Origin of the sequence: Flavobacterium enshiense (assembly GCF_040750275.1) — a bacterium.
GTDB lineage: Bacteria > Bacteroidota > Bacteroidia > Flavobacteriales > Flavobacteriaceae > Flavobacterium > Flavobacterium enshiense_B.
On record NZ_JBDOCV010000004.1, the window covers coordinates 403,698 to 458,843 of the forward strand.

The 55,146-nt window shown below is 38.7% G+C and carries 70 protein-coding genes (2 of these 70 running past the window's edge); 18 read left to right on the plus strand and 52 right to left on the minus strand.

The window, feature by feature from the left end; genetic code table 11:
* On the minus strand, positions 1-548 hold the 5' portion of the coding sequence (locus tag ABGT15_RS08515) for an arginase (protein ID WP_367231001.1). Its footprint begins 406 nt before the window's first position; only the first 548 of its 954 coding nucleotides appear in the window; its start codon is at positions 546-548; its stop codon lies beyond the left edge, outside the window.
* A gap of 247 nt (positions 549-795) precedes the next feature.
* Between ABGT15_RS08515 and ABGT15_RS08520 the strand changes: the two genes are divergently transcribed.
* Positions 796-1,215 (plus strand): hypothetical protein, encoded by a 420-nt coding sequence (locus ABGT15_RS08520; protein ID WP_367231002.1) that lies wholly within the window; start codon positions 796-798, stop codon positions 1,213-1,215.
* Between the two features lie 70 nt (positions 1,216-1,285).
* Here ABGT15_RS08520 and ABGT15_RS08525 read toward each other — a convergent pair whose 3' ends face one another.
* The 35 genes from ABGT15_RS08525 to rpsL form a co-directional block, all read right to left on the minus strand.
* Entirely contained in the window at positions 1,286-2,569 is a 1,284-nt protein-coding gene (locus tag ABGT15_RS08525; protein WP_367231003.1) for a citrate synthase, read from the minus strand.
* Positions 2,570-2,777: 208 nt separating this feature from the next.
* The gene (eno, locus tag ABGT15_RS08530) at positions 2,778-4,073 is read right to left on the minus strand and encodes a phosphopyruvate hydratase (protein ID WP_367231004.1); all 1,296 of its coding nucleotides are present in this window, start codon (positions 4,071-4,073) and stop codon (positions 2,778-2,780) included.
* 31 nt (positions 4,074-4,104) lie between these two features.
* On the minus strand, positions 4,105-5,214 hold the full coding sequence (carA, locus tag ABGT15_RS08535) for a glutamine-hydrolyzing carbamoyl-phosphate synthase small subunit (protein ID WP_367231005.1): 1,110 nt from the start codon (positions 5,212-5,214) through the stop codon (positions 4,105-4,107).
* 236 nt (positions 5,215-5,450) lie between these two features.
* Positions 5,451-5,954 carry a 50S ribosomal protein L17 gene (gene rplQ, locus ABGT15_RS08540; RefSeq protein ID WP_367231006.1) on the minus strand — a complete coding sequence of 168 codons (504 nt, stop codon included), beginning with the start codon at positions 5,952-5,954 and terminating at the stop codon, positions 5,451-5,453.
* A 63-nt stretch (positions 5,955-6,017) separates the two neighbouring features.
* On the minus strand, positions 6,018-7,010 hold the full coding sequence (locus ABGT15_RS08545; protein WP_367231007.1) for a DNA-directed RNA polymerase subunit alpha: 993 nt from the start codon (positions 7,008-7,010) through the stop codon (positions 6,018-6,020).
* Between the two features lie 25 nt (positions 7,011-7,035).
* On the minus strand, positions 7,036-7,641 hold the full coding sequence (gene rpsD / locus ABGT15_RS08550) for a 30S ribosomal protein S4 (protein WP_367231008.1): 606 nt from the start codon (positions 7,639-7,641) through the stop codon (positions 7,036-7,038).
* Positions 7,642-7,726: 85 nt separating this feature from the next.
* The gene (gene rpsK, locus ABGT15_RS08555) at positions 7,727-8,110 is read right to left on the minus strand and encodes a 30S ribosomal protein S11 (RefSeq protein ID WP_023574076.1); all 384 of its coding nucleotides are present in this window, start codon (positions 8,108-8,110) and stop codon (positions 7,727-7,729) included.
* An 11-nt stretch (positions 8,111-8,121) separates the two neighbouring features.
* Complete coding sequence (rpsM, locus tag ABGT15_RS08560) at positions 8,122-8,496, minus strand: 30S ribosomal protein S13 (RefSeq protein ID WP_026981370.1); 375 nt, start codon at positions 8,494-8,496, stop codon at positions 8,122-8,124.
* Positions 8,497-8,498: 2 nt separating this feature from the next.
* Positions 8,499-8,615 (minus strand): type B 50S ribosomal protein L36, encoded by a 117-nt coding sequence (ykgO, locus tag ABGT15_RS08565; RefSeq protein ID WP_002987490.1) that lies wholly within the window; start codon positions 8,613-8,615, stop codon positions 8,499-8,501.
* 12 nt (positions 8,616-8,627) lie between these two features.
* A complete protein-coding gene (infA, locus tag ABGT15_RS08570; RefSeq protein ID WP_026714631.1) occupies positions 8,628-8,843 on the minus strand; it encodes a translation initiation factor IF-1 in 216 nt (71 codons plus the stop codon).
* Positions 8,844-8,848: 5 nt separating this feature from the next.
* On the minus strand, positions 8,849-10,195 hold the full coding sequence (gene secY / locus ABGT15_RS08575) for a preprotein translocase subunit SecY (RefSeq protein ID WP_367231009.1): 1,347 nt from the start codon (positions 10,193-10,195) through the stop codon (positions 8,849-8,851).
* A 13-nt stretch (positions 10,196-10,208) separates the two neighbouring features.
* Complete coding sequence (gene rplO, locus ABGT15_RS08580) at positions 10,209-10,661, minus strand: 50S ribosomal protein L15 (RefSeq protein WP_367231010.1); 453 nt, start codon at positions 10,659-10,661, stop codon at positions 10,209-10,211.
* 13 nt (positions 10,662-10,674) lie between these two features.
* The gene (rpmD, locus tag ABGT15_RS08585) at positions 10,675-10,857 is read right to left on the minus strand and encodes a 50S ribosomal protein L30 (protein WP_367231011.1); all 183 of its coding nucleotides are present in this window, start codon (positions 10,855-10,857) and stop codon (positions 10,675-10,677) included.
* A 12-nt stretch (positions 10,858-10,869) separates the two neighbouring features.
* Positions 10,870-11,394, minus strand: coding sequence for a 30S ribosomal protein S5 (rpsE, locus tag ABGT15_RS08590; RefSeq protein WP_237790046.1), 525 nt, complete (start codon positions 11,392-11,394; stop codon positions 10,870-10,872).
* Between the two features lie 5 nt (positions 11,395-11,399).
* On the minus strand, positions 11,400-11,747 hold the full coding sequence (gene rplR, locus ABGT15_RS08595) for a 50S ribosomal protein L18 (protein WP_367231012.1): 348 nt from the start codon (positions 11,745-11,747) through the stop codon (positions 11,400-11,402).
* Positions 11,748-11,758: 11 nt separating this feature from the next.
* On the minus strand, positions 11,759-12,301 hold the full coding sequence (rplF, locus tag ABGT15_RS08600; RefSeq protein WP_367231013.1) for a 50S ribosomal protein L6: 543 nt from the start codon (positions 12,299-12,301) through the stop codon (positions 11,759-11,761).
* Positions 12,302-12,319: 18 nt separating this feature from the next.
* Positions 12,320-12,718: a 30S ribosomal protein S8 gene (rpsH, locus tag ABGT15_RS08605; protein WP_367231014.1), complete on the minus strand. Its 399-nt coding sequence runs from the start codon at positions 12,716-12,718 to the stop codon at positions 12,320-12,322.
* A 140-nt stretch (positions 12,719-12,858) separates the two neighbouring features.
* Positions 12,859-13,128 carry a 30S ribosomal protein S14 gene (gene rpsN / locus ABGT15_RS08610; protein ID WP_026981378.1) on the minus strand — a complete coding sequence of 90 codons (270 nt, stop codon included), beginning with the start codon at positions 13,126-13,128 and terminating at the stop codon, positions 12,859-12,861.
* A gap of 3 nt (positions 13,129-13,131) precedes the next feature.
* Positions 13,132-13,683, minus strand: coding sequence for a 50S ribosomal protein L5 (rplE, locus tag ABGT15_RS08615; protein ID WP_237790050.1), 552 nt, complete (start codon positions 13,681-13,683; stop codon positions 13,132-13,134).
* A 2-nt stretch (positions 13,684-13,685) separates the two neighbouring features.
* Complete coding sequence (rplX, locus tag ABGT15_RS08620) at positions 13,686-14,000, minus strand: 50S ribosomal protein L24 (RefSeq protein ID WP_367231015.1); 315 nt, start codon at positions 13,998-14,000, stop codon at positions 13,686-13,688.
* Between the two features lie 12 nt (positions 14,001-14,012).
* Positions 14,013-14,381 carry a 50S ribosomal protein L14 gene (gene rplN / locus ABGT15_RS08625; protein WP_014166275.1) on the minus strand — a complete coding sequence of 123 codons (369 nt, stop codon included), beginning with the start codon at positions 14,379-14,381 and terminating at the stop codon, positions 14,013-14,015.
* A gap of 2 nt (positions 14,382-14,383) precedes the next feature.
* On the minus strand, positions 14,384-14,641 hold the full coding sequence (rpsQ, locus tag ABGT15_RS08630; protein ID WP_026981381.1) for a 30S ribosomal protein S17: 258 nt from the start codon (positions 14,639-14,641) through the stop codon (positions 14,384-14,386).
* Between the two features lie 17 nt (positions 14,642-14,658).
* The gene (gene rpmC / locus ABGT15_RS08635) at positions 14,659-14,850 is read right to left on the minus strand and encodes a 50S ribosomal protein L29 (protein WP_237790052.1); all 192 of its coding nucleotides are present in this window, start codon (positions 14,848-14,850) and stop codon (positions 14,659-14,661) included.
* 12 nt (positions 14,851-14,862) lie between these two features.
* The gene (rplP, locus tag ABGT15_RS08640) at positions 14,863-15,282 is read right to left on the minus strand and encodes a 50S ribosomal protein L16 (protein ID WP_026981383.1); all 420 of its coding nucleotides are present in this window, start codon (positions 15,280-15,282) and stop codon (positions 14,863-14,865) included.
* Positions 15,283-15,301: 19 nt separating this feature from the next.
* A complete protein-coding gene (gene rpsC / locus ABGT15_RS08645; protein WP_367231016.1) occupies positions 15,302-16,036 on the minus strand; it encodes a 30S ribosomal protein S3 in 735 nt (244 codons plus the stop codon).
* Between the two features lie 8 nt (positions 16,037-16,044).
* The gene (rplV, locus tag ABGT15_RS08650) at positions 16,045-16,455 is read right to left on the minus strand and encodes a 50S ribosomal protein L22 (protein WP_026981385.1); all 411 of its coding nucleotides are present in this window, start codon (positions 16,453-16,455) and stop codon (positions 16,045-16,047) included.
* A gap of 9 nt (positions 16,456-16,464) precedes the next feature.
* The gene (gene rpsS, locus ABGT15_RS08655) at positions 16,465-16,743 is read right to left on the minus strand and encodes a 30S ribosomal protein S19 (RefSeq protein WP_023570340.1); all 279 of its coding nucleotides are present in this window, start codon (positions 16,741-16,743) and stop codon (positions 16,465-16,467) included.
* A gap of 10 nt (positions 16,744-16,753) precedes the next feature.
* The gene (gene rplB, locus ABGT15_RS08660) at positions 16,754-17,578 is read right to left on the minus strand and encodes a 50S ribosomal protein L2 (protein ID WP_237790055.1); all 825 of its coding nucleotides are present in this window, start codon (positions 17,576-17,578) and stop codon (positions 16,754-16,756) included.
* A 6-nt stretch (positions 17,579-17,584) separates the two neighbouring features.
* A complete protein-coding gene (gene rplW, locus ABGT15_RS08665; RefSeq protein ID WP_367231017.1) occupies positions 17,585-17,875 on the minus strand; it encodes a 50S ribosomal protein L23 in 291 nt (96 codons plus the stop codon).
* Between the two features lie 7 nt (positions 17,876-17,882).
* The gene (rplD, locus tag ABGT15_RS08670) at positions 17,883-18,512 is read right to left on the minus strand and encodes a 50S ribosomal protein L4 (RefSeq protein ID WP_237790057.1); all 630 of its coding nucleotides are present in this window, start codon (positions 18,510-18,512) and stop codon (positions 17,883-17,885) included.
* The gene (rplC, locus tag ABGT15_RS08675) at positions 18,512-19,129 is read right to left on the minus strand and encodes a 50S ribosomal protein L3 (RefSeq protein ID WP_237790058.1); all 618 of its coding nucleotides are present in this window, start codon (positions 19,127-19,129) and stop codon (positions 18,512-18,514) included. The genes rplD and rplC overlap by 1 nt, the downstream gene beginning before the upstream one ends.
* Positions 19,130-19,244: 115 nt before the next feature.
* Positions 19,245-19,550, minus strand: a complete 306-nt coding sequence (rpsJ, locus tag ABGT15_RS08680; protein ID WP_023579610.1) for a 30S ribosomal protein S10 — start codon at positions 19,548-19,550, stop codon at positions 19,245-19,247.
* Between the two features lie 11 nt (positions 19,551-19,561).
* A complete protein-coding gene (gene fusA / locus ABGT15_RS08685; protein WP_367231018.1) occupies positions 19,562-21,718 on the minus strand; it encodes an elongation factor G in 2,157 nt (718 codons plus the stop codon).
* 10 nt (positions 21,719-21,728) lie between these two features.
* The gene (rpsG, locus tag ABGT15_RS08690) at positions 21,729-22,205 is read right to left on the minus strand and encodes a 30S ribosomal protein S7 (protein ID WP_367231019.1); all 477 of its coding nucleotides are present in this window, start codon (positions 22,203-22,205) and stop codon (positions 21,729-21,731) included.
* A gap of 23 nt (positions 22,206-22,228) precedes the next feature.
* Positions 22,229-22,612: a 30S ribosomal protein S12 gene (rpsL, locus tag ABGT15_RS08695; RefSeq protein ID WP_026981392.1), complete on the minus strand. Its 384-nt coding sequence runs from the start codon at positions 22,610-22,612 to the stop codon at positions 22,229-22,231.
* 180 nt (positions 22,613-22,792) lie between these two features.
* Here rpsL and ABGT15_RS08700 point away from each other — a divergent pair, with 180 nt between their 5' ends.
* Positions 22,793-24,457 carry a hypothetical protein gene (locus ABGT15_RS08700; protein WP_367231020.1) on the plus strand — a complete coding sequence of 555 codons (1,665 nt, stop codon included), beginning with the start codon at positions 22,793-22,795 and terminating at the stop codon, positions 24,455-24,457.
* 17 nt (positions 24,458-24,474) lie between these two features.
* Entirely contained in the window at positions 24,475-25,209 is a 735-nt protein-coding gene (gene rlmB / locus ABGT15_RS08705; protein WP_367231021.1) for a 23S rRNA (guanosine(2251)-2'-O)-methyltransferase RlmB, read from the plus strand.
* Positions 25,210-25,295: 86 nt separating this feature from the next.
* Here rlmB and ABGT15_RS08710 read toward each other — a convergent pair whose 3' ends face one another.
* Positions 25,296-26,096, minus strand: coding sequence for a rhomboid family intramembrane serine protease (locus ABGT15_RS08710; protein ID WP_367231111.1), 801 nt, complete (start codon positions 26,094-26,096; stop codon positions 25,296-25,298).
* Between the two features lie 84 nt (positions 26,097-26,180).
* On the opposite strand from ABGT15_RS08710, the gene ABGT15_RS08715 reads away from it, so the two are divergent.
* Positions 26,181-27,458, plus strand: coding sequence for a replication-associated recombination protein A (locus ABGT15_RS08715; RefSeq protein ID WP_367231112.1), 1,278 nt, complete (start codon positions 26,181-26,183; stop codon positions 27,456-27,458).
* Between the two features lie 18 nt (positions 27,459-27,476).
* On the opposite strand, the gene ABGT15_RS08720 is transcribed toward ABGT15_RS08715, so the two are convergent.
* The 6 genes from ABGT15_RS08720 to radC form a co-directional block, all read right to left on the minus strand.
* Positions 27,477-28,220, minus strand: coding sequence for a hypothetical protein (locus ABGT15_RS08720; RefSeq protein WP_367231022.1), 744 nt, complete (start codon positions 28,218-28,220; stop codon positions 27,477-27,479).
* Position 28,221: 1 nt separating this feature from the next.
* The gene (locus tag ABGT15_RS08725) at positions 28,222-28,911 is read right to left on the minus strand and encodes a YjjG family noncanonical pyrimidine nucleotidase (RefSeq protein ID WP_367231023.1); all 690 of its coding nucleotides are present in this window, start codon (positions 28,909-28,911) and stop codon (positions 28,222-28,224) included.
* On the minus strand, positions 28,912-29,448 hold the full coding sequence (locus ABGT15_RS08730) for a hypothetical protein (RefSeq protein ID WP_367231024.1): 537 nt from the start codon (positions 29,446-29,448) through the stop codon (positions 28,912-28,914).
* Positions 29,441-30,697, minus strand: a complete 1,257-nt coding sequence (locus ABGT15_RS08735) for an ABC transporter permease (protein WP_367231025.1) — start codon at positions 30,695-30,697, stop codon at positions 29,441-29,443. The genes ABGT15_RS08730 and ABGT15_RS08735 overlap by 8 nt, the downstream gene beginning before the upstream one ends.
* Complete coding sequence (locus tag ABGT15_RS08740; RefSeq protein ID WP_367231026.1) at positions 30,694-31,323, minus strand: ABC transporter ATP-binding protein; 630 nt, start codon at positions 31,321-31,323, stop codon at positions 30,694-30,696. Before ABGT15_RS08740 ends, ABGT15_RS08735 begins: the two co-directional genes overlap by 4 nt.
* 75 nt (positions 31,324-31,398) lie before the next feature.
* Positions 31,399-32,091 (minus strand): RadC family protein, encoded by a 693-nt coding sequence (gene radC, locus ABGT15_RS08745; RefSeq protein ID WP_367231027.1) that lies wholly within the window; start codon positions 32,089-32,091, stop codon positions 31,399-31,401.
* Between the two features lie 51 nt (positions 32,092-32,142).
* Between radC and ABGT15_RS08750 the strand changes: the two genes are divergently transcribed.
* Positions 32,143-32,730: a DUF1287 domain-containing protein gene (locus ABGT15_RS08750; protein ID WP_367231028.1), complete on the plus strand. Its 588-nt coding sequence runs from the start codon at positions 32,143-32,145 to the stop codon at positions 32,728-32,730.
* Here ABGT15_RS08750 and ABGT15_RS08755 read toward each other — a convergent pair.
* On the minus strand, positions 32,723-34,078 hold the full coding sequence (locus tag ABGT15_RS08755) for a UDP-N-acetylmuramate--L-alanine ligase (protein WP_367231029.1): 1,356 nt from the start codon (positions 34,076-34,078) through the stop codon (positions 32,723-32,725). The two genes, ABGT15_RS08750 and ABGT15_RS08755, sit on opposite strands and share 8 nt — an antisense overlap.
* An 18-nt stretch (positions 34,079-34,096) precedes the next feature.
* Positions 34,097-34,780: a tetratricopeptide repeat protein gene (locus ABGT15_RS08760; protein ID WP_367231030.1), complete on the minus strand. Its 684-nt coding sequence runs from the start codon at positions 34,778-34,780 to the stop codon at positions 34,097-34,099.
* Positions 34,781-34,868: 88 nt separating this feature from the next.
* Here ABGT15_RS08760 and ABGT15_RS08765 point away from each other — a divergent pair, with 88 nt between their 5' ends.
* Complete coding sequence (locus ABGT15_RS08765) at positions 34,869-36,044, plus strand: carboxypeptidase-like regulatory domain-containing protein (protein WP_367231031.1); 1,176 nt, start codon at positions 34,869-34,871, stop codon at positions 36,042-36,044.
* Positions 36,045-36,241: 197 nt separating this feature from the next.
* Here the strand turns inward: ABGT15_RS08765 and ABGT15_RS08770 are convergent, their stop codons facing one another.
* From ABGT15_RS08770 to ABGT15_RS08795, 6 genes are all read right to left on the minus strand, one after another.
* Positions 36,242-38,392: a S46 family peptidase gene (locus ABGT15_RS08770; RefSeq protein ID WP_367231032.1), complete on the minus strand. Its 2,151-nt coding sequence runs from the start codon at positions 38,390-38,392 to the stop codon at positions 36,242-36,244.
* Between the two features lie 164 nt (positions 38,393-38,556).
* Positions 38,557-39,801, minus strand: a complete 1,245-nt coding sequence (locus tag ABGT15_RS08775) for a zinc-dependent metalloprotease (RefSeq protein ID WP_367231033.1) — start codon at positions 39,799-39,801, stop codon at positions 38,557-38,559.
* 106 nt (positions 39,802-39,907) lie between these two features.
* Positions 39,908-40,918 (minus strand): GTPase ObgE, encoded by a 1,011-nt coding sequence (gene obgE, locus ABGT15_RS08780; RefSeq protein ID WP_367231034.1) that lies wholly within the window; start codon positions 40,916-40,918, stop codon positions 39,908-39,910.
* A 69-nt stretch (positions 40,919-40,987) separates the two neighbouring features.
* Positions 40,988-42,220 (minus strand): hemolysin family protein, encoded by a 1,233-nt coding sequence (locus ABGT15_RS08785; RefSeq protein ID WP_437125358.1) that lies wholly within the window; start codon positions 42,218-42,220, stop codon positions 40,988-40,990.
* 66 nt (positions 42,221-42,286) lie between these two features.
* Positions 42,287-42,859, minus strand: a complete 573-nt coding sequence (locus tag ABGT15_RS08790; protein WP_367231036.1) for an adenylate kinase — start codon at positions 42,857-42,859, stop codon at positions 42,287-42,289.
* 43 nt (positions 42,860-42,902) lie between these two features.
* Positions 42,903-43,433, minus strand: a complete 531-nt coding sequence (locus ABGT15_RS08795) for a phosphoribosyltransferase (RefSeq protein WP_367231037.1) — start codon at positions 43,431-43,433, stop codon at positions 42,903-42,905.
* A gap of 119 nt (positions 43,434-43,552) precedes the next feature.
* On the opposite strand from ABGT15_RS08795, the gene ABGT15_RS08800 reads away from it, so the two are divergent.
* The 11 genes from ABGT15_RS08800 (at position 43,553) to ABGT15_RS08850 (ending at position 53,310) form a co-directional block, all read left to right on the plus strand.
* Positions 43,553-44,086 carry a hypothetical protein gene (locus tag ABGT15_RS08800; protein WP_367231038.1) on the plus strand — a complete coding sequence of 178 codons (534 nt, stop codon included), beginning with the start codon at positions 43,553-43,555 and terminating at the stop codon, positions 44,084-44,086.
* Positions 44,087-44,162: 76 nt separating this feature from the next.
* Entirely contained in the window at positions 44,163-45,278 is a 1,116-nt protein-coding gene (locus ABGT15_RS08805) for a hypothetical protein (RefSeq protein ID WP_367231039.1), read from the plus strand.
* A gap of 151 nt (positions 45,279-45,429) precedes the next feature.
* Positions 45,430-46,587: a 5-(carboxyamino)imidazole ribonucleotide synthase gene (locus ABGT15_RS08810; RefSeq protein WP_367231113.1), complete on the plus strand. Its 1,158-nt coding sequence runs from the start codon at positions 45,430-45,432 to the stop codon at positions 46,585-46,587.
* Positions 46,588-46,632: 45 nt separating this feature from the next.
* Entirely contained in the window at positions 46,633-47,118 is a 486-nt protein-coding gene (gene purE / locus ABGT15_RS08815) for a 5-(carboxyamino)imidazole ribonucleotide mutase (RefSeq protein ID WP_367231040.1), read from the plus strand.
* A 206-nt stretch (positions 47,119-47,324) separates the two neighbouring features.
* Positions 47,325-49,352 (plus strand): M3 family metallopeptidase, encoded by a 2,028-nt coding sequence (locus ABGT15_RS08820; protein ID WP_367231041.1) that lies wholly within the window; start codon positions 47,325-47,327, stop codon positions 49,350-49,352.
* A gap of 93 nt (positions 49,353-49,445) precedes the next feature.
* On the plus strand, positions 49,446-49,949 hold the full coding sequence (locus tag ABGT15_RS08825) for a GbsR/MarR family transcriptional regulator (protein WP_367231042.1): 504 nt from the start codon (positions 49,446-49,448) through the stop codon (positions 49,947-49,949).
* Positions 49,950-50,096: 147 nt separating this feature from the next.
* Positions 50,097-50,420 carry a hypothetical protein gene (locus ABGT15_RS08830; RefSeq protein WP_367231043.1) on the plus strand — a complete coding sequence of 108 codons (324 nt, stop codon included), beginning with the start codon at positions 50,097-50,099 and terminating at the stop codon, positions 50,418-50,420.
* Positions 50,417-51,130, plus strand: coding sequence for a YqjF family protein (locus tag ABGT15_RS08835; protein WP_367231044.1), 714 nt, complete (start codon positions 50,417-50,419; stop codon positions 51,128-51,130). The genes ABGT15_RS08830 and ABGT15_RS08835 overlap by 4 nt, the downstream gene beginning before the upstream one ends.
* Entirely contained in the window at positions 51,127-51,954 is an 828-nt protein-coding gene (locus tag ABGT15_RS08840; RefSeq protein WP_367231045.1) for a DCC1-like thiol-disulfide oxidoreductase family protein, read from the plus strand. The genes ABGT15_RS08835 and ABGT15_RS08840 overlap by 4 nt, the downstream gene beginning before the upstream one ends.
* Positions 51,951-52,886, plus strand: coding sequence for a TIGR01777 family oxidoreductase (locus tag ABGT15_RS08845; protein ID WP_367231046.1), 936 nt, complete (start codon positions 51,951-51,953; stop codon positions 52,884-52,886). Before ABGT15_RS08840 ends, ABGT15_RS08845 begins: the two co-directional genes overlap by 4 nt.
* Positions 52,855-53,310, plus strand: a complete 456-nt coding sequence (locus tag ABGT15_RS08850; protein WP_367231047.1) for an SRPBCC family protein — start codon at positions 52,855-52,857, stop codon at positions 53,308-53,310. The genes ABGT15_RS08845 and ABGT15_RS08850 overlap by 32 nt, the downstream gene beginning before the upstream one ends.
* On the opposite strand, the gene ABGT15_RS08855 is transcribed toward ABGT15_RS08850, so the two are convergent.
* The gene (locus ABGT15_RS08855) at positions 53,290-54,105 is read right to left on the minus strand and encodes a hypothetical protein (protein WP_367231048.1); all 816 of its coding nucleotides are present in this window, start codon (positions 54,103-54,105) and stop codon (positions 53,290-53,292) included. The genes ABGT15_RS08850 and ABGT15_RS08855 overlap by 21 nt on opposite strands.
* Positions 54,106-54,286: 181 nt before the next feature.
* On the opposite strand from ABGT15_RS08855, the gene gcvP reads away from it, so the two are divergent.
* Positions 54,287-55,146: the start of an aminomethyl-transferring glycine dehydrogenase gene (gcvP, locus tag ABGT15_RS08860; protein WP_367231049.1), read on the plus strand. 1,990 nt of this gene lie beyond the right edge of the window; only the first 860 of its 2,850 coding nucleotides appear in the window; it begins with the start codon at positions 54,287-54,289; the stop codon falls past the right edge of the window.

A 55,146-nucleotide genomic window follows, 5' to 3' on the forward strand; every position in this document is an offset into this window, starting at 1 on the left:
GGGGTGATTTTAGGCGTGATTCCTCCGATATGTTTCAGCGCATTCCAAAAAGTAACCGTTTCCTCATCAACATCGTTTATCCTAGACTCCAGATTATCGATAGCCAATGCAGTTGCCAAAGGCATACCGTGCATGTTTCCCGAAGGGGTTGTATACGGTGTATGAATATCCGCATGGGCATCAATCCAAACCACACCAAGTCGCTTATTAGGATAAGCAGATTTGATACCCGCAATCGTACCTCCGGCAGAACCGTGATCGGCTGCCAAAATAATCGGAAAAGAATCATTGCTGAGAATTGCCGACACCCTTTCGTTCAACACGGAATAAACAGCCGAAAGTCCGTCAATTCGTTTTGCAAAACGATGTAAAGCAGGCTTATCCAACAAATCGTTTTGACTTAATATTTTTTCAACTTTGTTTTCTCCAAAAATAAAGCTCCCTTTTTTCCGGGCAGCAGTCATGATGGCATCTGGCCCTAAAGAGGCTCCTCGTGTACCGGCGGTAATTTCAGATTTGTTTATCAGAAAAATAATATCCTTATTCATAAAAGTCTATGTTCGAACCCGAAAGTATTGAAAAATAACACTCGTGTAAAAATTCGTTATTTTCAGGCTTTTGACAAAGATAGAAAAAGGGCTCTGATAAAAGAAAAAGATACAGCAAAATAAGTCACGAACAAACACAACAAACAGTCAATCAAATATTTAAATTATTATTACTTTTTAGATTTTTACCTTTTATAAGGTAATTCCTAAGCTGTTTTTTAGTACATTTGATAAAAACAGTAAAATTATGGGACTATCAAGTTTTTTCAGTTCGCTGTTCGGTACAGCCAAAAAAAGTACCGAAAATTTAAGCGAGAATGTTTCCAGTATGGCTGACACAGCTGTGGATAAAGTTGAATCGTTTGCCAAAGAAGCTTCCGAAAAAGTTACCGAAATGGCAGACAAAGCCGAACAAAAGTTTGAAGAATTAGGCGTAAAAGATTCCTTAAACAATTTTGTGGATTCTGCGAAAGAAACCGCTTCAAAAGCTGCCGACTGGGTGGAAGAAAAAGCGCATGAAGCTAGTGAAGCCATCTCCGGTATGGTAGACAACGTTGAAAATAAAGTTGAAGAAACTATCGACACTCCTGTAGAAGAAAAAACCGCTGAAGCCCCTCAGGAAGAAAAGGCAACCGAAAATCCGGAAGAAGAAAAACCGGCTGAATAATTTTAGTAGTAGTAAAAAAAATAAAAAGTCCCGATTGCTCGGGACTTTTTTATTGTGATCGAATAATTAATTATCTCTCGTTCATTGATTTAAACGGACGTAAAGGCGCTCCCACATACACCTGACGTGGACGTCCGATAGGCTCTTTGTTTACGCGCATTTCTTTCCACTGAGCAATCCATCCCGGCAAACGTCCGATAGCAAACAATACCGTGAACATATCGGTAGGAATTCCTAATGCACGGTAAATAATACCGGAATAGAAATCTACGTTTGGATATAAGTTTCTTGATTTGAAATATTCATCCTGTAAAGCCGACTCTTCTAATTTCTTAGCGATGTTTAAAATTGGATCGTTTACACCTAATTCTGCCAACACTTCATCTGCAGCTTTTTTGATGATTTTTGCTCTTGGGTCGAAGTTTTTGTATACACGGTGTCCGAAGCCCATTAAGCGGAACGGATCGTTTTTGTCTTTTGCTTTTGCCAAGTATTTTTCAGCATCGCCACCGTCTTTTTGAATTTCTTCCAACATTTCCAATACCGCCTGATTTGCTCCTCCGTGAAGTGGTCCCCACAGTGCAGAAACACCTGCTGAAATGGATGCAAATAATCCCGCATGAGACGATCCAACCATTCTTACTGTAGATGTGGAACAGTTTTGCTCATGATCTGCGTGAAGGATGAACAACTTATCCAAAGCATTCACAACCACCGGATTAATAGTATAAGGACCTGTTGGCAACTCAAACATTAAACGCAAGAAGTTCTCTACATATCCTTTAGTATTGTCGTAATAGTTTAATGGAAAACCAGAACTCTTACGGAATGTCCAGGTAGCCAAAACAAGGAATTTCCCCATTGTTTTACACACTGCATCATACATTTCCTTTTCATTCTCTACATTCACCACTTTAGGGTTAAATGCCGTTAACGCACTGGTTAAGGAAGATAAAACACCCATTGGGTGAGCTGTCTTAGGAAAACCATCAATGATGTTTTTCATCTCCTCATTTACCAAAGTATATTTACGGATATCTGTTTCGAATTGCTCTAACTGTTTTGCAGTAGGCAGCTCTCCGAAAATCACCAAATACGATACTTCCAAAAAGTTGGCTTTTTCTGCTAAGTCTTCGATGGCATATCCTCTGTAACGAAGGATTCCTTCTTCTCCGTCAAGGAAAGTAATTTCACTCTGACAAGATCCTGAATTTTTGTACCCTGGGTCTAAAGTAATTGCTCCGGTAGCAGCTCGTAGCTTCTCAATATCGATAGCAACCTCATTCTCACTTCCCACGATAACTGGAAACTCATATTTGTTGCCATCAATTTCTAATATTGCAGTTTTCGACATGTTTGTATTAGGAATTAAATGTAATTATTTTTTGTTCCTTGCGAATTTAAGAAAATCAATTCGAATTAAAAAGAAAAAATCACAGTGAAATCGTTAATTATTAGGTAAATTTCAATGTCTTTTTTAACAATTACGCAACAACCTTTCTTAAAAAACAAAAAACCTGACAGTATAACACTATCAGGTTCAGCTTTTAACTTAAAAAATATTATTTCTTCACTTTAAACGCTTTCTCTTTCGGGAAATACGCCACTTCTGCCAATTCTTCTTCAATTCTTAAAAGTTGGTTGTATTTTGCCATACGATCCGAACGGGAAGCCGATCCTGTTTTGATTTGCCCACAATTTAATGCCACAGCCAAATCAGCAATCGTGTTATCTTCTGTTTCTCCGGAACGGTGTGACATAACAGACGTATAACCAGCATTATGTGCCATATTCACTGCTGCAATAGTTTCCGTTAAGGTACCGATTTGGTTTACTTTGATCAGGATGGAGTTTGCGATGTTCTGCTCGATTCCTTGTGACAATCTTTGCACATTGGTTACAAACAAGTCATCTCCTACCAATTGCACTTTATCTCCGATTTTCTCAGTCAACAATTTCCAACCGTTCCAATCGTCTTCGTACATACCGTCTTCGATGGAAATGATTGGGTATTTTGCAGCTAATTCAGCCAAATAACTTGCTTGTTCTTCAGAGGTTCTGATTTTACCTGTTTCCCCTTCAAATTTTGTATAATCGTATTTTCCGTTTACGTAAAATTCTGAAGCGGCACAATCCAAAGCGATCATAATATCGTCGCCGAAAGTATAACCCGCATTTTCAACAGCTAATTTGATAGAATCCAAAGCATCTTCAGTTCCTCCGGCTAAATTTGGCGCAAAACCACCTTCGTCACCTACTGCAGTAGAAAGATTTCTATCGTGTAAAACTTTTTTAAGGTTATGGAAGATTTCCGTTCCCATTTGCATCGCCTGAGTAAAATTTTGGGCTTTAACCGGCATGATCATGAATTCCTGAAACGCGATTGGCGCATCGGAGTGCGAACCACCATTGATGATGTTCATCATCGGAACCGGAAGCGTATTGGCAGAAACACCACCCACATAACGATACAAAGGCAAACCTAATTCATTAGCTGCTGCTTTAGCCACAGCCAAGGAAACGCCCAAAATTGCGTTAGCACCTAAATTCGATTTATTAGGAGTACCGTCTAATTCGATCATCATTTTATCGATGGCATTTTGCTCAAAAACAGACATTCCCACCAATTCAGAAGCAATAGTCGTGTTTACATTTTCAACGGCTTTCAAAACACCTTTACCCATAAAAGCTTTTCCTCCATCGCGTAATTCTACCGCTTCGTGTTCTCCGGTTGAGGCTCCAGACGGAACTGCAGCTCTTCCTAAAATCCCGTTTTCAGTAACCACATCAACTTCAACTGTTGGATTTCCTCTTGAATCTAATATTTGTCTCGCGTGAATTTTAATGATCATGCTCATATTTATCGTAATTAGTCGTTTGTAAATAGAATTAGTTTTTAGCTGCTTTGATATTGGCAACGAAATCGTCGAACAAGTAACGGGCATCGTGTGGACCAGGACTTGCTTCCGGGTGGTATTGCACCGAGAACACCGATTTGCTTTTCATTCGCATTCCCGCAACGGTACCATCGTTTAAGTGCAAATGGGTGATTTCAAAATCCGGATGCTTTTCCAATTCTTCGCGCACTACGGCAAAACCGTGATTTTGAGAAGTGATTTCTCCACGATTCGTGATAACGTTCATTACCGGGTGATTGATTCCACGGTGACCGTTGAACATTTTATACGTGGAAATTCCGTTAGCCAAAGCTAAGGTTTGATGCCCCAAACAAATTCCGAACACCGGTTTGTCTGTCGCAATGATTTGTCGTGCTACTTCCTGAACTCCTGTTAACGGTTCTGGGTCCCCAGGCCCATTGGACAAAAAGTATCCGTCAGGATTGAATGCTTTTAATTCTTCAAAAGTGGCATTGTAAGGATAAACTTTTATGTAGCAGTCTCTTTCAGCCAAGCAACGCAAGATATTGGTTTTGATTCCCAAGTCTAAAGCGGCTACTTTATAAGTTGCATTTTCATCCCCGAAGAAATAAGGCTCTTTCGTAGAAACGGCTGAAGCCAATTCCAAGCCTTTCATATTAGGCACTTCGGAAAGTTGCTTTTTCAATTCCTCTAACGGGGTTCCATCAGTACATATTACAGCGTTTTGTGCGCCGTTATCACGGATATACGCAACTAGTGCACGGGTATCAACGTCTGAAATGGCCACCAAATTTACTTTTTCAAAGTATTCCAACAAACTGCCTTCTGCATCAGGACGGGAATAGTTGAAACTGAAATTTTTACAAACCAGACCGGCAATTTTGATGCTGTCGGAATCGGTTTCGTCGGCATGCACCCCATAGTTTCCGATATGCGCGTTGGTCGCCACCATGATTTGACCGTAATAAGAAGGGTCAGTAAAAATCTCTTGGTATCCGGTCATTCCGGTGTTAAAACAAACTTCACCAAACGTTTTTCCTTCAATCCCTATGGATTTACCGTAGAAAACAGTTCCGTCGTTTAACAATAAAATGGCCTGATTACGATTTGAATACTTCATTGTTGTTGTGTTGTAAAAAGTTGTGCAAATTTAGGTTAAATTATTGCTTTTTGAAAATTTCGTTTAAAAGAAGCCAATAGTTTTTTGCTAGCCCCGATGGGAGCGGCACGCAGTAGAGCGGACAGCGGGAAAATGGCTTAAACAATTCCAAACCGTTTTACTTCCCAAAAAACCAAAAAAAAAGGACAAACTTAAAAAGTTCATCCTTAATTTTATTGAAAATCAGTGTTTCATGATTATTCAGTAGCTTCTGTATTTTCTGTTGCATCAGCCGCAGGTGCTTCTGGAGTGGCAGCAGGAGCCTCAGTAGTTTCAGCTTTTTTAGCTTTACCACGACGCGTTGTTGCTTTTTTCACTTCTTTCTTACCTCCGTTGTACAATTCGTTGAAATCTACTAACTCGATCATTGCCATATCAGCGTTATCCCCAAGACGGTTTCCTAACTTGATGATACGTGTGTATCCTCCCGGACGGTCACCTACTTTAGCAGCTACTTCTCTGAATAACTCAGTTACAGCGTATTTGTTTCTCAAATAAGTAAAAACAATACGACGGTTGTGAGTTGTATCTTCTTTAGATTTTGTTACCAAAGGCTCTACAAACTGCTTAAGCGCTTTTGCTTTAGCAACTGTAGTGTTGATACGTTTGTGCTCGATTAACGAACAAGCCATGTTAGCCAACATAGATTTTCTATGTCCAGCTTGTCTGCTTAAATGATTTACTTTTTTTCCGTGTCTCATGACGTACTTTTTTTAACCTTCATCTTGCTTCAATCCGCTTTGGAGCGCAAAATATGAAGTAATTTATTCTTTATCTAATTTGTATTTAGCCAAATCCATTCCGAAAGTAAGCCCTTTAACCGCTACTAGTTCATCTAGTTCAGTTAAAGATTTTTTACCGAAATTACGGAACTTCATTAAGTCATTCTTGTTGAACGACACTAAATCGCCAAGTGTTTCAACTTCAGCTGCTTTCAAACAGTTTAATGCTCTTACTGATAAGTCCATATCCACAAGCTTAGTTTTAAGCAATTGTCTCATATGTAATGACTCTTCGTCATAAGACTCCGTTTGAGCAATTTCATCCGCTTCAAGTGTAATTCTTTCGTCAGAAAACAACATAAAGTGATGAATCAACGTTTTCGCCGCTTCTGTTAACGCATCTTTTGGATGGATTGAACCGTCTGTGATGATTTCAAAAACTAACTTTTCGTAGTCTGTTTTTTGCTCCACACGGAAGTTTTCAATTGCATATTTTACGTTCTTTACTGGAGTGTAAATGGAATCCGTAAAAATAGTTCCAATCGGTGCGTTTTGTTTTTTATTTTCTTCAGCCGGAACATAACCACGACCTTTCTCGATAGTCAATTCCATGTTGATTGTAATCTTGCTATCTAAATTGCAGATTACCAATTCTGGGTTCAACACTTGGAAACCAGAAATAAATTTTTGGAAATCCCCAGCCGTTAATTGATCTTTTCCTGAGAAAGCGATAGATACAGATTCGTTATCGATATCCTCAATCTGACGTTTGAAACGCACTTGTTTAAGGTTTAAGATAATTTCTGTAACATCTTCAACCACACCGGAAATTGTAGAGAATTCGTGATCTACTCCTTCAATACGAACCGAAGTGATTGCATACCCTTCCAAAGAAGAAAGCAATACACGTCTTAAAGCGTTACCAACTGTCAATCCGTATCCCGGCTCTAAAGGTCTGAATTCAAACTTACCTTCAAAATCGGTGGAATCGATCATGATAACTTTATCGGGCTTTTGAAAATTGAATAATGCCATATTTGTTTTCGACTGCTGTCAGTTATTATTTGTTGTACAACTCTACGATTAACTGTTCTTTAATGTTTTCCGGAATCTGAAGTCTTTGAGGAACAGAAACAAAAGTTCCCTCTTTAGTATCATTATTCCAAGTAATCCACTCGTAAACAGCACTAGAATTAGATAACGAACGCTCGATAGCTTCTAGAGATTTAGATTTCTCACGAACCGCGATTTTATCACCAGGACGTAAGTGGTAAGAAGGAATATTCACTACTTCTCCATTTACTGTGATATGACGGTGAGAAACGATTTGACGAGCTGCACGACGAGAAGGTGCGATACCCATTCTGTAAACCACGTTGTCTAAACGAGCCTCACAAAGTTGTAAAAGAATTTCACCAGTTACTCCTTTAGAAGCAGCTGCTTTTTCGTATAATCCTCTGAATTGACGCTCCAAAATACCGTAAGTATATTTCGCTTTTTGCTTTTCCATTAACTGAACAGCATATTCAGATTTTTTACCTCTTTTTTTAGCCAAACCATGTTGACCAGGAGGGTAATTTCTTTTTTCGAAGGCTTTGTCATCTCCGAAGATCGCTTCACCGAATTTACGGGCGATTTTTGTTTTTGGACCAGTATATCTTGCCATTGCTAAATAAATAAAAAAGGTAGGGATTATGAATTCAGGTCTTATCCTCCGATAATCGTACTCCTACCTTTGGTTATACTATAAATTAAACTCTTCTTCTCTTTGGAGGACGACATCCGTTGTGTGGCATTGGAGTTACGTCGATGATTTCGGTAACTTCAATTCCTCCGTTGTGAATGGATCTGATTGCAGACTCTCTTCCGTTTCCTGGACCTTTAACGTAAACTTTTACTTTTTTAAGTCCAGCTTCTAACGCTACTTTGCTACAATCTTCTGCTGCCATCTGAGCTGCATATGGAGTATTCTTTTTAGAACCTCTGAAGCCCATTTTACCAGCTGAAGACCAAGAAATAACTTCACCTTTCTTGTTAGTTAACGAGATGATGATGTTGTTAAAAGTTGCATTAATATGAGCCTCGCCTGTTGATTCAACGATCACTTTACGTTTTTTTGTACTTGCCTTAGCCATACTACTACTTATTATTTAGTTGCTTTTTTCTTGTTAGCAACAGTTTTTCTTTTACCTTTTCTTGTTCTAGAGTTGTTCTTAGTTCTCTGACCTCTTAACGGAAGACCAGCTCTGTGACGGATACCTCTGTAACATCCGATATCCATTAAACGTTTGATGTTTAATGAAATTTCAGAACGTAATTCTCCTTCAATTTTGAAGTAAGAAACCGCGTCACGGATTGCTCCGATTTCGTCGTCATTCCAATCCTGAACTTTTTTATCTTCGCTAACGTTAGCTTTTGCTAAGATTTCTTGCGCTCTGCTTCTACCAATTCCGAAGATGTAGGTTAAAGCAATAACTCCTCTTTTGTTTTTTGGGATATCAACCCCTGCTATTCTTGCCATAATTATCCTTGTCTTTGTTTAAATCTAGGATTCTTTTTGTTAATAACGTACAATCTTCCTTTTCTACGTACAATAATGCACTCGGCACTTCTTTTTTTAACTGATGCTCTTACTTTCATTTTATAATAGCTTTAGTATCTATAAGTAATTCTTGCTTTTGACAAATCGTAAGGGCTCATTTCCAGTTTCACTTTGTCACCAGGTAACAATTTGATGTAATGCATACGCATTTTTCCTGAAATGTGAGCAATTACAACATGCCCGTTCTCTAATTCTACACGGAACATCGCATTTGACAATGCTTCAATGATTGAACCGTCTTGTTCTATTGCTGATTGTTTTGCCATAAAAATTAAGCTACTGCTTTTCTGTTTTTACCGCTTTTCATCAACCCATCATAATGCTTATTCAATAAGTATGAATTCACTTGTTGAATAGTATCAATTGCAACTCCCACCATAATTAATAATGATGTTCCGCCATAAAACATAGCCCAACCCTGTTGTACTCCTAACACACTAACAGCGATTGCTGGGAACACAGCAATCAAGGCTAAGAATAACGAACCTGGAAAGGTAAGTAATGACATAATTTTATCAAGATAATCACCTGTTTCTACACCGGGTTTAATACCTGGGATAAAACCACTGCTTCTCTTAAGATCATCAGCCATTTTATTGGTAGGCACCGTAATCGCGGTGTAAAAGTAAGTAAAAATTATGATTAACAAAGCAAAAACTAAATTATACTGCCACCCAAAGATATTTTGGAAACTAGTTGTAATGGTCTGAGCCGTATCCGAAGTGGACAACCCAGCAACCGCAGCAGGTATAAACATGATTGCCTGAGCAAAAATAATTGGCATTACCCCGGCAGCATTAAGCTTTAATGGAATCCATTGTCTGTTCCCACCCATAGCATCTTGCTCGAAATCACCAGCCGTTGTACGACGGGCGTACTGTACCGGAATTTTACGAACAGCCATGGTTAACAGTATACAGGCAATAATAATCAATAACCAGATTACCACCTCGAAAACGATTAGCATTGGACCACCGTTGTTCTCAGTAACTCGGGAAGAAAACTCCTGAATAAACGACTGAGGCAAGCGAGCCAAAATTCCCACCATAATTAATAATGAAATTCCGTTTCCGATACCTTTATCTGTAATTTTTTCCCCTAACCACATAGCAAAAATTGTCCCTGTAGTTAAAATGATTACCGATGAGAAAAGGAATGAGAACGAGCTCAATTCCAATAAAAAGGCATCCGCAGGTAATTGTTTGTAAAGGTTATAGATATACCCTGGACCTTGCAGTAAAGTAATACCTATTGTTAACCATCTTGTAATTTGGTTAATTTTCTTTCTTCCGCTTTCTCCATCTTTCTGTAACTTCTGTAAATAAGGAATAGCAATTCCCATTAACTGAACCACAATTGAAGCAGATATATACGGCATGATACCCAATGCAAATACAGATGCTTGCGAAAACGCACCACCTGTAAATACATTGATTAACCATCCTATACCTTGATCAGTTTGAGTCGATAAATTTTGCAATTTAGTTGCATCAATACCTGGAAGTGTTACCTGAGCACCAAAACGGTAAATCATCAACATAAACAGCGTAAGAGTAATTTTATTTCTTAACTCGTCTATTTTCCAAGCATTAACTAACGATTCTATAAACTTCTTCATCTGGTATATCGGATTATAAAGTTACAGCTTCTCCACCTGCAGCCTCGATAGCCGCTTTTGCAGTCGCAGTAAATTTGTGAGCAGTTACTTTTAATTTTGCTTTAAGCTCTCCTCCTCCTAAAATCTTTACAAGCTCATTTTTAGTTGCCAAACGGTTTTCTACCAAAGTAGCGAAATCAACAGTGTCAGTTACTACACCATTATCAACTAACAATTGTAAAGTTGAAAGGTTGATTCCTTGGTATTCTACACGGTTGATGTTTTTGAAACCAAACTTAGGTACACGTCTCTGTAAAGGCATCTGACCTCCTTCGAAACCAATTTTCTTAGAATAACCAGAACGCGATTTAGCTCCTTTGTGTCCACGTGCAGCGGTACCACCTTTTCCAGAACCTTCTCCTCTACCTACTCTTTTATTTTGGTTATGTGTTGAACCTTCAGCCGGTTGTAAGTTACTTAAATTCATAATGAATATGATATTATTTAGCTTCTTCTACAGAAACTAAGTGTTTAACTTTATTTACCATTCCAAGGATAGCAGAATTTGCATCATGCTCTACAGTTTGTCCTAATCTTTTAAGACCCAAAGCCACTAATGTTCTCTTTTGTGTTAGAGGACAGTTGATCTGACTTTTAACTTGTTTTACTAATATCTTTGCCATAATTTCCTTGAATTAACCTTTGAATACTTTTTCTAAAGAAATACCTCTTTGTTTTGCAACAGTATGAGCACTTCTCATTTGCAATAAAGCATCAAAAGTAGCTTTAACAACATTGTGAGGGTTAGAAGAACCTTGAGATTTCGACAATACGTCGTGAATACCTACAGACTCCAATACCGAACGAACTGCACCACCGGCAATTACTCCTGTACCGTGAGAGGCTGGCATCAATAATACTCTTGCTCCACCAAATTTACCTTTTTGTTCGTGAGGAACCGATTGTCCACTTAAAGGAATACGAACCAAGTTCTTTTTCGCATCTTCTACTGCTTTCGCGATAGCTTCCGAAACGTCTTTTGATTTCCCTAAACCGTGACCAACCACTCCGTTCTCGTCTCCTACAACTACAATAGCAGAAAAACCAAAAGCTCTACCTCCTTTTGTAACTTTAGTTACACGATTCACACTAACCAAACGGTCTTTCAATTCAAGACCACTAGGTTTTACTAGTTCTACGTTTTTATAATTATGATACATAGTTCTTAGAATTTAAGTCCAGCTTCTCTGGCACCGTCTGCTAATGATTTAACTCTTCCGTGATATAAATAACCACCTCTGTCAAAAGAAACAGTACTTACTCCTGCTTTCTGTGCTTTATCGGCAATTAACTTACCAACTGCAGCTGCAATTTCAATTTTTGTTCCTTTTGCTCCGGCTTCTCTTGAAGAAGCAGCAGCTAGTGTCACACCGTTTACATCATCTATGATTTGCGCATAGATTTCTTTATTACTTCTGAAAACAGAAAGTCTTGGATTCGCAGCAGTACCGCTTACAATCTTTCTGATTCTGAACTTTATTCTTTGTCTTCTTTCAGATTTTGTTAATGACATAGTCTTAATTTTTAAGCTGATTTACCTGCTTTTCTTCTTAACTCTTCCCCTACGAATTTAACTCCTTTTCCTTTGTAAGGCTCTGGCTTACGGAAACCTCTGATTTTCGCAGCTACTTGCCCTAACAATTGCTTGTCATGAGAAGTTAATTTAATGATAGGGTTTTTACCTTTTTCAGATACAGTTTCTACTTTCACCTCAGGAACCACCTCAAGAACTATGTTATGAGAAAAACCTAAAGCAACATCCAATTTTTGTCCTTGGTTAGCCGCTCTATAACCTACTCCCACTAATTCTAATTCTTTAGTGAAACCTTCGGATACACCAACAATCATATTGTTGATAAGTGCTCTGTATAAACCGTGTTTCGAACGATCATTTTTGTGATCTGAAGATCTTTCCACGATTACTTGTCCTTCCTCAACTTTCACAGACACGTCTGTAAACTCTTGAGAAAGATCACCTAATTTTCCTTTAACTGTAACTACAGCATCCTTAACTTCAACAGTTACACCAGCTGGAATTGCAATTGGACTTTTACCTATTCTTGACATTGTTAAGTCTTTTTAAAATTAGTATACGTAACAAACTACTTCACCACCAACATTCAGTTGTTTCGCTTGTTTTCCAGTCATAAGACCTTTAGAAGTTGAAACAATAGCAATACCTAAACCGTTCAAGATTCTTGGTAATTTGGCAGCACCAGCGTACTTACGCAAACCTGGTTTACTGATTCTTTGGATATCTTTGATTACAGACTCTTTAGTATCTTTATCATACTTAAGAGCGATTTTGATAGTACCTTGTACAGTACTGTCATCGAATTTGTAACTTAAGATATATCCTTGATCGAATAAAATCTTAGTGATTTCTTTTTTCATGTTAGAAGCAGGAATCTCAACCACTTTGTGGTTAGCACGCACTGCATTTCTAATTCTTGTCAAGAAATCTGCAATAGGATCTGTATACATATTTATTAAATTGCGGCGACGGTTTTCAATAAGACTATCCTATTGAACCTGAAGCCATTAAACTTTATTTTTAAAGCAGATAATTGCACGTTACCGGCAAAAATCCGGCAAATGTACAATTATCTGCTATAATAAACAAACTACCAGCTTGCTTTCTTTACTCCTGGAATTAAGCCGTTGTTAGCCATTTCACGGAAAGTTACACGTGAAATACCAAACTGACGCATGTACCCTCTTGGTCTTCCAGTTAATTTACAACGGTTGTGTAAACGTACCGGAGAAGCATTTTTTGGTAATTTTTGTAAACCTTCATAATCGCCAGCTTCTAATAAAGCTTTTCTTTTTTCAGCATACTTTTCTACCAACGCTTGTCTTTTCACCTCACGGGCTTTCATTGATTCTTTAGCCATGTCTTAATTCTTTTTAAAAGGTAAACCTAATTGAGCTAATAATGATTTTGCTTCTTTGTCTGTGTTTGCAGAAGTTACAAAAGTAATATCGAAACCAGCAATCTTGTTAACTTTGTCAATATCAATTTCAGGGAAAATGATTTGCTCAAGCACACCTAAGTTGTAGTTTCCTCTTCCGTCGAAACCTGTAGCTTTAATACCACCGAAGTCTCTTACACGCGGCAATGAAGAAGTGATCAAACGATCTAAGAATTCATACATTCTTTCTCCACGTAAAGTTACTTTAGCTCCGATTGGCATCCCTTTTCTCAATTTGAACGACGCAACGTCTTTCTTAGAGATCGTAGCTACTGCTTTCTGACCTGTAATTTTTGTTAACTCTTCTACAGCATGGTCAACCAATTTCTTATCAGAAACAGCAGCACCAACACCACGGCTAATAACGATTTTTTCCAATTTAGGAACCATCATTACGTTTTTATAACCGTACTCCTCTGTAAGAGCAGCAATTACTCTGCTCTTGTATTCTTCTTTAAGTCTAGGTATATAAGTCATGACTATAATACTTGATTAGATTTTTTAGAAATTCTCACTTTCTTATCTCCTTCAACTTTAACACCTACTCTAGTCGCTGACTTAGTTTTAGGATCAATTAAAGCAATGTTAGAAATATGAATAGGAGCTTCTTTTTTCACGATACCACCTTGAGGGTTTTTAGCACTTGGCTTAGTGTGTTTTGACACTAGGTTCACCCCTTCAACTACCGCTTTATTTTTCTCGCGAAGAACACGTAAAACTTTACCTTCAGCACCTTTATGGTCACCTGCGATAACTTTTACCACGTCTCCAGATTTGATTTTTAGCTTTATCATTGTCTTAACGAATTAAAGCACTTCTGGTGCTAATGATACAATTTTCATGAATTGTTTTTCACGAAGTTCTCTTGCTACCGGACCAAAAACACGAGTTCCTCTCATTTCACCTGCAGCGTTCAACAATACACATGCGTTATCGTCGAAACGGATGTAAGATCCATCAGCTCTTCTCACTTCTTTTTTAGTACGTACAACAACTGCAGTAGAAACAGCACCTTTCTTCACGTTTCCGTTCGGAGTGGCATCTTTAATCGCTACTACAATTTTATCTCCAACAGAGGCATAACGACGTTTCGTTCCTCCTAAAACACGAATAGTCAAAACTTCTTTTGCTCCCGTGTTATCTGCTACTTTTAATCTCGATTCCTGTTGTACCATAATTACTTCGCTCTTTCAATGATTTCAACTAATCTCCAACATTTCGATTTTGACATAGGTCGTGTTTCCATGATCTTTACCGTATCGCCGATGTTGCAATCGTTTGTTTCGTCGTGTGCTACATATTTCTTTGTTTTCAACACGAACTTACCGTATAATGGGTGTTTTACTCTTCTTGTTTCAGAAACAACAATAGATTTTTCCATTTTGTTGCTAGTAACAACACCAATTCTCTCTTTTCTTAAATTTCTTTTTTCCATCTTTCAGCAGAATACAATTATTGTAACTCTCTTTTGCTTAACTCGGTAGCAACTCTAGCAATTGATCTTCTCACAGCTCTTAACTGTAAAGGATTCTCAATTGGAGAAATTGCGTGAGCATTTTTTAGGTCGGTATAAGTCTTTCTTAACTGACTAAGTTGTCCTTGTAACTCAGCTGCAGACAGATTTTTAATTTCTGATTGTTTCATAATGCTTTTTTATTATGCTTCGAAATCTCTAGCAACGATAAACTTAGTTTTAACTGGAAGTTTCTGAGCAGCAAGACGTAACGCCTCTTTAGCTACTGCGATTGGCACTCCACCAACCTCAAACATGATTCTTCCTGGCTTCACAACAGCAGCCCAGTATTCAACTGCACCTTTACCTTTACCCATACGTACTTCAAGAGGTTTCTTGGTGATCGGTTTGTCTGGGAAAATTTTAATCCACAATTGTCCTTCACGCTTCATGTAACGCGTTGCTGCGATACGAGCCGCCTCAATTTGACGAGAAGTAATGAATGAATAATCTAAAGATTTAATACCAAACATTCCATTTGAAAGTTCGTGACCTCTTTGAGACACACCTTTCATTTTACCCTTCTGTACCTTACGGTATTTTGTTCTTTTAGGCTGTAACATTTTTTCTTTAGTTTAAAAATTACTTTCTTTTGCGTTGGTTTGGTTTACCATTCCCTTTTGGAGAATGTGAAGATCCTGAAGATTTAGACTGCTTTTTGTCCATACCTACTAACGGAGAAAGATCTCTTTTTCCGTAAACTTCACCTTTCATGATCCACACTTTGATACCCATTCTACCATAAGTAGTATGTGCTTCACCTAGTGAGTAATCGATGTCAGCTCTGAAAGTTGATAGAGGAATACGTCCTTCTTTGAACATTTCGGAACGTGCCATTTCAGCTCCGTTCAAACGACCAGAAATCATAACTTTGATACCTTCTGCATTCATACGCATAGCAGCAGCAATAGCCATTTTAATTGCACGTCTGTAAGAAATACGACTTTCAATTTGACGAGCGATACTTGTCGCTACTAAATAAGCGTCAAGTTCTGGTCTTTTGATTTCAAAGATGTTGATTTGAACCTCTTTGTCAGTAATTTTCTTAAGCTCTTCTTTTAACTTGTCTACCTCTTGACCACCTTTTCCGATAATGATACCAGGTCTGGCAGTAGTGATAGTAACGGTTACAAGTTTCAAAGTTCTCTCGATGATTACTTTAGAAACACTAGCTTTTGATAAACGAGCATGGATGTACTTACGGATTTTAGCATCTTCTGCTAATTTGTCTCCGTAGTCATTTCCACCGTACCAGTTTGAGTCCCATCCTCTGATGATCCCAAGGCGATTTCCGATTGGATTTGTCTTTTGTCCCATACTGCTTATTAATTGCTTTGTGTGTTATTAATATCTCCTAACACGATTGTTACGTGGTTAGAGCGTTTTCTGATTCTGTGTGCGCGACCTTGTGGAGCCGGACGAAGTCTTTTCAACATCATACCGCCGTCTACACGGATCTCTTTTACGAATAAGCCTGCTTCCTCGATGTTCACATCAGCATTTTTCTGCTGATAGTTGTTGATTGCTGATAACAACAATTTCTCCAACTTACGAGAAGCTTCTTTTGAACTAAATCTTAATATATTAAGAGCTTTTTCTACCTTCTGACCTCTTACTAAATCTGCCACTAAGCGCATTTTTCTAGGTGAAGTAGGGCAGTTATTCAGCTTAGCAACAGCAACCTGCTTCTTAGCTTCTTTAGTCTGCTCGGCTCTTTCTCTTTTACGAACTCCCATAGCTTCTTATTATTTTTTACCTTTATTTTTAGCTCCAGCATGACCTCTAAAAGATCTTGTTGGCGAAAACTCTCCTAATTTATGACCTACCATGTTTTCTGTAACGTAAACAGGTACAAATTGACGACCGTTGTGTACTGCGATAGTCTGTCCAACAAAATCCGGAGTAATCATAGAAGCGCGAGACCAAGTCTTAACCACTCCTTTGTTACCTTTTTCGATATTTTCCTGAACTTTCTTCTCTAATTTAAAGTGTACGAAAGGTCCTTTTTTTAATGAACGTGCCATATCTTACTTATTATTTCTTTCTACGTTCTACGATATACTTATTACTCGGGTTAACTTTAGAACGAGTTCTATAACCTTTAGCAGGTAAACCTTTTCTTGAACGTGGGTGACCTCCTGAAGAGCGTCCTTCACCACCACCCATTGGGTGATCAACAGGGTTCATTGCTACCGGTCTAGTTCTTGGTCTTCTACCTAACCATCTAGATCTACCAGCTTTTCCTGATACAACTAATTGGTGGTCTGAGTTAGAAACTGCTCCAATCGTTGCAGAACAAGTCAACAAGATCAATCTTGTCTCACCTGAAGGCATCTTGATAGTAGCATATTTTCCGTCTCTTGCCATTAACTGAGCGAAAGTTCCAGCCGAACGAGCGATAACCGCTCCTTGACCTGGTCTTAACTCGATACAAGAAATAACAGTTCCTAGAGGAATTTTACTTAAAGGCAAAGTGTTACCAATTTCTGGAGCCGCTTCAGGACCAGAAACTACTGTTTGTCCTACTTGTAAACCATTCTGAGCGATGATATACGTTTTAGCACCATCTGCATAGTGTAATAACGAAATAAATGCTGAACGGTTTGGATCGTACTCGATAGTTTTCACTGTAGCAGGAACTCCTACTTTAGTTCTTTTGAAATCTACTAAACGGTACTTTTGTTTGTGACCACCACCTGTGTAGCGCATGGTCATCTTTCCTTGACTATTTCTACCTCCAGAGTTTTTTTTCGGTGCGATCAATGAACGCTCCGGCTTGTCAGTTGTAATAGTGTCAAAGCTATTTACAACTCTAAAACGCTGACCCGGGGTAATAGGTTTTAATTTTCTAACTGACATTTTCTATTAGATATTAGTATAAAAATCTATTGTTTCTCCTTCTTGTACTTGAACAACCGCTTTTTTGTACGCAGTAGTCTTTCCACTGATTAAACCACTCTTAGTGTATTTAACCGATCTATCAGCTCTGTAATTCATTGTGTTTACCGCCACTACATTCACACCAAAAGTTGCTTCAACAGCATTTTTGATCTGGATTTTGTTTGCTTTTTTATCAACAATGAAACCAAAGCGGTTGAAAGCTTCCCCCTCTTTGGTAATTTTTTCAGTAATGATAGGTTTAATTATGATACTCATAGCCCTATTATTTGCTTAAATTTTCTACAATTCCTTCTACCGAACCTTCTAAAAGCACTAAACTATTTGCATTCAAAATTGCATAAGTGCTTAATTCTGAAGAAGTTACAACATTAGAAGCCTTTAAATTGCGTGACGACAAATATACATTTTTATTTGTATCACCCAACACGAATAAAGATTTTTTGTTTTCTAACCCTAAAGCTTTCAATACGTTAATGAAATTCTTAGTGTTTGGAGTTTCAAAATTGAAGTCTTCAAGAACCACTAAATTTGATTCTTTCATTTTCAAAGAGAAAGCCGATTTACGCGCTAATCTTTTTAAAGTTTTGTTCAATTTGAAAGAATAACTTCTCGGTCTTGGACCAAAAACCGTACCTCCACCTTTAAATAAAGGATTCTTTACAGAACCAGCACGAGCTGTACCTGTTCCTTTTTGTTTTTTAATCTTACGTGTACTTCCGGTCACTTCAGCTCTTTCTTTAGCTTTGTGCGTACCTTGTCTTTGATTTGCTAAGTATTGCTTAACATCAAGATATACAGCGTGATTATTAGGCTCAATTGCGAATACAGAGTCAGCAAGTTGTACTTTACGACCTGTATCTTTTCCGTTGATATCTAATACTTTTACTTCCATTACTTCTGAATGATTACGTAAGAGTTTTTGTGTCCAGGAATCGCTCCTTTAACTACAAGTAGGTTCTTATCAGCCACTACTTTTAAAACTCTAAGGTTTTGAACTGTTACATTTTCTCCTCCTGTTCTTCCCGCCATACGCATTCCTTTGAATACTCTTGATGGATAAGACGATGCTCCAACAGAACCCGGTGCTCTCAAACGGTTGTGCTGACCATGAGTAGCTTGCCCAACACCACCAAAACCGTGACGCTTAACAACCCCCTGGAAACCTTTACCTTTTGATACTCCCACTACATCAACGAATTCGCCTTCAGCAAATACATCAACCGTGATCACATCACCTAATTTGTGCTCAGTTACAAAATCCTGGAATTCAACGACTTTCTTTTTAGCAACAGTACCCGCTTTTTTAAAGTGACCTAACTCAGCTTTAGTAGCGTGTTTTTCTGTTTTGTCATCGAAACCAAGTTGTAACGCTTCATACCCGTCAACCTCATTGGTTCTGACTTGGGTAACGACACATGGACCTGCTTCAATTACAGTACAAGGAATGTTCTTCCCGTTCTCATCGAATAAGCTGGTCATGCCGATTTTTCTTCCAATTAACCCAGACATATAAACTATTTATTAATAAATTATAAAAAATTCTCTTTTTTTGAGTGCGCAAAAGTAGGCATTATGTTTTGAATATCAAAACATAATGCCTAAATACTTTAAAATGCGTGATTTATCACACTTTGATCTCTACCTCTACTCCACTTGGAAGCTCTAATTTCATTAGGGCATCGATAGTTTTTGAAGAAGAAGAATAGATATCTAAAAGCCTTTTGTATGAACTCACTTCAAACTGCTCTCTTGATTTTTTGTTTACGTGCGGAGAACGCAATACAGTGAAAATCTTTTTATGAGTTGGTAATGGAATAGGACCAGTTACCACAGCACCTGTACTTTTTACAGTTTTTACGATTTTTTCTGCTGATTTATCAACCAACATGTGATCGTAAGATTTTAATTTTATTCTGATTTTTTGACTCATCTTGATAATAATTAAGCGTTACCTCTTGCTTTTTTAATTACTTCATCGGAAATATTCGATGGAGTTTGCTCATAGTGAGAGAATTCCATTGTAGATGTAGCACGACCTGACGATAATGTTCTTAATGTCGTAACATATCCAAACATTTCAGAAAGCGGCACGTTTGCTTTAATAGTTTTAGCACCATTTCTGTCACCCATATCGTTTACTTGTCCTCTACGACGGTTCAAGTCACCTACGATATCACCCATGTTTTCTTCCGGAGTAATAACTTCGATTTTCATGATTGGTTCTAAGATTACAGCTCCAGCAGCTTTCGCTACTTCTTTGTAACCCATTTTCGCTGCCAATTCGAACGATAAAGCATCCGAATCCACCGCGTGGTAAGATCCATCCAATAAAGTAACTTTCAAACTATCTACAACATATCCAGCCAAAGGACCCGTTTTCATTGCTTCACGGAAACCTTTTTCAACAGCAGGGATATATTCTTTAGGAACGTTACCACCTTTTACTTCATTCACAAACTGCAATCCTACAGCTGGTTTACCATCAACAGCTTCAGCCGGCTCTAAACGGAAAACGATATCCCCGAATTTACCACGACCACCAGACTGTTTCTTGTACACCTCCCTGTGTTGCGCAGATTTAGTAAACGCCTCTTTGTACTCAACTTGTGGCTCACCTTGATTAACCTCAACTTTGAACTCACGTTTCATACGGTCTACTAAGATATCCAAGTGAAGCTCACCCATACCAGAAATAATCGTTTGACCTGAAGCCTCATCAGTTCTAACTGTAAACGTTGGATCCTCTTCAGCAAGTTTTGCTAAAGCCATACCCATTTTGTCAACGTCAGCTTTTGTTTTAGGCTCGATCGCGATACCGATTACCGGATCAGGGAATTTCATAGACTCAAGAATAATTGGGTGTTTTTCATCACACATGGTATCTCCAGTCTTGATATCTTTAAACCCAACTGCCGCTCCAATATCTCCAGCCTCGATGTACTCGATTGGATTTTGTTTGTTCGCGTGCATTTGGTAGATACGAGAAATACGCTCTTTGTTTCCTGAACGTGTATTCAAGATATAAGAACCTGCATCTAAACGTCCTGAATAAGCACGGAAGAAAGCTAAACGACCAACATAAGGGTCAGTAGCAATTTTAAATGCTAAAGCCGCAAAAGGCTCTTTTACATCTGGACGACGTAAGATTTTAGTTTGATCTTCTTCTAACAAATCAGCATCATCAGGATGAATACCCTCGATACCTTCTTTATCCAAAGGAGATGGTAAATATTTACAAACTGCATCCAACATAAACTGAACTCCTTTGTTTTTGAAAGAAGAACCTGCAATCATAGGAATGATCGCCATGTCGATAGTTGCAGCTCTTAATGCAGCGTTGATTTCGTCCTCAGTGATTGAGTTTTCATCTTCCATGTACTTGTCAAGTAGATTTTCATCGTACTCAGCAACTGCTTCAATTAAGATTGATCTGTATTCTTTTACCTCTGCAACCATATCAGCAGGAATATCAACGATATCAAAAGTTGCCCCTTGCGTTGCATCATGCCATACGATAGCCTGGTTTTTTACTAAGTCTACAACTCCTTTAAAATCGTTTTCTTCACCGATTGGTAAAGTAATAGCCACCGCATTAGATTTTAACATATCTCTAACTTGCTGACAAACCGCTAAGAAGTTAGAACCTTGACGGTCCATTTTGTTTACGAATCCCATACGAGGAACGCGGTACTGATCTGCTAATCTCCAGTTGGTTTCTGACTGAGGTTCAACACCATCAACCGCAGAAAACAAGAATACCAAACCATCCAATACACGTAACGAACGGTTTACCTCAACTGTAAAGTCAACGTGTCCCGGTGTATCGATAATATTAAAGTGGTAAGGTTTAGACTCAGGAGTTAATTTACCTTGCTCAGTTGGAAAACTCCACTCACAAGTTGTCGCTGCAGAAGTAATGGTAATACCTCTTTCCTGCTCTTGCGCCATCCAGTCCATGGTAGCTGCACCATCGTGCACCTCACCAATCTTGTGTGATTTTCCAGTATAAAATAAGATACGCTCTGTTGTTGTTGTTTTACCAGCATCAATGTGAGCAGCGATACCTATGTTTCTTGTGAATTTTAAATCTCTAGCCATTTCTTATGAATTAAAATCTAAAGTGAGAGAATGCTTTGTTAGCTTCTGCCATTTTGTGAGTATCCATTCTTTTCTTAACAGCTGCTCCTTCTTCTTTAGCCGCAGCTAAGATTTCAGAAGCAAGTTTACCTGCCATCGATTTTTCATTTCTTCTTCTTGCATACAAGATCATCCATTTCATAGAATACGAAATTTTTCTATCTGGACGAATTTGCATAGGAATCTGGAAGGTAGCTCCACCCACACGACGTGAACGAACTTCTACGTGAGGCATAACATTTGTTAATGCATCTTTCCAAATTTCTAAAGCAGATTTTTCTGCGTCTTGCTTTTTAGCCTCTACGATATCCAATGCATCGTAAAACACTTTAAAAGCTGTTGATTTCTTACCGTCCCACATTAAGTTGTTTACAAAACGTGTTACTAACTGATCGTTAAATTTCGGATCCGGTAAAAGGGGTCTTTTCTTGGCCGCTCTTTTTCTCATGTCTTTTTCTTAAAAGTTAAAAATTACTTTTTAGCGTCTTTAGGTCGTTTAGCACCATATTTAGATCTTCTTTGAGTTCTACCGTTAACTCCGGCAGTATCCAAAGCACCACGTACGATGTGGTATCTAACACCTGGTAAATCTTTTACCCTTCCGCCTCTAACTAATACTATCGAGTGCTCTTGTAGATTGTGTCCTTCTCCCGGGATGTAAGCATTCACTTCATTACCATTGGTCAAACGCACACGCGCAACTTTACGCATTGCAGAGTTTGGTTTCTTTGGTGTAGTAGTGTAAACACGCGTACAAACTCCTCTTCTTTGAGGACAAGAATCTAAAGCAGCCGATTTACTCTTCTTAGTTACCTGGGCTCTCCCTGTTCTTACTAATTGTTGAATTGTTGGCATAATGTTTAATAAAATTACTAACGTTATAAATTCCCGACACTTTTCGGGGCTGCAAATGTAGGAATTAATTTTTACAAAACAAACCCTAATTATTTAATTTTCAATACAATTCTACATTCAACAAAAATCACATATTCAAAAACCATTTTTTACGTTATTTTTACCAAAAGATTTTCCCCTTTGAAAAATTTACTTCTTTTTTTATTCCTGATTGTCGCCGGCTTTACCTCAAAAGCTCAAAAGCTGCATTTGCAAATCGAAGGAAATTCAACTGAAGAAACCAAAATCATCGACAGCATCGGTTACAAAAAGCATCATGAGAATACCAAATCCATATTGAACGAAACCGAAGTCATTACCTCCAACCTACTCCAGAAAGGTTATTTGGAAAGCCAACTGACAAGTCAAAAAAAAATAAATGACTCCACCTTTCTCTTTCAATATACTATCGGTAAAAAAACCAATCGCATACACATATATATAGGTAGGATTCCCGAAGACGAAAAAAAACTGCTGGAATTCACTTCCGACACTATAAAACTTAAAGCCTCGGAAGTGGAAAGCTTTATGAATATGAATCTGGCAAAACTGGAACAAAAAGGTTATTCGTTAAGCGAATTACAACTCATCAATCACAAAAAGGAAAACAACCATCTTTACACCGATTTAAAAATCAAAACCGAAAAGAAACGCTCCCTGAACGATATCGTTGTGGCCGGTTACACCAAATTCCCGGAAGGCATTCGCCGCAACCTTGTTAAACAATACAAAAAACGTCCGTTCAACCAAGACAACCTAAAACAGTTGAACGATAATTTCAAGACATTGCCTTTTATAAATCAGGTAAAATATCCGGAAATCCTATTCACCAAAGACAGCACCAAAGTGTATGTTTATTTAGAAAAAACAAGAGCCAACCGCTTTGACGGCTTCATCGGGTTTGCCAACGAAGAAAATACCGGCATCCGTTTTAACGGCTATCTCGATTTATTGCTCAACAACGCCTTAAACACTGGGGAAAAATTCAACCTGTACTGGAAAAGCGACGGCAAGAAGCAAACCACATTCAATATAGGCACGGAATTGCCTTATATACTCAAGACCCCATTGGGAATAAAAGCAGATTTAAAGATCTTCAAACAAGACAGTACGTTTCAAAACACCACCACATCATTAAATCTTGGATATTACTTCCATTACAACTCCAAAGTATTCTTAGGATATCAATCTTCGGAATCCGTCGACATTCAAAACACCAACAATTCGTTCATCAGTGATTTTTCCAATTCGTTTTGGACAACTTCCTACGAGTTCACCGATTTCAATATTGACGATTTCCTCTTCCGCGAACGCACGAGCCTAGCCTTTAAATTCGGAATTGGAAACCGCAAATCAAAATTGGAAGCCGCCAGCCAGTATTTCATACAACTCAATGCGCATCATAATTTTTACCTGAACAAAAAAAACAGCATCGCCTTAAGGAATCAGAGTTTTTACCTGCAAAGCAACAAGTATATCATTAATGAGCTGTATCGTTTCGGAGGCATTAACTCCATTCGCGGCTTTGTCGAAAACAGCTTACAGGCCAATTTATTTTCAGGTTTAATGGCCGAATACCGCTATGCACTTACCTCAAACATGTATTTACACACCATAACGGATTACGGTTATTTTCAGGACAAAACTTCCGACTTAAAAGGCAACTTACTCGGATTTGGCTTTGGTTTCGGACTGCTTACCAAAAACGGTCTTTTAAATTTAATTTATGCCAACGGGAGCACCGACGAACAAACCATCAAACTCTCCAACTCCATCGTTCATATCAGTTTTAAAACTAATTTTTAAAATCTTATCTTTGCCCCATGGAAAAAGAACACCAAATATTTGGAATCCGCGCCATTATCGAAGCGATTCATGCCGGAAAAGAGATTGACAAAGTTTTCATTCAGAAAGACGCTCAAGGCGATTTGATGCAGGAACTGATGAAAGCGATGAAAAAAAACAACATCAATTTCAGTTACGTTCCCGTTGAAAAACTGAATCGTTTAACCCACAACAACCATCAGGGTGCCGTGGCCAGTATCGCTCCTATTTCGTTTGTATCGCTGGAAACTTTAGTAGAAAGCGTAATCGAAAGTGGCAAAAAACCTTTCTTCTTAATTTTAGATCAATTGTCGGACGCCCGCAACTTCGGTGCCATCATCCGAACCGCAGAATGTACCGGTGTAGACGGCATCATTGTTCAAAAGCAAGGTTCTGCTCCGGTTAATGGCGACACCGTAAAGACTTCTGCAGGAGCCGTATTCAACGTACCGATTTGCAAAGTGGATCATATTAAAGATGCGATTTTCTACTTACAGGGTTCCGGCATTAAAACCGTAGCCGCAACCGAAAAAACAGAATCCGGTATTTATGATGTCGATTTTAACCAGCCCGTAGCCATCATCATGGGGAGCGAAGACCGTGGTGTAAATCCATCTGTATTAAAAATTGTAGACGAAAAAGCCAAACTTCCAATGTTCGGAACCATCGGATCATTAAACGTATCGGTCGCTTGCGGTGCTTTTTTATACGAAACCGTAAGACAACGCAGTTAATTTCAAAATATAAGAAGGAAAAAAGTCCGGAGCGAATGTTTCGGGCTTTTTTTGTGGTCCTTATTCCCGCTATTCCTTCAAGTCCTTCACTGCGTTTCGGAGCTTTTCATACTATCGGGGCTAGGCGGGTTTCCATTTTCTTCTTTGGAATCCTTCAGAAAATAAATCACCGGCAAATTGGAAATAAAATACGAATACTGCTGCTCCATCGGATCGGGTTTCGGCGGTGGCGCAAAATTACCCTGCTCGTCAAAATGTTTCATAAACGGATCCTGCGAAGGGTCAAAATCAGGACGTTCCCAATCGTACTTGATCGGTTTTTGATAATCTTGTGTTTTGATAAAATAGGACAATAAAAAACCGGTAATGAATCCAGCCATATGCCCTTCCCAGGAAATATTCTGTTCCGCGCTAGGAAATAAATACCACACCATGCCACCATACAACACTACAATGGTTAATGACAACGCGACTAAACGATAATACCCCGACTGGATGCCTTTAAAAAAGATAAAACTCACCAACACATAAATCAAACCGCTGGCTCCTATGTGCATACTTTCCCTACCAATCAGCCAGGTTCCAAATCCGGAGAGCAAAATCCCCAAAACCAACACCTGCAAACTCTGTTCCCTGTAAAAATAACGCAGCGCCATCACCAAAAAGAAAAGCGGTATCGAATTGTTGTACAAATGTTCCAGATTCCCATGCAAAAACGGACTGAAAACAATCCCTTTCATACCCGACAACGTTCGAGGATAAATACCGTAATCGTACAAACTCACCTTAAAACGGATTTCAAACCAAAAAACCACCCATATTGCCAACAAAAACAATAAAGGCCAGGCAATTACAGATGCGGAGAATTTAAAATCGGTTTCTTTCATCAGGTTGATTTTCCCAGACAGTATCAAAAACATATCCAAACTAAATTTAATGAAGTTTTGTCAGAAATCAGTAATTTTACCGCTATGGAAGCACCATTGGCCGAGCGCATTCGCCCACAGCATTTATCGGAATACATTAGTCAATTGCATCTGGTTGGCCCTGAGGGCTCATTAACCCATCAGATTTCCCGAGGCATTATCCCATCGCTTATTTTATGGGGGCCGCCGGGAACGGGAAAAACCACTTTGGCTCAAATTATGGCACAGGAAAGCAAGCGACCGTTTTACACGTTAAGCGCTATTAATTCGGGGGTAAAAGACATTCGTGATGTGATTGATAAAGCCAAACAAAGCAGCGGCTTGTTTACGGCCAAAAACCCAATTTTGTTTATTGACGAGATTCACCGTTTCAGCAAATCGCAACAGGATTCGCTATTGGCTGCAGTAGAAAAAGGTTGGGTAACTTTAATTGGTGCTACTACCGAAAATCCGAGTTTTGAAGTGATCCCGGCTTTATTGTCAAGATGTCAGGTGTACATACTGAATGCGTTTACCAAAGACGATTTGGAAGCTTTGTTACATCGTGCCATCGAAACCGACACCATTCTAAAAACCAAAGACATTCAGTTAAAAGAAACCGAAGCTTTGCTTAGACTTTCCGGTGGTGACGGGCGAAAATTACTGAACATTTTCGAATTAATCATCAATGCCTCCGATTCGGATTCGATTGAAATCACGAATGATAAAGTCATGCAATTGGTGCAAAAAAACACGGTGTTGTATGACAAAACCGGCGAACAGCATTACGATATTGTATCGGCATTTATCAAATCCATACGAGGAAGTGATCCTAACGGCGCTGTGTATTGGCTAGCCAGAATGATTGAAGGTGGTGAAGATGTAAAATTCATTGCGAGACGCATGCTTATTTTAGCGTCAGAAGACATCGGGAATGCCAACCCTACTGCTTTGATTATGGCCAACAATACGTTTCAGGCGGTAACCACTATCGGTTATCCGGAAAGCCGTATCATTTTAAGTCAGTGCGCCATTTATCTGGCGACTTCTGCTAAAAGCAATGCAAGTTATATGGCCATTGGCAAAGCGCAACAAATCGTAAAACAAACCGGAGACTTACCCGTTCCGTTGCATTTGCGCAACGCGCCAACCAAACTCATGAAAGAATTGGGTTATGGTGACGAATACAAATACTCTCACGATTACGCGAATAATTTTGCTGCACAGGAGTTTCTTCCGGACGAAATCAGCAATACGACTTTTTTTGATCCGGGCAATAATGCACGGGAAAGAGAACTGCGTCAGTTTTTAAAAAACCGTTGGGAAGATAAATACGGATATTAAAGAAAAATTCACTAATTACTAAAACTTAATCTCCAGTTTTTCGGAAACCAATTTGTCATTTTGGTAATATTCAAAAATCCATTGGTTGTTTTTATTGAACACTACACCTTGAGCGGTATCTTTCTGACCAATATAAAAATTACTGGCTGATGTTTTGAAAAGTTTCATCACTACTTTTGGCGAACTGTCTACCAACTGAAAACCATTAGCAATGGGTTGGGCAAAAAGTTGTTGTACAACAGTAGCATTATTTGCTTCAACTGCTGCTTTCACAGGAACTTCTTGCATCTGCTCTGCAGGTGCTTTCGCAGGTGTTGCTACAACTTCTTTAAACTCCTGTTTTGGCTTACTTTTAATAGTTTGCAGCGATTTTCCAACACCTCTGAATGCCTGGATGTAGGCTTTTTCAAACTCTTTTTCACGACTTGTCCCTTCTTCGGAGATAAAAACCACTTGATTTTTACAATCTTTGAGCTCCAGCTTGATTTTCGTAGAGAACAACGTATTATTTTCCAACATATCGGCATACAAAGCCTTACACCTGTTTTCTGCTAAATCCTGAGGCAAAACACCATCCTCATAATATACAGAATACCCTTGCTGTTCTAAAACCGACTTCGTTAAACTGTTAAGATTGTATTGGTTAGGTTTCTTAAGAAATCCGAATTTTTGAGGCATTACAATATATTTATATTCACTGACGCTTTGTGAATAAGTTGTAATTGTGAAAACAAAAACGAACAGTAAAAAAAAGTTTTTCATATTATAAGATGTTTTTTAATTCTGATAAATGGTAAATTTGAGTTATATTTTTATCGACTTCCAGCCTGGCCTCATTAAAAAAAACTGCGTCTAGACCTACATTCAAAGCTCCTTTAACATCGGCTTCGATACAATCTCCAATCATGACACTAGAATTTTTCTCCACCTGAGCCAAATTTAGCGCAAATTCAAATATTTTTGGATTAGGCTTTTTTACACCAGCCATTTCCGAATTGGTTATTGTTGTGAAATAATGTTCGATATTGGAATTCCTAAGTTTTCCGTTTTGCACGTCCTGAAAACCGTTGGTAATAATATGCAGCTTGTATTTGGATTTCAGATAGTCCAAAATTTCCAGTGCCCCATCAAAAAGATGATTGAAAGCAGGCAGGTTCTTTATGTATTCTTCGGAAATCAAAGCAATAGTCGCATCGTCAATCGGATAGGCAACAGCATCAAATGATTCTTTCAACCGTTTATAACGCAACTCCAAATGCCCAATTTTATCTTCCCGATACAGTTCCCAATATTTCAGATTTATCGGAATGTAGTTTTTAAGGAACAACGAAAGATCCAGATGAATTCCATTTTCTTTAAAAACTTTTTCAAAGGTCAATGCTGAATTTTTTTCAAAATCCCAAAGCGTATGATCCAAATCAAAAAAAATATCGGTTTTATGGGTAAATCGCATTTATTTGGCTCCTTTCACAATTACGGCATCTTCGATATGGTAAATCCAATCGTCTACATTGGTTTCATTGGAACGAAAAGTTCCGACTATCGTTACATATTGATCGGTTCTCAACTTAGGTGTTTCCCCTCTGAATTTAATTCCGGTTATCGTTTCCGGACCTGATTTCCCACAGAAGAAACAAGAAGCAAATACGTTTTTACTCAACGCATAATTTTTATTATCAATAGGCACAATAAAGCCACTCATCGCTACTTTTCGCTTGTTGGTCAGACGAAGTTTGGTATTAACAACCGGAAACATTACTTCCCCATAGGTTTTATCTTTCTTCTTAACAAACTTAATATCGCCCAACAACTTCCATGTTAGTGTGTCGGGTTGGCTTTGCAACAACAAAGCATCATTCCAGGCAGGAAAAAAAGTTGCTTTTTCAATTTTGTTTTGAGTTAGCGCTACTATTTTTGTCTTAGGATTATAAAACCCTTCCAGAACAAGAAGAACTGCAGCTAAAACTGCTAAACTATATACTTTACGCATTGGACAACGTTTTTGAAATATTTAATCGATAAGCTTTTACAGCAGGAATAACCGCTGCCAAAAGGCCCACAAATATAGTTACTAAAAATAAAACTCCTTCCTTCTCCCACACAAACGCCAACGGGTTGAAGGCGATTTTAAATTCTTCATCGGACGATCTGGAGATAAACACCAACGCTACTCTACCAAGAATTGTTCCAAAAACAAACCCGATGACACATAAAACCAGACTTTCAATCACAATCGCCTGCAACAGTTGCAAACGGGAAGCCCCTTGAATTCGCAATAAGGCAAATTCGTATTTGCGCTCTTTCAAGGTATTGAACAACGCAATAAAAATACTGATGCCGGAAATCAGCATGATACCATAAGCCAAATATTGCAAGGCTTCCAAACCAATACCAAAAAGGGTAAACAACCGATTGATTTCAATGGCCGGAGAAGCCGCCTGCATTTTCGTGTTTTGGGCAATCATTCTGGGCCACAAAACAATCCCCATTTTGTTTCTGAATTTTATAAGCACTGCGGTTATTTCCTTGCCTTCTTCAGACATTAATGCTTCTTCATGGTGTTCGTCGCCTTCTATATGTATGTGTGCTGCCTCTCCATGCGGATGTGCATCTTCTTCGTGATCGTGGGTTTCATGCATCGCCCAGACACTCTGAATATTGGAAAGAATTAGATTATCAACTACTTTTCCTGTTTTTGAAGCGATTCCCACCACTTTATACGCAGCTTCTTCGTGCTTCTCACCTTCTTTAGCATCCCCATGGGAACCGTAAAAAGTACTTCCTACTTTCAATTGAAGCTTTTGGGCAATTTCACTACCGATTACCACTTCAAAGGTCTCGGCAAACATTTTTCCTTTTTCCACGCTACCTCCGAATTTTGCCAAATAATCCGGTGTGGTTCCTAATATTTTAAACCCTAAATAATTGTCTCCGTATGCCAAAGGAATGGCCGATTTTACGAATGGGTTTTGCATCCATGTTTTTGCTTCTGCATAATCAATATTACCGGTAGGTGCATCCATTTGATAAACAGAAGACAAAACCAACTGCAAAGGACTCCCTTGTGCGCCTAAAACCAAATCGATGTCATCCGCATTGCTGGAAAATTGTTCTTCGAATTGTTTCTGCAACAAAATCAAAACCGTAATAATCGCAACACTCGACATCAGTAAAATGACGCTCAAAATTGTGCTTAACGGTTTGAACCAAGTATTTCGCCACGCTAATTTTGCAATCATGACAACGAAATTTGGTTAGAGAATCGTTCTTTTAAGCGGGAATCGTGGGTTACGATTACGAGTGCGGTTTTGTATTCCTGTGACAATTTTTCAAGTAAATTAGCCACTTTGAAGGCATTTTCGTCGTCCAAACTCGAGGTTGGCTCATCGGCTAAAACTACTTTTGGTTCATTGATTAACGCTCTTGCAATGGAAACCCGCTGCTGTTGCCCGACACTCAATTGTGAAGGCAATTTGTGCAAATGATCTTTTAAATCAAGATGTTCCAATAATGATTCCGCTTTTTTGCGAGCCTGTTTTCCGGTCGCCAGCCAAGAGGCTAATTCCACATTTTCCAAAACGGTAAAGGCTTCAATGAAATGATTTTCCTGCAACACCAAACCAATGTTTTTTCCTCTGAAATGATCTAATTTTCGTTCGGAAAACAATTCGATGTTCGTGTTATTGATAATTACATCTCCCGATTCCGCACGTAATAAACCACCGAGAATATGCAACAAAGTTGTCTTCCCTTTTCCACTTCCACCCGTAATTAAACAGGTTTCGCCTTCCTGACAAAGAATGTCGGGAAACTGAAACGTGGTCGTCGGACCGTATGAAAATTGTATATTTTTAGTTTGAATCATTCCGAAAAATTAATCGTGACAAGATAGCGCAATTTAGGCAATTGAAGAAGAAGAAAATCTTAAAGAAAATCTAATCTACAAAATTCCTTCATCGGCAAAACTGAAATAATTCTTTTCCGTGACAATCACATGGTCAAGCACCGGAATATCAAGGTGTTTTCCAGCTTCCTTCAGCTTTCGGGTGATTTGTTTATCGGCTTCGCTGGCAATTAAAGTGCCTGACGGATGATTATGGGCCAGAACAATTGATGTCGCGCCGTGTTCCAATGCGGTTTTGTAAATAATCCGTGTATCCACTACTGTTCCTGTAATTCCTCCTTTGCTGATTTGCGCTTTATAAATGATTTTGTTGGAATTATTCAGGTAGAGTACCCAAAATTCTTCGTGTGACAATTCGCCGACAATGGGTTGCATGATTTCAAAAACGGCTTTGCTTGAAGTAATTTTGAAGCGTTCTACACTTTCTTCGGATTTCCGTCTGCGTCCTAATTCTGTAGCGGCAACTATTGAAATAGCTTTTGCTTCTCCGATTCCTTTAAAATGTGTCAGTTGTTTTACAGAAAGTTTTCCGAGTACGTTCAGATTGTTGTCTACCGATGCTAAAATGCGCTTTGAAAGTTGCACAGCACTTTCATTACGGCTACCGGAACCGATCAGAATGGCTATCAGTTCGGCATCACTCAATACCGATTTACCTTTCAACATAAGCTTTTCACGAGGCTTATCGTCTTCAGCCCAATATTTTATGGAGAAATTTGTGGTTTCCATGGCGTATACTTAATAATTATATTTTGACGTTATAACTAAAAAAACGAAGGTATGAAACTTTTACAATATTTAGCTTTTTTCTTACTTTTAAATAGTTTTACTGCTTCCGAAAAGAATTTTCACGAAAAGCTATCCGATGCGGCCTTATCCCTAACAAAAGACAAAGTCTCCTATGATCCTGCCTATGTCAAAATTCCTTATCCAAATGGTGATGTTCCTAAAAACAAAGGTGTTTGCACAGATGTGGTAATTCGGGCTTACCGAAAACTCGGCATTGATTTACAGAAAGAGGTTCATGAAGACATGAAAGCCAATTTCACATTATATCCCAACCAAAAACGATGGGGATTAAAGAAACCGGATACGAATATCGATCACCGAAGAGTGCCGAATCTGGAAGTTTTCTTCAGCAGAAAAGGAAAGAAATTGGTTGTTTCTGAAAATCCGAAAGCGTATAAGACTGGAGAGTTGGTCACTTGGATGATTGGTGAAAAACTGACACACATTGGTATCGTTACCAACAAAAAATCACCGGACGGAAAACGCCCGATGATTGTGCATAATGTAGGTGCCGGACAGGTTTTGGAAGATTGCTTGTTTGCTTATCCAATTGTCGGGCATTACAAATATTCTAATTGATTAAATTCTTTACGTCATCGAAATTCAAGCCACCGTAATTTCCGGAACTCATTAACAATAACGCGGAATTCTCTAAATCGCGGTTGAATAAGAACTTTTTAAATTCATCCGGATTGGTATAGATAATCAAATCGTTGCGTCTGAAAGCCTGGGCAATCTGTTCGTAGGTTACTTCTTCCAATTGTTTGATTTTTACTGCATCTGGAGAATAAAAAACCACAGCCACGTCTGCGTTATTCAAAGCGCCTTCATATTCTTTTAAAAATTCGGCATTCAAACTGCTATAGGTATGCAATTCCAGACACGCCACCAAAGTTCGGCTCGGATATTGTTCTTTTACTGCTTTGGTTGTGGCTGCCACTTTACTTGGCGAATGCGCAAAATCTTTATAGGCCACTTTGGTTTTGCTTTCTGCTATCTTCTCTAGACGCTTCGATGCACCTTTGAAACTGGCAATTGCTTCATAGAAATCGGCTTCGTCTACGCCCATATTCTGGCAAATCCACTTGGCTCCGGCTAAATTGTTCAGGTTATGTGCACCGAATACTTCAATCGGCATCGGCCCTTCCGGGGTTTCTAATAAGGTTACGCCGTTATCCACTATATATTCCGGAGTATGGTATGCTATTTTTCGGATGGGATTGGTTGCGGCTTCTGCTACCCGTTTTACCTCCGGATCATTTTCATTGTACACCAAAATCCCGCCGTTGGTAATCTTCTGAATGAAAATCTCGAATTGCTCAACATAATTTTCATACGTTGGAAACACGTTGATATGATCCCAGGCAATACCGGAAATCAAAGCGATATTCGGTTGGTACAAATGGAATTTCGGACGCCTGTCGATTGGAGATGACAAATATTCGTCGCCTTCCAAAACGATGAAATCATTTTCTTCGGTTAAGTGCACCATGGTATCAAAACCTTCCAATTGAGCACCTACCATATAATCCACATTGATCCCATGATAATGCATTACGTGTAAAATCATGGACGTAATCGTAGTTTTTCCATGTGAACCACCAATAACCACACGGGTTTTATTTTTGGACTGTTCGTATAGAAATTCAGGATAGGAATAAATTTTAAGCCCTAATTCTTTGGCTTTCAACAACTCTGGATTATCGGCTTTGGCGTGCATGCCTAAAATGATGGCTTCAATATCCGAAGTGATTTTTTCGGAAAACCAGCCCATTTCCATAGGTAATAACCCTTTCTTTTCCAATCGCGATTTTGAGGGTTCGAAAATGGCATCGTCGCTTCCGGTTACCTGATATCCTTTGTTGTGTAAAGCCAATGCTAAATTGTGCATGGCAGCGCCGCCAATGGCAATAAAATGTGTACGCATTTGCAAGTTCGTGTGTTGTTATTTGTCGAAATCAGCCTTTAGTTTTTTGGCTTTTTCAACCTCTTTTAGTTTGTTCAAATATAAGTCATAAAGTTTTTCAAACGTGGTTTTGGAATGACCAATTTCATACGCTCTTCTCAAATAGCTTTCTGCCTTTGCATATCGTTTGAAATATACTTCTATATAACCTTTTGCCAAGTAACCGTCCACTTTGGAGAGTTTCAGGAGTTCGTCGGCATATTTTTGCGCTTTAGATTCGCTTCCGCCAACAATTCCAGGGAGTTCGATGTAAAATATCACTAGCGCCCAACGGGTATCAAGGTGCTTTTTGTCAAGATTGGCAGCCGTTTCAAAGGCTTTTTTTATATCGTCAATCATTCCAAAGGCTTTAAACTTACTAACGGATTTCGCTTTCATTCCCAAGGCACCTCCGAATTTATAATGGTAATTGGCTACTTTGGGGAATTTCAGCAACAGTCTTTCATAATAACCGATTGCTTCGTCCCATTTTTTTTGATATCCGGCGATATCGCCTAAATACTCCATCGCTTTACTATCGGTAGGATTTTGTTTCAGATGATTTGAAAAAAAAGGCAAGGCCTGAGCGTATTTCTTCTGATTAAAAAAGTGTTCTCCTTGCTCAAAGTCGGATTGCGACCAGAGCAGCATCGGAAAAAATAATAGCAGAAAGAATTGCTTCATGGGTCAAAAATAGGGAATTGACAATAATTTCAAAAACTATACTTTCAAACCATTTTAAATTATAATATATTGCTTACAAATAAATCCCATGAGAAATCTTTATGTGGCACTACTGTTTTTAGCTACTATAAATAGTATCGCGCAGATAAAAATATCCGGAACGGTCAAAGACAAAAACACGAAAGAACCTTTATTAGGGGCCTCGATTTTTGCACCCAACACTACCAATGGCGGCGCAACAGACGAGAATGGTTATTTTAATTTCACTTTGATTGAAAACCAACCGGAGGTTATTATCAGTTATGTAGGATATGAAAGCGTACTTGTTCCGGCTAGTTCACTGTCTGATCCTGATAAATCGAACGTAATTTACCTTTCCCCGATAATAAGCCGTCTTAAAGAAGTGGTCATCAAAAAAACATCCCCAAAACAACAGCAGGAATATCTGGATATTTTTAAGCGTGATTTTATAGGACTGAGTACTATTGCCCAAAAGACAGAAATCCTCAATCCGAAAGTGCTTCAATTTGACATGAATGCTGAAAAAACAATCCTGACTGCCACTGCAGATGTACCTTTAGTACTTCTGAATGAAAAAACGGGCTACAAAATAAGTTACGAGTTGGTTTATTTTGAAAGCAAAGTTCTACAAGGACATTTTAATGAAAGAATTACCACCTATTCCGGTTACCCCTATTTTAAAGATATCGTTGGTGAGCATAAACTAAACCCTGAAAAAGTAGCTGAAACAAGACTGAAATGCTACAAAGGTTCTACGATGCATTTTATTCGTTCCCTGCACAACAAATCCTGTGACAGCGAAGGCTTTTCCATGAAAAAATTCAGGCGCATTTCAAACCCCGAGTATCCTTCGACTCCTGAGAAAATGGAAGCGTTCAAACGCAATGCTTACAAGTTGGGAAAAAGTTTTCATATTCCCCGATATCTGGATGATTATGACAAATTCTTCAGCAAAGAAGATGATCTGGTTTTTGAAAAAGACAACAAAAAATACATTTATTTCCCGGATTATGTTTCCATTAGCTATTCAAAAGATGGGGAAGATCCTGAATATGGAAAAGTAACTCACACGCGACATCCCAAACATCAGTATTCTCATTTACAATTAATTGAAGACAAACCTGTTGAGATCTACAGTAACGGAAATTACGCCAATCCGGAAGTTTTAGGAAATTTTGGTTATATGGGCTGGCGCAAAATGGGCGATATGCTTCCGTTTGATTATCAGCCACCATCCGAATAAATGCTATAGATTTCAAACACAAAAGACCTTTCCTGCCTAGCCCCGGGTGGAGTGGCATTCCGATTTTAATCGGGATACAACGGAACACGGGAAAAGGGTATCCAAAAACGCACCTAACATTCGCTCCAAAAAACAGAAATAAAAAAAAATCCGGATACATTGCTGCATCCGGATTTTGTATTTTGTAGTGTGAAAAATTATTTCACAATTGTCATTTCGTCTACGATATGTTTCGCTCCTGAGAAGTTCTCAATTACCCACAATACGTAACGGATGTCACAGTTGATAGTTCTTTGTAAATTTTTATCAAAGATTACGTCACCCGCCATAGCCTCGATGTTTCCGTCGAAAGCCAAACCGATTAATTCTCCTTTTCCGTTTAATACCGGTGAACCTGAGTTACCACCTGTAATATCATTGTCCGTCAAGAAGTTTACGTGTAACGATCCGTCTTTATCTGCATAACGACCGAAATCTTTGTTTTTATTCATTTCCAATACTTTAGCCGGCAAATCAAATTCCTGATCTCCTTTTTTGTATTTTTTCACCTGACCTGCTAACGTAGTGTAGTTGTTGATGGTTGCATCGTTACGTTTGTCTGCAGGCAATGAACGAACTTTACCGTAAGTCAAACGCAAAGTTGAGTTAGCATCCGGATATTTGATGGTTCCGATTTTAGACTCACGTAATCCTTCTACCAATTTACGGAATGCTGCACCGTAATCGTTTTGTGCTTTAGCAATCTCGTCTGATTTTGAATTGTAGTGGTTCAATAAATCGTTAGATAATTTCACTAACGGGTCGTTGGTGATTAACGCTTCGTTTGGCACTTCCAAGAACGCTTTGATACGGTCTTTTGACGTTAAAACACTTAAATCGAACGCTGCATTTACGTATTTAGTGAAGTCATTATTGTTCGCTTTTGCCATTTCTGCTACTACCGGAGCGATTGCATAACCTGTTGATTTTGTAGCATACAATTTCAATTGTGCTGCTAAGATGTCCTTTTCAGCAGGAATATGAGCTTCTTTAAACATTTCGTCTGCCATTTCTAAAATAGCAGGAGCCATTTGAGCACGTTTCGCTCCATCGGCTTTAGCGTAGTTTTCCAATTGTTTCCCTAAACCTCTTGAAACCGTTCCAAAAGCACTTGTTCTGAACAATTGCATCAAATAGTTGTCGTGACGTGACTTTTCGTTAGTCAGTTTATAGAAGTTGTTGATTGTAGCAACAACATTTCCGTATTTTGCTTTATTTTCAGCTTTATTCGCCCATTTGTTGAATTTAGCTTCCTGAGCTGCTTTGGTTTTAGCTGTACCGAATTTCGTTAACGCGTCGATCATTCCCTGACGGTTTTTCCAGTAGTTTGCTACACCTGCATATTTAGATGCATAGATCAAGTTCAAAGCATCGCTCTGATCCATGTATTTTTTCATGGCATCCATTCCGGTTTTAGAACCTTCTACCCAAGCCGGGTATGCAAATTTCACGTTTTGCTCGATTCCGCCAGCTGGCATCCAACGGTTGGTTCTACCTGGATATCCTAAAATCATAGCATAGTCGTTTTCTTTAACTCCTCCGATGTTTACCGGTAAATAGTGTTTAGGTTTTAAAGGCACGTTGCTTGTTGAATATTCCGCAGGATTTCCGTTAGCATCTCCGTAAACACGGAACATAGAGAAATCCGCAGTGTGACGAGGCCACTCCCAGTTGTCTGTATCGCCACCGAATTTACCTAAGCTTTCCGGTGGTGTTCCTACTAAACGCACATCTTTATAATCCTGGTAAACAAAGTAGTAATACTCGTTTCCTTGGAAGAACGAACGAACAGAAACGGTATATTTTCCGCCTTCGTTGTTTTCTTTTTCAATTTTAGCAATTTCAGCATTGATCGCTTTTTCACGCTCAGCTTCAGTCATTTTATCGTTTACTACTGACAAAATTCTTTTAGAACAGTCATCCATACGAACGAAGAAACGAACGAATAAACTTGATGGCTTTAATTCTTCCATTCTTGAATTTGCCCAGAAACCATTTTTAAGGTGATTCTTTTCAGCGGTAGACAATTCTGCGATAGCATCGTAACCACAGTGGTGATTGGTTAATACTAATCCGTCTTTTGAAATCATCTCAGCCGTACAACCTCCGTTGAATTGCACGATAGCATCTTTCAAACTGTGGTGGTTGATGCTGTAGATTTCTTCAGCGGTTAACTGTAATCCCATTTTTTGCATATCTCTGTGACTCAAACGCTCGATGAACATTAAAAACCACATTCCTTCATCGGCTTTCACACTTGCCGGAACAAGCATAATGGCAGCGATTAGAGATAAAAGTAATTTTTTCATAGTTAAATTTATTTTTAGTGGTGCGAATATACTTTTTTTCTTGTAATTGACTGAAAATTACGCTTTGTAAATATTTTATGTTAAGAAAACTTTAACATTTACGTAATAAAAAAAGCACTCTAAATGAGTGCTTTACTTTTTTTATTTAAAAGAACAGTCTAAAACTATTCCACAATAACTCTTTTCGTTGCCACAGCATTATCTGTTTTGATGGTAACAAAATAAATTCCTGAAGCAGCAGTATCCAACTGTATTTTCTGCATTAAATCCTGATTTTGAACATATTCATTTTTAAAGACAATTCTTCCGGTACGATCCATTACCTGAATACTATAATCCGTAACCAAATTATCAAACTGAACATTAAAGCTTCCTTTGTTTGGATTTGGATAGACTACAAATCTATTGTTAAGTCCAAAATTTTCGTTTGATAACGTTGATTGGTTAAAAGCCCCCTGAATCGTATTCAAATGAGTCTGCATACGGGCAGCCTGACCTTGCGTAAGCATGTACATACAAACATCATTCGTATAATCCATATAGTTCATGGTCAACTCTCTAGGTGTTCCTGTACACGTTGATAAGTGAGAAATGGCCGGACAGCCTCCATTTGATGTATTATGAAGCGGCGTATCAGCTACTCCGTCACTACCACATGTAGCATCACCCCAAATATGTTCCAAATTTAAATAATGGCCTAATTCATGTGTTAGCGTTCTCCCTAAATTATATGGAGCTCCAGGCACAAATCCAACACAGCCAGCTCCAGCACCGAAAGCACCATTATCAATATAAACTGCAGCACCATTAGCAGGAGAAGAGGCCAAATATGCATACCCCAAAACACCGCCTGATAAATTTTTAACTACAAAGTTCAAATATCCATTCCAATCCGGATCCCAATCTCCGTTAGGCCCTCCTCCAAAAGCTTCACCAAAAGTTACCGCTAATGTTCCGTCAGTCAACCCCGTACTTGCAGGGTGATCACCACTGGCAATTTCAAAATTAACATTCATAGAACCGTAGTTAACCCCGGGAAAATATGAACTTGTTGTATTTATCCATGTTGAGATATCTGCATTCGTTCCATTGAAGTCGGCATTTAAAATATTTACCTGATTTTGAGCTAAATCTCTTAAACATTGTTTTTCTGATTCAGATAAACCGTTTGCGCTTGGGTAATGAACTGCAACCGGTATTCTAAAAGCTGATCGCATCGTGGCATTTGAAGAATTGGCTTCAGAGTTTCGTGCTAATTCAGCCTGAAACTTCCGCATGTTTTCTTCATAAACAGCTTTCATTTCGGGATTGTTAGAAAGCTCCCGCATTTTATCAGGGGTACCGCAATTTCTTTCCTGAGCGAAAGAAAACTGGCTTGCTACTAACAAGATAAGTAATTTGATTTTCATTTTGTTAAGTTTTGGTTAAGTCACAAAAATAAAAGTTATTTTTAATTATTTAACAATACTAACACAAAAAGTTAAAAAATAAAAAAACACTCCGAAGAGTGCTTTACTAATTTGTTTCGACGTTTAACATCTGCCATAGTTTGTCTTTCAATTCGGTAAGACCTTGTTGGGCCACCGAAGAAATAAACATATAAGGAATACCTTTAAACTCTTTATCCAGCTGCTTTTTCATTTCGCCTTTCAGCTCATCGTCCAGCATGTCTGATTTTGAGATGACCACCAAACGGTCTTTGTCTAACATTTCAGGATTGTAACGACGTAATTCGTCTAAGAGGATATCGTATTCTTTTTTGATATCATCGGCATCGGCCGGAACTAAAAACAATAAAGTGGAATTTCGCTCAATGTGTCGCAAGAAATAATGACCTAATCCCTTTCCTTCCGCAGCTCCTTCAATGATTCCCGGAATATCTGCAATTACAAACGACTGGAAATCACGGTACGCCACAATTCCTAAATTCGGTTTCAAAGTAGTGAACGGATAATCTGCAATTTTCGGCTTCGCAGATGTTAACACTGATAATAAGGTAGATTTACCCGCATTTGGAAATCCTACCAAACCAACATCGGCCAGAACTTTTAATTCTAAAATTACATCAAGCTCTTCGGATGGCATTCCCGGTTGGGAATAACGCGGTGTTTGATTGGTGGAGCTTCTGAAATGCCAGTTACCCAAACCACCTTTTCCTCCTTTTACCAAAATTCGTTTTTCACCATGCTCGGTGATTTCAAAGAGAATTTCATCCGTTTCTTTGTCGCGCACTACTGTTCCTAAAGGCACTTCTATGAACTTATCTTCACCATCGGCTCCTGTACTTCTGGCGCTTCCTCCATCACCACCGTGACCGGCTTTGATGTGGCGTGCAAATTTCAGATGAAACAAAGTCCATAAGCCTTTATTCCCAACTAAATAAACATGTCCGCCGCGACCTCCGTCTCCTCCATCGGGACCTCCTTTTTCAATAAATTTCTCTCTATGTAAGTGCGTAGAACCTTTACCTCCTTTACCGGAAGCAACATATATTTTTACGTAATCTACGAAATTTCCCTCTGTCATTCTTTCAGTTTTCAGTCATAGTTTCTCAGTTCCAATTGCTTAAGCAGGACTTTAAAACTTCGACAATTTTTATTCATTATCTTTTAAAACACGGACCATTACTTTGTCAATCTTAACGCCGTCCATGTCTATTACTTCCAACTCCATTTTATTCCAAATCAGCTTCTCACCTACTTTAGGGATATACGACAACTCTGTCATAATTAGCCCGCTAACTGTAGTTACATCGTAATCGTTTATTTGATCGTCTAAATCAAAATAGGTTAAGAAATCATGTAAGGAGTAATGTCCGTCTACCAGCCAGGTTCCGTCTTCACGAGCGATCAACTGAAATTCTTCATCATAAAATTCCGCAGCATCACCAACCAAGGCTTCCAAAATATCATTCAATGTAATGATTCCTTGCACCATACCATATTCATCGGTAACTAAAGCGTAATGCACTTTTGTTGTCTTAAAAATCTCTAACGCTTTGTAAGCAGAGGTATGCTCGATGAAATAAACCGGTTCTTTGCAAATTGATTTCAGGTCTAAGTCTCCCTTCTTTTCGAAACTTAAAAACAGGTCTTTCAGCAGCACTACCCCAACAACATTGTCCAGATTTTCTTCACAAACCGGATATACCGAATGTAATTCTTCCAAAACTTTCTCTTTGGTTTCCGCTAAATCATCTTCCAGCGAAAGATACATTACCGATTTACGGTGTGTCATTAAGGAATTCACCTTTCTGTCACCAATGTGAAACACACGCTCCACAATGTCTTGCTCTATCTCCTGAACCTCCCCTACTTCGGTTCCTTCTTTAATGATGGCTTTAATTTCCTCTTCGGTTACTTTACCATCGGCCGTAGGCTTTATTTTTAGTACGTTAAGAACAAAATCCGTAGAAGTCGTCAACAACCAAATGAAAGGTGCCGTTGCCACTGAAATCATTTTCATAGGAACTGCTACAGCTTTAGCAATGGTTTCCGGGTAATTAAGCCCAATACGTTTTGGAAGCAACTCCCCCAAAACAAGTGAAAAATAGGTTAAAACCACAACCACAACCCCTACCGCAAGGCTTTGGGAATAGGGTTTCAGTATTTCAAAGTTCTCAAGAAAAAGTTGCACATCATCGGTTACTTTCTCTCCACTGTAAATACCGGTCAAAATCCCGATTAGGGTGATCCCGATTTGTACCGTCGATAAGAATTTGTTTGGCGAATTGGCCAGATCCAAAGCTGTTTTTGCACTCGTGTTACCTTTTTTAGCGGCGGTTTCCAACCTGTTCTTTCTTGCTGATATGAGTGCGATTTCCGACATGGAGAATACTCCATTGAGTAAAATCAGCAAGAAGATTATGACTATTTCCAAATTTTAGAATTTTAGTTATAACTTATCTATCACGTTACTCAAACGTTCTGTAATTTCTGCGATAGAACCAATACCATTTACGGCGTGGAATTTGTTTTGTGCCTTATAATAGTCCATCAAAGGAGCTGTTTTTTCATTGTATTCTTGGTAACGGTTGCGGATTTTTTCTTCGTCCTGATCGTCGACTCTTCCTGAGGTTTTTCCTCTTTCCAAAATACGTTCTACCAAAACATTATCATCAGCTTCCAAAGCAATCGTTGCGGTTACTTCCCAACTTTTAGTTTTCAAGAAAGCATCCAAAGCATCGGCTTGAGCAAGTGTTCTTGGAAATCCGTCAAAAAGAAACCCTTTGGAATCCATATTTTTTTCCACTTCATCTTGAAGCATTTTGATGGTTACACTGTCCGGCACTAAATCACCATTGTCAATGTATCCTTTTGCTTCTTTTCCTAAAGCGGTATCATTTTTCATGTTGTAACGAAAAATATCCCCAGTGGAAAGATGTGTTAAATTGTATTTTTCTTTTAAAAATTCTGCTTGCGTTCCTTTACCCGCGCCCGGTTTCCCGAACAAAACAATATTGATCATTTTAAAAAGTTAATAATTTATAGTATGTTGTTTATTTTTCAAGCTATTTCAACTGATATACTTCCGGCAGGTTTCTTCCCAATCCGTCGTAATCCAAACCGAAACCTACAATAAAACGGTTTTCAATTTCGATACCAATATAATCAATTTTAATGTCTTTTTTATAGGCTTCCGGCTTTAAAAACAAAGTGGCAAATTTCAGTGCTTTCACATTTTTCTCCGCAAACAGTTTATGAAGTTCTTCGACTGTATTTCCGGTATCCACAATATCTTCAACAACTACAACAGTTCTGCCGGTTAAGTCCTGATTCAAACCAATCAACTGCTTCACCTCATGTGTAGTTTCCATTCCATCGTAAGACGCCATTTTGATAAAACTCACTTCGCAAGACTTTTTATAGTGTTTCATAAAATCAGAAACCACCATAAAAGCACCGTTCAAAACACCTATAAAGACAGGGGTTTCATCGCCCATATCGTCCGCAACCTGTTTTGCCATTTTTGCAATTGCCCAGTCCAGTTCGGCAGCCGAGATAAAAGGCACAAACTGCTTGTCGTGAAGTTGAATTTCCATCGTTAACTTATAGAATAATTGGCAAAGATAATTATTTTTAGGTATGAGTTATGAATTATAAGTTATGAATTGTTAATCCGTCATTTTAGCCTACTTTAGTCCCATCAAGAAAATCCGAAATGAATGCCACTTTCTCCGACCAACTAAGTAAAATTAACGCCAGTACCGAAAACCGGAACCGAATGCGGGATTTTGTGCTGCAACATCCGGAGTCCCTAAAAGAACTGATTGCTTTCGGAACCGATTTAACCAACAAAAACCATCACAAAGGCGTATGGATTATCGAAATGCTGGCCGAACACCAAACGGAATTACTTTCCCCTTTTGTGAACCAAATCTGCCAGACCATTTCGGAGTACAAAAACGATTCTGCCATTCGGGGGATTTCACGGGTTGCTTATTTTCTCGGAACTTCAAAAATGATAAACTTAACAAATTCACAACGCGAAAAACTCACGGAAATCTGTTTGGATTGGCTGATTCGGGACGAGCGCGTAGCCTGCAAGGTGTATGCTATGAGAACCCTTCAGCATTTTAGCAAAAAAGAACCTTGGATTGCCGAGGAACTAAAGGATATTATAAGCCGTGATTACACCCATCAATCGGCAGGATACAAAGCGGTTGCCCGAAAAATTTTAAAAAACGAACAATAACTATCCATCATCAGCGTTAAAAAGCTACTTTTGACCTCGAAATTTTAACAAGAACAACCTAACAATTTCATCAAGCATGACCACAAGTACTATCCAAAATCAAACAAATTGGTTTACTAAATTTATCATTTCTTTTTTAGGCCTTTTTGGGTTTGGAAATTCACTTTTAACGTTCATTCCTTTAATTCCGGACACTGTTGAAAAAGCAGTTATTCCAATTGTGGTTGCAGCAGTTTTTTCAGTCTTTTTAATCGCTTCAATAGTATTTTCGTTGTATTGGCATAAAAAAGAAAAAAACAAAACAATCGATTCCGAAACATACAAAACCTGGCTAATCGCTCTTTTACGTTATTGGATTGCCTTTCAAATGACGAGTTTCGCTTTTTCGAAGTTTTTCGAAGTCCAGTTTGGCATCTCTTACATTCACAAAGACACGCCGTTAAGCATGTTATCTGGGAACGAACTTACCTGGTCGTATTTCGGATATTCGTATGTGTTATCGTTCATCATCGGCATTATACAATTGGGTGGCGGCATACTGCTTTTGTTCCGACGTACTATTTTATTGGGTACTGCAATACTGTTCCCGCTGATGTTCAATATCCTGTTAATCAACTTTTTCTATCTAAATGGACCTGGCGCTTATATCACAGCGGTTTTAACCAATCTTGGTTTATGTTATTTACTTTTTTTATATAAAGACGAAATCCTAACATTTTTCCTTACTTTTAAAAACGAATCCCCTGGCATAAGCAATACTGGTTTAAAAACTGTTGGAAAAATTATGAGCATTGCTACTGCTGCTCTATTTGTGACCTATTTCAGCTTCTTTCATGTAAATGCTCCCAAAAATCTTCATGGAAAATGGAACGTGACCGCAATGACACGCAATGGCAAAAACTTAGATTCCTTTGCCTGGATTAAAGACACCACCGCCTGGAAAAACATTTATTTTGAAGAAAGAAACCAATTATTATTATGTCCGAACCCCTATGCTTATATTGATAGCGTTTCTATTTTTATGAAATATAATTATGATGACGAAAAAAAATCAATGAACGTAATAGCCTTCGAACGTGGAACACCTGATACGATTCCTGTAGATTTCAAACAAAATAAGGATCACATTTCCTGGAAAATGGTACTTTATAAAGACACCATCCAAATGGAACTGAAGAAAGTAAAAATATAAAACCCAACCTTTAACCCGTCAGTTGCAAACCTGCCGGGTTAATTTTTTCATTTTTTTCAAAAACACTATCTTTGTGCCTTACACAACACAACTGCAATGGCTCGAGCGAAGCGACTGCATGAGTCCAATAAAAAATAATAACTACAACGAAATGAATTATTTTTCTTCCGATTTCAAATTAGGAATTCTTGGCGGAGGGCAATTAGGCAAAATGCTTTTGGCCGAAACCCGCAAATTCGACATTCAAACCTACGTTTTAGATCCCAGCAGTGAAGCGCCTTCCCAGTTTGGCGCGACAAAGTTTTTCCGAGGCAACTTAATGGATTTTGAGACCGTTTATCAGTTTGGAAAAATGGTCGATTTACTGACTATTGAAATCGAAAACGTGAATTTAGATGCTTTGGATGTTTTGGAAGAAGAAGGCCTAAAAATCTATCCATCGCCGAAAACGTTGCGCATGATTCAGAACAAAGGCCGTCAGAAAGATTTTTATGTAGAAAACGAAATCCCTACTTCAGCTCATCAGCGTTTTGTAGACATCAATGACTTGAAAAAAGCTTTGGAAAAAGAGGAATTGGATTTCCCTTTCGTTTGGAAATCGGCACAATTTGGCTACGACGGTAACGGGGTAAAAATCGTTCGTTCCACTATGGATTTAATCGATTTACCCGAAGTAGAATGCATTGCTGAACAAATGGTTCCGTTTAAAAACGAATTGGCAGTTATTGTTTCCCGAAGTGTTTCCGGCGAAATCAAAACGTATCCGGTGGTAGAAATGGAATTTCATCCGGAAGCCAATCAGGTGGAATATGTAATTTGCCCGGCGCGTATTGATGATTCAGTAGCGCAAAAAGCACAAAAAATAGCTTTAAAAGTGTCAGAAGCCTTTAACCATATCGGATTGTTAGCTGTGGAAATGTTCCAAACGGAAGACGATGAAATTCTAGTCAATGAAGTGGCGCCACGTCCTCATAATTCAGGGCATTACAGTATTGAAGCGAGCTATACTTCACAATTCGAACAACACATCCGTGCCATTTTAAATTTACCTTTAGGAAATACCGACAGTAAGGTGGCCGGTATTATGGTAAATTTGGTGGGAGCAGAAGGTTTTTCCGGACCGGTGGTTTATGAAAACATCGAAAAAATCATGGCAATTGACGGCGTAACCCCTCATATTTACGGAAAACGGGAAACGCGTCCGTTCCGCAAAATGGGCCACGTAACCATCGTAAACGAAAACATGGCTGAAGCCCGAAGAATTGCAGAAGAAGTTAAAAACAGTATAAGAGTAATAAGCGTTCAGTAACGAATTACAAATAGTCCAACAAACAAACGAACAACCAAACATACCATGAGTAAAGTAGCCATCGTAATGGGAAGTGTTTCCGACATGCCGGTCATGCAGGAAGCCATCGACATCTTAAAAAACTTCGGGATTGAAACAGAAGTAGACATCGTTTCAGCACACAGAACACCTGAAAAACTTTTCGATTTCAGTAAAAATGCCCACAACAGAGGAATTTCAGTAATTATTGCCGGAGCCGGTGGGGCTGCACATTTACCAGGTATGGTCGCATCTATGAGTCCACTTCCGGTAATTGGTGTTCCGGTAAAATCTAGCAATTCGATTGACGGTTGGGATTCTGTCCTTTCCATTTTACAGATGCCAGGCGGAGTGCCGGTTGCCACTGTAGCGTTAAACGGAGCAAAAAACGCAGGAATCTTGGCAGCACAAATTATCGGTAGCCATGACAAAAATGTTTTGGATAAAATGATTGATTACAAAGAAGGATTAAAACAAGCTGTGCTTACTGCAGCTGAAAACCTAAAAAAATAAAACCCTAAAAATTTAAAAAAGAAAAAGCGCTTTGTGGCTAGCGCTTTTTCAGGGGTCCACAAAACTAATGGGTTAATATTAGCTGAGTGTATCGTAATGTTTTTGGGTCAAAAAGAGTTGTAATAATTTAAAAATCAAAATTATATTGTCAAATATATAATTCCATTCGATATACAACAAATAAAATCGACGAAATACTCAATAAAATGAATATTCTTACTAAATATTTTTCAACCAAGCACAATACCGCCCCTTTTTCGCAGATAAAAATCGAAGATTATGTACCGGCCATCAAGGAAAGTATCGCTTTAACACGTACCGAAATTGATGCAATTGTTGATTCTGCTGAAACGCCAACTTTCGAAAACACAATTGAGGCTTTGGAATTTGCCGGACAGACTCTGGACAGGGTTACGAGCATCTTTTTTAATCTGAATTCTGCTGAAACCAGTGACGAAATGCAGAAAATTGCTCAGGAAGTTTCACCAATGTTAACGGAACTCAGCAATGACATTACCTTAAATACTGCTCTATTTGAAAAAATCAAAGCCGTTTATAACCAAAAAGACGTCTTGAATCTTACTACAGAACAAGCTACTCTTTTAGATAAAAAATTCAAAAACTTTTCCCGAAACGGAGCGCTTTTACCGGAAGACAAAAAAGCAAGATTGCGTGAAATTGACACCGAATTAGCCAAATTAAAGCTGACTTTTGGAGAAAACGTTTTGGCAGAAACCAATGCGTATCAACTGCACATTACCAACGAAAACGATTTAAAAGGTTTACCGGAAGGAGCCGTTGAAGCCGCACACTCTTTAGCAAAAAGCCATGACAAAGACGGATGGATCTTTACTTTAGACATCCCAAGCTACCAACCGTTTGTAACCTATGCTGACAATCGTGAATTACGCAAAGAACTAGCCATCGCCTACGGTAAAAAAGCCTTTCAGAACAACGAATTTGACAACCAGCAAAATGTACTGAAAATTGCCAATTTACGTCATGAAAGAGCAAATCTGCTAGGCTATACGACCCATGCCAATTTCGTTTTGGAAGAACGCATGGCACAAACCCCGGAAAAAGTAAAATCGTTTTTAAATGATTTACTGGTAAAAGCAAAGCCGGCAGCAGAAAGGGAATTCAAACAATTAACGGCTTTCGCTGAAAAACTGGACGGTACAAAACAACTTGAAAAATGGGACGGCGCTTACTATTCGGAAAAACTGCGTCAGGAATTATTCAATCTGGATGATGAAAAGCTGAAGCCGTATTTCAAACTGCAAAACGTGCAGAACGGTGCTTTTGAAGTGGCGAAAAAGCTCTTCGGCTTAACGTTTACCGAAGTATTCGACATTGACAAATACCACGAAGATGTACACACTTTTGAGGTTTCGGATGCCGACGGAAATTTAGTCGCAATTTTCTATTCTGATTTCTTCCCGAGAAAAGGAAAACGAAACGGAGCCTGGATGACTTCCTTCAAACCGCAATATGTTAAAGATGGTGTAAACGAACGACCTCACGTTTCTATCGTTTGTAATTTCACGAAACCGACAGAAACAAAACCTTCTTTATTAACGTTTAACGAAGTAACTACTTTATTTCACGAATTCGGTCATGCACTTCACGGCATGCTGGCCAATACGACTTATCCGAGTCTATCGGGAACTTCGGTGTATTGGGACTTTGTGGAATTACCAAGTCAGGTGATGGAAAACTGGTGTTACGAACCGGAAGCCTTGGCTTTGTTTGCCCATCATTATGAAACCGAAGAAATCATTCCTCAGGAATATGTGGATAAAATTAAAGAAAGCGCCAGTTTTTTAGAAGGCATGGCAACCCTACGCCAGTTGAGTTTTGGACTTTTAGACATGGACTTTCATGGTGCTAATCCTTCTGGGATTACCGATGTTAAACAGTTCGAGAAAAATTCAATGGAAAACACGGCTTTATATCCCGATGTGGCCGAAAACTGCATGAGTGTTTCCTTCTCTCATATTTTTCAAGGCGGTTATTCCTCAGGCTATTACAGCTATAAATGGGCTGAAGTTTTAGACGCCGATGCCTTTGCGTTCTTTCAGGAAAAAGGCATTTTCAACAAAGAAGTAGCCGATAAATTCAAAGACAATGTGCTTTCACAGGGCGGAACCGATCAACCGATGACGTTATACAAAAAATTCAGAGGCCAGGAACCTCAACCGGAAGCGTTGTTGAAACGTGCGGGATTAATATAAACGAAAGAGCCGAAGTTTATCGCTTCGGTTTCTTTTTAAAATAAAGTTTCAATATTTTTTGAAAGTTTAAAAACTTCTTTATATCTTTGGGGTATGGAATTTCAAGAAGCAAAAAACAAATTCGTTCAAACATGGGGTGCCTTAGGCTCTCAGTGGGGCATCAACAAAACGATGGCTCAGATTCATGCCCTTTTGATGGTATCGAACGAACCGGTTTCTATGGAAGACATCATGGAGGAATTACAAATCTCCAGAGGAAACGCCAGTATGAATTTACGCGCCTTAATGGATTGGGGCATCGTGTACAAAGAATTCAAAGCAGGAGAACGCCGTGAATTTTTTACCGCCGAAAAAGATTTAGACGAATTGGCCGTGAAAATCTCAAGAGAACGCAGTAAACGAGAAATCAAACCGGCACTGAAAGTTTTAAAAGAAGTATCGTCCATTAAAGCAGATGCTTCTGCCGAAGAAAAACATTTCGTGGAACAAACCGGAAAGCTTTACGATTTCGTTTTAAAAGCCGACAACGTTTTGGACAAAATGACGGAGTACAAAGACAATTGGCTGGCACAGATCCTTATCAAGTTTATGAAATAGTCATTTTGACAGCACTGTAAATTAAACATAAAATGACTATTCTATGAGACCAATGAAAAACAATAAAAATCCACAAATTAAATAGAAAACTGTTTTTTTTTAATTAAAAGTTTCATTTTTTTCTGAAAGTTTAAAATTGTCAATATCATGAAAAACATCAATTACCTTAACGCATTCTTTGTAGGCCTTCCCATTGTTTTGGCACTACTAAGCTTTATAAACATTGAATTCTTATACTTTGCGATGATTACCACCGCCCTCACCGGTTTTTATCAAGTCGTAACCGGTTTGTGTTTATTGATTGACAACCCTACAAACAAACTGCTGCAACTCTACGCTGTATTAGTAATTACATTCTTTATACTGTTGGCAGTGAGTGACAACCAATGGCTTTGGATTTGGCTACTCCCTCCCACTTTGGCCTTTTTCTTTACAGGAATACTTTACAAAGAACTAAAAAATAAATCATGAAATTCTTAACTGCTCGTTGGCAAAACCTGATTATGGCAAATTACATAGTCGATCCGGAACATTTAAAAAAATTCCTTCCGGCCGGTACCGAATTGGATTTATGGAACGGCAACTGCTATGTGAGTTTGGTCGGTTTCCTGTTTAAAAACACCAAAATATTAGGCTTTAAAATTCCAAAACATACTGATTTTGAAGAAGTCAACCTACGTTTCTATGTAAAACGATTTGAAAACGGAACGTACAAACGTGGGGTGGTGTTTATTAAGGAAATTGTTCCGAAAAGCGCCATCACCTTTGTCGCCAATACTTTTTACAAGGAAAACTACACAACCCATCCCATGCGACACGAGCACGAATTAAAAGCAGAAATCGTAAAAGTAGGTTATCAATGGACAAACGGCAATCAGGAGCATTCCATGCTAGTAAACGCATATGATTTTTCTACGGAGATTGAAGCAGGGAGCGAAGCGGAATTCATCATGGAACACTATTTCGGCTACACAAAATACAATGAAAACACTACTTATGAATATGAGGTACAACATCCGAAATGGAAACACTATTTCATTAAGAACTATACCATTCAGATTAACTTCAGTAAAGTTTATGGTAGAGATTTCACATTCTTAAACAAGGCACAACCCGCTTCCGTTTTTCTGGCGGAAGGTTCTGAAATTGTGGTAAAAAACAAACGAAAACTTGCCGTATGAAAACGCTAGAAAACCAAACCATACTGTATGACGAAGACTGCCCGCTTTGTCAAACCTACACTTCGGCTTTTGTAAAAACTGGTATGCTGGATAAAAACGGACGAAAACCGTATGGGCAAATCGATGAACATGAAATGAATTTCATCGATACGGAAAGAGCCGCAAACGAAATTGCTTTAGTCGATTACCAAAACAAAACGGTTGTTTATGGGATTGAAAGCCTGCTGAAAATCATTGGCAATTCATTTCCATTTATTGAAAAAATCGGAAAATGGCAACCGGTCAATTATTTGCTTAAAAAGCTGTATTCGTTTATTTCCTACAATCGGAAAGTAATTATTCCGAGTAGCAAACCAAATGAGACAAAATTCAACTGTGAGCCTTCTTTCAATTTAAAATACCGAATTTTTTACCTCCTTGTTGCTATTTGCACAACCACGATCATTCTCTTTACTTGTTCCGAAATGCTACCTCAAATTCCAAAAAGCAGTTACATCAGGGAATTGGCTTTAGCCACAGGACAAATTATTTTCCAAAGCATGTTTCTAATACGCAAAGACTGGAAAACAATCGTAAACTATTCAGGAAACCTGATGACGGTATCACTTTACGGCTGCTTACTGCTTTTGCCAATACTGCTTCTGAATCAACTTGTCGCCATCCATCCTAACATTGCCCTGATTTGGTTTGGGATAACCGTGGTTTTAATCTTCATGGAACATTTTCGAAGAGTACAGCTTTTACAGCTTCCTAAGTATTTATGCATAACTTGGGTTCTTTACCGCATCATTGCCTTATATTTAATTTTAAACTTTCCGTTATGAAAATTGTTATCGCTGCCGGAACCGGTTTTTTGGGAAATGTTCTTGTAAAACACTTTCAAAACCAATCAAACGACATTATCATCCTGACTCGGGGAAAAACCATACTAAAAAACAACATTCGTTACATCCATTGGAATGCCAAAACGATGACAGGCTGGGAAAAAGAACTGGAAAACGCCGACGTGTTAATCAACCTCGCCGGAAAATCAGTAGATTGTCGTTACAACGTTACCAACAAAAAAGAAATTCTTCTTTCCCGAATCAAAAGCACGAAAATTTTAAACAAGGCTGTTTTACAATGTCAAAATCCCCCAAAGCACTGGCTGAATTCTTCCACTTCAACCATTTACCGTCATTCCGAAGACCAACAAATGGATGAATACACAGGCGAAATCGGCAATGATTTTTCGATGAATGTAGCACAAAGCTGGGAAAAGGCATTTTTCAAAACAGAAACACCAAACACGTTAAAAACAGCGTTACGAACGTCTATTGTTTTGGGTAAAAACGGAGGCGCTTTTCTTCCGTTAAAAAGTTTGACCAAAATAGGATTCGGCGGAAAACAAGGCAATGGCAGGCAATTCATCAGCTGGATTCACGAAAAAGATTTTGCAAAAGCCGTAGCTTTTATCATCGAGAAACAAATCGCTGGAAAAATCAATTTGGTTTCCCCAACTCCAGTTCGCAACAACGACTTCATGAAAGCCCTGCGAAAAGAAATGAAGGTTCCTTTTGGTGCTCCTATTGGCAAACGCATGCTCGAATTCGGTGCCAAAATCATCGGAACGGAAACGGAACTGGTTTTGAAAAGCCGCAATGTCATTCCGAAACGTTTGCTGGAAAACGGATTTACATTTCGGTATGCTGACCTCAACAAGACATTTAAAAATTTATTAGCTGATGACAACCCTGCAACTGACCACAATAATTAACGCCGATAAAAAAACCGTTTTCGATTTAAGCCGAAACATTGATTTACATCAGGATTCGATGAAAACATCCGGTGAAAAAACCATTGCAGGCAAAACCTCCGGGTTAATCGGATTAAACGAAACCGTGACTTTTAAAGGCAGACACTTTGGCTTTCCTCTGACCCATCAAAGCAAAATAACCGAAATGACGTTTTATGAATCTTTTACAGATGAGATGCTGCAAGGGCAATTTAAATCGTTTCGGCACACCCATCTTTTCAGCGAAGCAAACGGACAAACCATGATGAAAGACGAAATCATTTACGATGTTCCCTTTGGAATTTTAGGCAATTTCCTAAACCGCTTGTTTGGACAAAAATACCTGACCGGGTTAATCACTCAGCGCAATGCTTACATCAAAGCGTTAGCCGAAAAGCAAGACTAAGCCCCACCAGAAAACTGGAATGCTTTCCACCCAAAAATAAGTATAGTATTCGGAGCGTTTCGGACTGGCAAAAATGGTAAACAAGGCAATCACAACAATCAGTCCCAGATTGATCCAAAGTTGCACGATCTGAAAGTCCGATTTTAGAAACTCCAAACAATAGAATGGCAGCAACAGAAAAAGATTGAGTCGTTTTGTCTTTTCCACACCCAATTTCTGCGGAACGGTTTGCAGCGAAGTAGCATCGTGTTTTAAATCGATAATTTCAAAAATTAAAATCAGGATAATTACCAATAAAAAACGTTGGCAAAACTTTAGCCAAACATCATGGGACAGCGGCAAATCGGCATTGATAATTGGTAAGAAAAGAGTAATGCCCGCCCAACAGAACGCCACGATGTAAATCTTCACACCAGCCCAGTTACGAGCGTTACCAATCTTTGGAAAAACGGGTAAGGTGTACAACATCGTCAGCCCTAAAAAAGCAACGGACACGAATTGCGTTTGTCTTTCGAGCAGAAAAAAACAATACGCAGCCACAAGGAACGAAACAAAACTCAGGGCCACAATTGCTTTTCGTTCGGCAGTCATTTTCAGCTTTTTGGCACGTACTAACTCATCGTATTTTACGAAATTATACCCAACAATGGTCCCGAAAAAAGCAAACAAAGCCATAGGTTTGTCATACTCGATATGAAAGAAATGGAACGTCATGCGTACCAACGCGTATACCGCCAGCGCCACATGAATACTTCCGTGAAGATAAAAGTCGAATATCCGCTTGAGTAATTGCATCCTTACAAAAGTAATCAATATGTTAACAAGAGTGATTTTTGTTTACAAATTCCTCCAAAAATTGACGTTAAAAAACAAGATTATTAGCCAATTAATAATTATTTTTGTTCGCTTTTAAAACACAACTTAAACTTGTTTGAGGTTCTGCCCCAAACACTTAAACAAACAGTAGAGAAAACTGATGAAAACAGATGCATTTGCTTTAAGACACATTGGTCCGAGAGAATCGGATTTACAACACATGTTCAAAACCATTGGTGTTAAGGACATGACCCAATTACTTTACGAAACTTTCCCTGACGGAATCCGTTTAAAACAAGATATCGAATTAGACCCAGCCATGACCGAATATGAGTACGCTACACATATTACGCAGTTGGGTGCTAAAAATAAAGTATTCAAATCGTACATCGGTTTAGGCTACCACCCGGCGATCGTTCCTCCGGCAATTCAAAGAAACATTTTTGAAAACCCGGGTTGGTACACGGCGTATACTCCGTATCAGGCAGAAATCGCACAAGGCCGTTTAGAGGCTTTATTAAATTTCCAGACTACGATTATTGAATTAACAGGAATGGAAATTGCCAACGCTTCCTTACTAGACGAAGGTACGGCAGCTGCGGAAGCCATGACGTTACTTTTTGACGTAAGAACACGTGACCAAAAGAAAAACAACGTTAATAAATTCTTCGTTTCGGAAGAAATTTTACCACAAACCTTATCGATTTTACAAACCCGTTCAACGCCATTAAATATTGAATTAGTAGTTGGGAATCACGAAACGTTTGGTTTTGGTGAAGACTTCTTCGGAGCGATCTTACAATATCCGGGCAAATACGGACAGGTTTTCGATTACGCAGGTTTCATCAACACGGCTAATTCAAAAGAAATTAAAGTAGCGGTGGCTGCGGATATCTTGTCCTTAGTAAAACTAACTTCTCCTGGAGAGTTAGGTGCTGCGGTTGTTGTGGGTACTACACAACGTTTCGGTATCCCTATGGGCTTTGGAGGACCTCACGCCGGTTTCTTCGCAACTAAAGA

Excerpts from the sequence above, each read along its gene's own strand:
- ABGT15_RS08520 (WP_367231002.1), top strand. The coding sequence starts at position 796 with ATGGGACTATCAAGTTTTTTCAGTTCGCTGTTCGGTACAGCCAAAAAA.
- ABGT15_RS08525 (WP_367231003.1), bottom strand. The coding sequence starts at position 2,569 with ATGTCGAAAACTGCAATATTAGAAATTGATGGCAACAAATATGAGTTT.
- eno (WP_367231004.1), bottom strand. The coding sequence starts at position 4,073 with ATGAGCATGATCATTAAAATTCACGCGAGACAAATATTAGATTCAAGA.
- carA (WP_367231005.1), bottom strand. The coding sequence starts at position 5,214 with ATGAAGTATTCAAATCGTAATCAGGCCATTTTATTGTTAAACGACGGA.
- rplQ (WP_367231006.1), bottom strand. The coding sequence starts at position 5,954 with ATGAGACACGGAAAAAAAGTAAATCATTTAAGCAGACAAGCTGGACAT.
- ABGT15_RS08545 (WP_367231007.1), bottom strand. The coding sequence starts at position 7,010 with ATGGCATTATTCAATTTTCAAAAGCCCGATAAAGTTATCATGATCGAT.
- rpsD (WP_367231008.1), bottom strand. The coding sequence starts at position 7,641 with ATGGCAAGATATACTGGTCCAAAAACAAAAATCGCCCGTAAATTCGGT.
- rpsK (WP_023574076.1), bottom strand. The coding sequence starts at position 8,110 with ATGGCTAAGGCAAGTACAAAAAAACGTAAAGTGATCGTTGAATCAACA.
- rpsM (WP_026981370.1), bottom strand. The coding sequence starts at position 8,496 with ATGGCAAGAATAGCAGGGGTTGATATCCCAAAAAACAAAAGAGGAGTT.
- ykgO (WP_002987490.1), bottom strand. The coding sequence starts at position 8,615 with ATGAAAGTAAGAGCATCAGTTAAAAAAAGAAGTGCCGAGTGCATTATT.
- infA (WP_026714631.1), bottom strand. The coding sequence starts at position 8,843 with ATGGCAAAACAATCAGCAATAGAACAAGACGGTTCAATCATTGAAGCA.
- secY (WP_367231009.1), bottom strand. The coding sequence starts at position 10,195 with ATGAAGAAGTTTATAGAATCGTTAGTTAATGCTTGGAAAATAGACGAG.
- rplO (WP_367231010.1), bottom strand. The coding sequence starts at position 10,661 with ATGAATTTAAGTAACTTACAACCGGCTGAAGGTTCAACACATAACCAA.
- rpmD (WP_367231011.1), bottom strand. The coding sequence starts at position 10,857 with ATGGCAAAGATATTAGTAAAACAAGTTAAAAGTCAGATCAACTGTCCT.
- rpsE (WP_237790046.1), bottom strand. The coding sequence starts at position 11,394 with ATGTATCATAATTATAAAAACGTAGAACTAGTAAAACCTAGTGGTCTT.
- rplR (WP_367231012.1), bottom strand. The coding sequence starts at position 11,747 with ATGTCATTAACAAAATCTGAAAGAAGACAAAGAATAAAGTTCAGAATC.
- rplF (WP_367231013.1), bottom strand. The coding sequence starts at position 12,301 with ATGTCAAGAATAGGTAAAAGTCCAATTGCAATTCCAGCTGGTGTAACT.
- rpsH (WP_367231014.1), bottom strand. The coding sequence starts at position 12,718 with ATGTATACAGATCCTATTGCAGATTTCTTGACAAGAATTAGAAATGCA.
- rpsN (WP_026981378.1), bottom strand. The coding sequence starts at position 13,128 with ATGGCTAAAGAATCAATGAAAGCCCGTGAGGTGAAAAGACAAGCGTTG.
- rplE (WP_237790050.1), bottom strand. The coding sequence starts at position 13,683 with ATGACTTATATACCTAGACTTAAAGAAGAATACAAGAGCAGAGTAATT.
- rplX (WP_367231015.1), bottom strand. The coding sequence starts at position 14,000 with ATGATAAAGCTAAAAATCAAATCTGGAGACGTGGTAAAAGTTATCGCA.
- rplN (WP_014166275.1), bottom strand. The coding sequence starts at position 14,381 with ATGGTACAACAGGAATCGAGATTAAAAGTAGCAGATAACACGGGAGCA.
- rpsQ (WP_026981381.1), bottom strand. The coding sequence starts at position 14,641 with ATGGAAAAAAGAAATTTAAGAAAAGAGAGAATTGGTGTTGTTACTAGC.
- rpmC (WP_237790052.1), bottom strand. The coding sequence starts at position 14,850 with ATGAAACAATCAGAAATTAAAAATCTGTCTGCAGCTGAGTTACAAGGA.
- rplP (WP_026981383.1), bottom strand. The coding sequence starts at position 15,282 with ATGTTACAGCCTAAAAGAACAAAATACCGTAAGGTACAGAAGGGTAAA.
- rpsC (WP_367231016.1), bottom strand. The coding sequence starts at position 16,036 with ATGGGACAAAAGACAAATCCAATCGGAAATCGCCTTGGGATCATCAGA.
- rplV (WP_026981385.1), bottom strand. The coding sequence starts at position 16,455 with ATGGGAGTTCGTAAAAGAGAAAGAGCCGAGCAGACTAAAGAAGCTAAG.
- rpsS (WP_023570340.1), bottom strand. The coding sequence starts at position 16,743 with ATGGCACGTTCATTAAAAAAAGGACCTTTCGTACACTTTAAATTAGAG.
- rplB (WP_237790055.1), bottom strand. The coding sequence starts at position 17,578 with ATGTCAGTTAGAAAATTAAAACCTATTACCCCGGGTCAGCGTTTTAGA.
- rplW (WP_367231017.1), bottom strand. The coding sequence starts at position 17,875 with ATGAGTATCATAATTAAACCTATCATTACTGAAAAAATTACCAAAGAG.
- rplD (WP_237790057.1), bottom strand. The coding sequence starts at position 18,512 with ATGGAAGTAAAAGTATTAGATATCAACGGAAAAGATACAGGTCGTAAA.
- rplC (WP_237790058.1), bottom strand. The coding sequence starts at position 19,129 with ATGTCTGGGTTAATTGGAAGAAAAATCGGCATGACCAGCTTATTCGAT.
- rpsJ (WP_023579610.1), bottom strand. The coding sequence starts at position 19,550 with ATGAGTCAAAAAATCAGAATAAAATTAAAATCTTACGATCACATGTTG.
- fusA (WP_367231018.1), bottom strand. The coding sequence starts at position 21,718 with ATGGCTAGAGATTTAAAATTCACAAGAAACATAGGTATCGCTGCTCAC.
- rpsG (WP_367231019.1), bottom strand. The coding sequence starts at position 22,205 with ATGAGAAAAAGAGCGGCCAAGAAAAGACCCCTTTTACCGGATCCGAAA.
- rpsL (WP_026981392.1), bottom strand. The coding sequence starts at position 22,612 with ATGCCAACAATTCAACAATTAGTAAGAACAGGGAGAGCCCAGGTAACT.
- rlmB (WP_367231021.1), top strand. The coding sequence starts at position 24,475 with ATGGAAAAAGAACACCAAATATTTGGAATCCGCGCCATTATCGAAGCG.
- ABGT15_RS08710 (WP_367231111.1), bottom strand. The coding sequence starts at position 26,096 with ATGAAAGAAACCGATTTTAAATTCTCCGCATCTGTAATTGCCTGGCCT.
- ABGT15_RS08715 (WP_367231112.1), top strand. The coding sequence starts at position 26,181 with ATGGAAGCACCATTGGCCGAGCGCATTCGCCCACAGCATTTATCGGAA.
- ABGT15_RS08720 (WP_367231022.1), bottom strand. The coding sequence starts at position 28,220 with ATGAAAAACTTTTTTTTACTGTTCGTTTTTGTTTTCACAATTACAACT.
- ABGT15_RS08725 (WP_367231023.1), bottom strand. The coding sequence starts at position 28,911 with ATGCGATTTACCCATAAAACCGATATTTTTTTTGATTTGGATCATACG.
- ABGT15_RS08730 (WP_367231024.1), bottom strand. The coding sequence starts at position 29,448 with ATGCGTAAAGTATATAGTTTAGCAGTTTTAGCTGCAGTTCTTCTTGTT.
- ABGT15_RS08735 (WP_367231025.1), bottom strand. The coding sequence starts at position 30,697 with ATGATTGCAAAATTAGCGTGGCGAAATACTTGGTTCAAACCGTTAAGC.
- ABGT15_RS08740 (WP_367231026.1), bottom strand. The coding sequence starts at position 31,323 with ATGATTCAAACTAAAAATATACAATTTTCATACGGTCCGACGACCACG.
- radC (WP_367231027.1), bottom strand. The coding sequence starts at position 32,091 with ATGGAAACCACAAATTTCTCCATAAAATATTGGGCTGAAGACGATAAG.
- ABGT15_RS08750 (WP_367231028.1), top strand. The coding sequence starts at position 32,143 with ATGAAACTTTTACAATATTTAGCTTTTTTCTTACTTTTAAATAGTTTT.
- ABGT15_RS08755 (WP_367231029.1), bottom strand. The coding sequence starts at position 34,078 with ATGCGTACACATTTTATTGCCATTGGCGGCGCTGCCATGCACAATTTA.
- ABGT15_RS08760 (WP_367231030.1), bottom strand. The coding sequence starts at position 34,780 with ATGAAGCAATTCTTTCTGCTATTATTTTTTCCGATGCTGCTCTGGTCG.
- ABGT15_RS08765 (WP_367231031.1), top strand. The coding sequence starts at position 34,869 with ATGAGAAATCTTTATGTGGCACTACTGTTTTTAGCTACTATAAATAGT.
- ABGT15_RS08770 (WP_367231032.1), bottom strand. The coding sequence starts at position 38,392 with ATGAAAAAATTACTTTTATCTCTAATCGCTGCCATTATGCTTGTTCCG.
- ABGT15_RS08775 (WP_367231033.1), bottom strand. The coding sequence starts at position 39,801 with ATGAAAATCAAATTACTTATCTTGTTAGTAGCAAGCCAGTTTTCTTTC.
- obgE (WP_367231034.1), bottom strand. The coding sequence starts at position 40,918 with ATGACAGAGGGAAATTTCGTAGATTACGTAAAAATATATGTTGCTTCC.
- ABGT15_RS08785 (WP_437125358.1), bottom strand. The coding sequence starts at position 42,220 with ATGTCGGAAATCGCACTCATATCAGCAAGAAAGAACAGGTTGGAAACC.
- ABGT15_RS08790 (WP_367231036.1), bottom strand. The coding sequence starts at position 42,859 with ATGATCAATATTGTTTTGTTCGGGAAACCGGGCGCGGGTAAAGGAACG.
- ABGT15_RS08795 (WP_367231037.1), bottom strand. The coding sequence starts at position 43,433 with ATGGAAATTCAACTTCACGACAAGCAGTTTGTGCCTTTTATCTCGGCT.
- ABGT15_RS08800 (WP_367231038.1), top strand. The coding sequence starts at position 43,553 with ATGAATGCCACTTTCTCCGACCAACTAAGTAAAATTAACGCCAGTACC.
- ABGT15_RS08805 (WP_367231039.1), top strand. The coding sequence starts at position 44,163 with ATGACCACAAGTACTATCCAAAATCAAACAAATTGGTTTACTAAATTT.
- ABGT15_RS08810 (WP_367231113.1), top strand. The coding sequence starts at position 45,430 with ATGAATTATTTTTCTTCCGATTTCAAATTAGGAATTCTTGGCGGAGGG.
- purE (WP_367231040.1), top strand. The coding sequence starts at position 46,633 with ATGAGTAAAGTAGCCATCGTAATGGGAAGTGTTTCCGACATGCCGGTC.
- ABGT15_RS08820 (WP_367231041.1), top strand. The coding sequence starts at position 47,325 with ATGAATATTCTTACTAAATATTTTTCAACCAAGCACAATACCGCCCCT.
- ABGT15_RS08825 (WP_367231042.1), top strand. The coding sequence starts at position 49,446 with ATGGAATTTCAAGAAGCAAAAAACAAATTCGTTCAAACATGGGGTGCC.
- ABGT15_RS08830 (WP_367231043.1), top strand. The coding sequence starts at position 50,097 with ATGAAAAACATCAATTACCTTAACGCATTCTTTGTAGGCCTTCCCATT.
- ABGT15_RS08835 (WP_367231044.1), top strand. The coding sequence starts at position 50,417 with ATGAAATTCTTAACTGCTCGTTGGCAAAACCTGATTATGGCAAATTAC.
- ABGT15_RS08840 (WP_367231045.1), top strand. The coding sequence starts at position 51,127 with ATGAAAACGCTAGAAAACCAAACCATACTGTATGACGAAGACTGCCCG.
- ABGT15_RS08845 (WP_367231046.1), top strand. The coding sequence starts at position 51,951 with ATGAAAATTGTTATCGCTGCCGGAACCGGTTTTTTGGGAAATGTTCTT.
- ABGT15_RS08850 (WP_367231047.1), top strand. The coding sequence starts at position 52,855 with ATGACAACCCTGCAACTGACCACAATAATTAACGCCGATAAAAAAACC.
- ABGT15_RS08855 (WP_367231048.1), bottom strand. The coding sequence starts at position 54,105 with ATGCAATTACTCAAGCGGATATTCGACTTTTATCTTCACGGAAGTATT.